Annotated in this window: 54 protein-coding genes, 2 tRNA genes and 2 pseudogenes (2 of these 58 only partly in view); 55 read left to right on the forward strand and 3 right to left on the reverse strand. The window is 41.5% G+C overall.

The window, feature by feature from the left end:
* The 4 genes from DG474_RS04130 to DG474_RS04145 all read left to right on the forward strand — a co-directional run.
* A protein-coding gene (locus DG474_RS04130; RefSeq protein ID WP_001036150.1) for a BMP family lipoprotein crosses the window boundary here: on the forward strand, window positions 1-14 show its 3' end. 1,042 nt of this gene lie to the left of the window's left edge; only the last 14 of its 1,056 coding nucleotides appear in the window; the start codon falls outside the window, past its left edge; it ends in the stop codon at window positions 12-14.
* A 136-nt stretch (window positions 15-150) separates the two neighbouring features.
* The gene (locus DG474_RS04135) at window positions 151-1,686 is read left to right on the forward strand and encodes an ABC transporter ATP-binding protein (protein ID WP_049519640.1); all 1,536 of its coding nucleotides are present in this window, start codon (window positions 151-153) and stop codon (window positions 1,684-1,686) included.
* On the forward strand, window positions 1,679-2,737 hold the full coding sequence (locus tag DG474_RS04140) for an ABC transporter permease (RefSeq protein ID WP_049504509.1): 1,059 nt from the start codon (window positions 1,679-1,681) through the stop codon (window positions 2,735-2,737). Before DG474_RS04135 ends, DG474_RS04140 begins: the two co-directional genes overlap by 8 nt.
* 2 nt (window positions 2,738-2,739) lie before the next feature.
* On the forward strand, window positions 2,740-3,696 hold the full coding sequence (locus tag DG474_RS04145) for an ABC transporter permease (RefSeq protein ID WP_000029132.1): 957 nt from the start codon (window positions 2,740-2,742) through the stop codon (window positions 3,694-3,696).
* A gap of 33 nt (window positions 3,697-3,729) precedes the next feature.
* Here the strand turns inward: DG474_RS04145 and plsY are convergent, their stop codons facing one another.
* Window positions 3,730-4,371, reverse strand: a complete 642-nt coding sequence (plsY, locus tag DG474_RS04150; RefSeq protein ID WP_255778876.1) for a glycerol-3-phosphate 1-O-acyltransferase PlsY — start codon at window positions 4,369-4,371, stop codon at window positions 3,730-3,732.
* A gap of 135 nt (window positions 4,372-4,506) precedes the next feature.
* Here plsY and parE point away from each other — a divergent pair, with 135 nt between their 5' ends.
* From parE to DG474_RS04270, 23 genes and pseudogenes are all read left to right on the forward strand, one after another.
* Window positions 4,507-6,450, forward strand: coding sequence for a DNA topoisomerase IV subunit B (gene parE / locus DG474_RS04155; protein ID WP_255778877.1), 1,944 nt, complete (start codon window positions 4,507-4,509; stop codon window positions 6,448-6,450).
* 12 nt (window positions 6,451-6,462) lie between these two features.
* A complete protein-coding gene (locus DG474_RS04160; RefSeq protein WP_083303863.1) occupies window positions 6,463-6,939 on the forward strand; it encodes a hypothetical protein in 477 nt (158 codons plus the stop codon).
* An 18-nt stretch (window positions 6,940-6,957) separates the two neighbouring features.
* Window positions 6,958-7,500 (forward strand): hypothetical protein, encoded by a 543-nt coding sequence (locus DG474_RS04165; RefSeq protein ID WP_255778878.1) that lies wholly within the window; start codon window positions 6,958-6,960, stop codon window positions 7,498-7,500.
* A gap of 778 nt (window positions 7,501-8,278) precedes the next feature.
* A pseudogene (locus tag DG474_RS04175) lies at window positions 8,279-8,837 on the forward strand (aminoglycoside 6-adenylyltransferase); the annotation flags it as partial.
* A gap of 91 nt (window positions 8,838-8,928) precedes the next feature.
* Window positions 8,929-9,303 (forward strand): GNAT family N-acetyltransferase, encoded by a 375-nt coding sequence (locus DG474_RS04180; RefSeq protein ID WP_125388936.1) that lies wholly within the window; start codon window positions 8,929-8,931, stop codon window positions 9,301-9,303.
* 66 nt (window positions 9,304-9,369) lie between these two features.
* Window positions 9,370-9,588 (forward strand): annotated as a pseudogene (locus DG474_RS04185) (GNAT family N-acetyltransferase); the annotation flags it as partial.
* Window positions 9,589-9,604: 16 nt separating this feature from the next.
* Entirely contained in the window at window positions 9,605-10,423 is an 819-nt protein-coding gene (locus tag DG474_RS04190; RefSeq protein WP_255778960.1) for an aminoglycoside 6-adenylyltransferase, read from the forward strand.
* Window positions 10,424-10,666: 243 nt separating this feature from the next.
* On the forward strand, window positions 10,667-13,147 hold the full coding sequence (gene parC, locus DG474_RS04195) for a DNA topoisomerase IV subunit A (protein WP_255778879.1): 2,481 nt from the start codon (window positions 10,667-10,669) through the stop codon (window positions 13,145-13,147).
* A gap of 116 nt (window positions 13,148-13,263) precedes the next feature.
* Window positions 13,264-14,301, forward strand: a complete 1,038-nt coding sequence (locus tag DG474_RS04200) for a branched-chain amino acid aminotransferase (protein WP_304665709.1) — start codon at window positions 13,264-13,266, stop codon at window positions 14,299-14,301.
* A gap of 112 nt (window positions 14,302-14,413) precedes the next feature.
* Entirely contained in the window at window positions 14,414-14,644 is a 231-nt protein-coding gene (locus tag DG474_RS04205) for a DUF2969 domain-containing protein (protein ID WP_049484231.1), read from the forward strand.
* A gap of 49 nt (window positions 14,645-14,693) precedes the next feature.
* Window positions 14,694-14,774 (forward strand) — tRNA-Tyr (locus DG474_RS04210).
* An 8-nt stretch (window positions 14,775-14,782) separates the two neighbouring features.
* Window positions 14,783-14,854, forward strand: a tRNA-Gln gene (locus DG474_RS04215).
* 162 nt (window positions 14,855-15,016) lie between these two features.
* Complete coding sequence (gene rpsA / locus DG474_RS04220) at window positions 15,017-16,219, forward strand: 30S ribosomal protein S1 (protein WP_001001617.1); 1,203 nt, start codon at window positions 15,017-15,019, stop codon at window positions 16,217-16,219.
* An 82-nt stretch (window positions 16,220-16,301) separates the two neighbouring features.
* On the forward strand, window positions 16,302-16,799 hold the full coding sequence (locus tag DG474_RS04225; RefSeq protein WP_084878429.1) for a free L-methionine (R)-S-oxide reductase MsrC: 498 nt from the start codon (window positions 16,302-16,304) through the stop codon (window positions 16,797-16,799).
* On the forward strand, window positions 16,799-18,457 hold the full coding sequence (gene dnaX / locus DG474_RS04230) for a DNA polymerase III subunit gamma/tau (RefSeq protein ID WP_255778881.1): 1,659 nt from the start codon (window positions 16,799-16,801) through the stop codon (window positions 18,455-18,457). Before DG474_RS04225 ends, dnaX begins: the two co-directional genes overlap by 1 nt.
* Window positions 18,458-18,484: 27 nt before the next feature.
* Complete coding sequence (locus DG474_RS04235; protein WP_000198269.1) at window positions 18,485-18,679, forward strand: DUF3272 family protein; 195 nt, start codon at window positions 18,485-18,487, stop codon at window positions 18,677-18,679.
* A gap of 151 nt (window positions 18,680-18,830) precedes the next feature.
* Window positions 18,831-19,601, forward strand: a complete 771-nt coding sequence (gene sufC, locus DG474_RS04240) for a Fe-S cluster assembly ATPase SufC (RefSeq protein ID WP_000114489.1) — start codon at window positions 18,831-18,833, stop codon at window positions 19,599-19,601.
* A 27-nt stretch (window positions 19,602-19,628) separates the two neighbouring features.
* Window positions 19,629-20,891 (forward strand): Fe-S cluster assembly protein SufD, encoded by a 1,263-nt coding sequence (gene sufD, locus DG474_RS04245; protein WP_255778882.1) that lies wholly within the window; start codon window positions 19,629-19,631, stop codon window positions 20,889-20,891.
* Window positions 20,892-20,901: 10 nt separating this feature from the next.
* Window positions 20,902-22,128, forward strand: coding sequence for a cysteine desulfurase (locus DG474_RS04250; protein WP_042902172.1), 1,227 nt, complete (start codon window positions 20,902-20,904; stop codon window positions 22,126-22,128).
* Window positions 22,115-22,555 (forward strand): Fe-S cluster assembly sulfur transfer protein SufU, encoded by a 441-nt coding sequence (sufU, locus tag DG474_RS04255; protein WP_001218478.1) that lies wholly within the window; start codon window positions 22,115-22,117, stop codon window positions 22,553-22,555. Before DG474_RS04250 ends, sufU begins: the two co-directional genes overlap by 14 nt.
* A 57-nt stretch (window positions 22,556-22,612) precedes the next feature.
* Window positions 22,613-24,025: a Fe-S cluster assembly protein SufB gene (gene sufB / locus DG474_RS04260; RefSeq protein ID WP_049478151.1), complete on the forward strand. Its 1,413-nt coding sequence runs from the start codon at window positions 22,613-22,615 to the stop codon at window positions 24,023-24,025.
* Window positions 24,026-24,044: 19 nt separating this feature from the next.
* On the forward strand, window positions 24,045-24,614 hold the full coding sequence (locus DG474_RS04265) for a hypothetical protein (protein WP_000506262.1): 570 nt from the start codon (window positions 24,045-24,047) through the stop codon (window positions 24,612-24,614).
* A 214-nt stretch (window positions 24,615-24,828) separates the two neighbouring features.
* Window positions 24,829-26,226, forward strand: coding sequence for an APC family permease (locus tag DG474_RS04270; RefSeq protein ID WP_215804735.1), 1,398 nt, complete (start codon window positions 24,829-24,831; stop codon window positions 26,224-26,226).
* Window positions 26,227-26,248: 22 nt separating this feature from the next.
* Here DG474_RS04270 and DG474_RS04275 read toward each other — a convergent pair whose 3' ends face one another.
* A complete protein-coding gene (locus tag DG474_RS04275) occupies window positions 26,249-27,097 on the reverse strand; it encodes a YitT family protein (RefSeq protein WP_000619787.1) in 849 nt (282 codons plus the stop codon).
* Window positions 27,098-27,238: 141 nt separating this feature from the next.
* Between DG474_RS04275 and DG474_RS04280 the strand changes: the two genes are divergently transcribed.
* Together DG474_RS04280 and hbs are read left to right on the forward strand one after the other, a co-directional pair.
* Complete coding sequence (locus DG474_RS04280; protein ID WP_000195456.1) at window positions 27,239-28,075, forward strand: DegV family protein; 837 nt, start codon at window positions 27,239-27,241, stop codon at window positions 28,073-28,075.
* Window positions 28,076-28,182: 107 nt separating this feature from the next.
* The gene (gene hbs / locus DG474_RS04285; RefSeq protein ID WP_001284636.1) at window positions 28,183-28,458 is read left to right on the forward strand and encodes a non-specific DNA-binding protein Hbs; all 276 of its coding nucleotides are present in this window, start codon (window positions 28,183-28,185) and stop codon (window positions 28,456-28,458) included.
* 136 nt (window positions 28,459-28,594) lie between these two features.
* On the opposite strand, the gene DG474_RS04290 is transcribed toward hbs, so the two are convergent.
* Complete coding sequence (locus tag DG474_RS04290) at window positions 28,595-29,581, reverse strand: L-lactate dehydrogenase (RefSeq protein ID WP_000204722.1); 987 nt, start codon at window positions 29,579-29,581, stop codon at window positions 28,595-28,597.
* A gap of 193 nt (window positions 29,582-29,774) precedes the next feature.
* On the opposite strand from DG474_RS04290, the gene gyrA reads away from it, so the two are divergent.
* From gyrA to leuC, 26 genes are all read left to right on the forward strand, one after another.
* Window positions 29,775-32,243 (forward strand): DNA gyrase subunit A, encoded by a 2,469-nt coding sequence (gene gyrA, locus DG474_RS04295; protein ID WP_255778883.1) that lies wholly within the window; start codon window positions 29,775-29,777, stop codon window positions 32,241-32,243.
* A complete protein-coding gene (locus tag DG474_RS04300) occupies window positions 32,243-32,998 on the forward strand; it encodes a class A sortase (protein WP_255778884.1) in 756 nt (251 codons plus the stop codon). The genes gyrA and DG474_RS04300 overlap by 1 nt, the downstream gene beginning before the upstream one ends.
* 183 nt (window positions 32,999-33,181) lie before the next feature.
* Entirely contained in the window at window positions 33,182-33,979 is a 798-nt protein-coding gene (locus DG474_RS04305) for a formate/nitrite transporter family protein (RefSeq protein ID WP_000254787.1), read from the forward strand.
* A gap of 150 nt (window positions 33,980-34,129) precedes the next feature.
* The gene (locus DG474_RS04310; RefSeq protein WP_049478155.1) at window positions 34,130-35,410 is read left to right on the forward strand and encodes an O-acetylhomoserine aminocarboxypropyltransferase/cysteine synthase family protein; all 1,281 of its coding nucleotides are present in this window, start codon (window positions 34,130-34,132) and stop codon (window positions 35,408-35,410) included.
* A 94-nt stretch (window positions 35,411-35,504) separates the two neighbouring features.
* Window positions 35,505-36,779 (forward strand): DUF2130 domain-containing protein, encoded by a 1,275-nt coding sequence (locus tag DG474_RS04315; RefSeq protein ID WP_255778885.1) that lies wholly within the window; start codon window positions 35,505-35,507, stop codon window positions 36,777-36,779.
* Window positions 36,780-36,804: 25 nt separating this feature from the next.
* Window positions 36,805-38,052, forward strand: coding sequence for a glutamyl-tRNA amidotransferase (locus DG474_RS04320; protein WP_255778886.1), 1,248 nt, complete (start codon window positions 36,805-36,807; stop codon window positions 38,050-38,052).
* Between the two features lie 27 nt (window positions 38,053-38,079).
* Entirely contained in the window at window positions 38,080-38,958 is an 879-nt protein-coding gene (gene truB / locus DG474_RS04325) for a tRNA pseudouridine(55) synthase TruB (RefSeq protein WP_255778887.1), read from the forward strand.
* Window positions 38,959-39,069: 111 nt separating this feature from the next.
* Window positions 39,070-39,708: a uridine kinase gene (gene udk / locus DG474_RS04330; protein ID WP_049518807.1), complete on the forward strand. Its 639-nt coding sequence runs from the start codon at window positions 39,070-39,072 to the stop codon at window positions 39,706-39,708.
* Window positions 39,709-39,836: 128 nt separating this feature from the next.
* Window positions 39,837-41,177, forward strand: coding sequence for an exodeoxyribonuclease VII large subunit (gene xseA, locus DG474_RS04335; protein ID WP_255778888.1), 1,341 nt, complete (start codon window positions 39,837-39,839; stop codon window positions 41,175-41,177).
* Entirely contained in the window at window positions 41,155-41,367 is a 213-nt protein-coding gene (locus DG474_RS04340; RefSeq protein ID WP_000043226.1) for an exodeoxyribonuclease VII small subunit, read from the forward strand. The genes xseA and DG474_RS04340 overlap by 23 nt, the downstream gene beginning before the upstream one ends.
* On the forward strand, window positions 41,364-42,239 hold the full coding sequence (locus DG474_RS04345; protein WP_000743829.1) for a polyprenyl synthetase family protein: 876 nt from the start codon (window positions 41,364-41,366) through the stop codon (window positions 42,237-42,239). The genes DG474_RS04340 and DG474_RS04345 overlap by 4 nt, the downstream gene beginning before the upstream one ends.
* Window positions 42,232-43,047 carry a TlyA family RNA methyltransferase gene (locus tag DG474_RS04350; RefSeq protein ID WP_255778889.1) on the forward strand — a complete coding sequence of 272 codons (816 nt, stop codon included), beginning with the start codon at window positions 42,232-42,234 and terminating at the stop codon, window positions 43,045-43,047. The genes DG474_RS04345 and DG474_RS04350 overlap by 8 nt, the downstream gene beginning before the upstream one ends.
* Window positions 43,040-43,471, forward strand: coding sequence for an arginine repressor (locus DG474_RS04355; RefSeq protein ID WP_070697264.1), 432 nt, complete (start codon window positions 43,040-43,042; stop codon window positions 43,469-43,471). The genes DG474_RS04350 and DG474_RS04355 overlap by 8 nt, the downstream gene beginning before the upstream one ends.
* Window positions 43,472-43,477: 6 nt before the next feature.
* Complete coding sequence (gene recN, locus DG474_RS04360) at window positions 43,478-45,145, forward strand: DNA repair protein RecN (RefSeq protein WP_255778890.1); 1,668 nt, start codon at window positions 43,478-43,480, stop codon at window positions 45,143-45,145.
* The gene (locus DG474_RS04365; protein WP_255778891.1) at window positions 45,146-45,874 is read left to right on the forward strand and encodes a metallophosphoesterase family protein; all 729 of its coding nucleotides are present in this window, start codon (window positions 45,146-45,148) and stop codon (window positions 45,872-45,874) included.
* A 78-nt stretch (window positions 45,875-45,952) separates the two neighbouring features.
* Window positions 45,953-47,776, forward strand: a complete 1,824-nt coding sequence (gene lepA, locus DG474_RS04370; RefSeq protein ID WP_255778894.1) for a translation elongation factor 4 — start codon at window positions 45,953-45,955, stop codon at window positions 47,774-47,776.
* A gap of 144 nt (window positions 47,777-47,920) precedes the next feature.
* Window positions 47,921-48,544 (forward strand): hypothetical protein, encoded by a 624-nt coding sequence (locus tag DG474_RS04375; RefSeq protein ID WP_255778895.1) that lies wholly within the window; start codon window positions 47,921-47,923, stop codon window positions 48,542-48,544.
* 82 nt (window positions 48,545-48,626) lie between these two features.
* Entirely contained in the window at window positions 48,627-49,475 is an 849-nt protein-coding gene (gene dprA, locus DG474_RS04380; protein ID WP_255778896.1) for a DNA-processing protein DprA, read from the forward strand.
* Between the two features lie 117 nt (window positions 49,476-49,592).
* On the forward strand, window positions 49,593-51,680 hold the full coding sequence (gene topA / locus DG474_RS04385) for a type I DNA topoisomerase (protein ID WP_255778897.1): 2,088 nt from the start codon (window positions 49,593-49,595) through the stop codon (window positions 51,678-51,680).
* Window positions 51,681-51,786: 106 nt separating this feature from the next.
* Window positions 51,787-52,146 carry a YbaN family protein gene (locus DG474_RS04390; RefSeq protein WP_061420861.1) on the forward strand — a complete coding sequence of 120 codons (360 nt, stop codon included), beginning with the start codon at window positions 51,787-51,789 and terminating at the stop codon, window positions 52,144-52,146.
* A gap of 93 nt (window positions 52,147-52,239) precedes the next feature.
* Window positions 52,240-52,872: a copper homeostasis protein CutC gene (locus DG474_RS04395; protein WP_255778899.1), complete on the forward strand. Its 633-nt coding sequence runs from the start codon at window positions 52,240-52,242 to the stop codon at window positions 52,870-52,872.
* Window positions 52,873-52,915: 43 nt separating this feature from the next.
* Window positions 52,916-53,572 carry an MmcQ/YjbR family DNA-binding protein gene (locus tag DG474_RS04400; protein ID WP_255778900.1) on the forward strand — a complete coding sequence of 219 codons (657 nt, stop codon included), beginning with the start codon at window positions 52,916-52,918 and terminating at the stop codon, window positions 53,570-53,572.
* Between the two features lie 315 nt (window positions 53,573-53,887).
* Window positions 53,888-55,450, forward strand: coding sequence for a 2-isopropylmalate synthase (locus DG474_RS04405; protein WP_255778901.1), 1,563 nt, complete (start codon window positions 53,888-53,890; stop codon window positions 55,448-55,450).
* 11 nt (window positions 55,451-55,461) lie between these two features.
* Window positions 55,462-56,499: a 3-isopropylmalate dehydrogenase gene (gene leuB, locus DG474_RS04410; RefSeq protein ID WP_255778902.1), complete on the forward strand. Its 1,038-nt coding sequence runs from the start codon at window positions 55,462-55,464 to the stop codon at window positions 56,497-56,499.
* Window positions 56,496-56,765, forward strand: a complete 270-nt coding sequence (locus tag DG474_RS04415; RefSeq protein ID WP_255778903.1) for a DUF1294 domain-containing protein — start codon at window positions 56,496-56,498, stop codon at window positions 56,763-56,765. Before leuB ends, DG474_RS04415 begins: the two co-directional genes overlap by 4 nt.
* 3 nt (window positions 56,766-56,768) lie before the next feature.
* On the forward strand, window positions 56,769-57,671 hold the 5' portion of the coding sequence (leuC, locus tag DG474_RS04420) for a 3-isopropylmalate dehydratase large subunit (protein WP_255778904.1). It continues 480 nt past the right edge of the window; only the first 903 of its 1,383 coding nucleotides appear in the window; it begins with the start codon at window positions 56,769-56,771; the stop codon falls past the right edge of the window.

Raw genomic sequence — 57,671 nt, forward strand, 5'->3', positions numbered from 1 at the left:
TTCCTGAAAAATAATGGATAAAAGTCATTTCTTAGGAAGCGGCCATCGGTCGCTTCTTTAAGAATTGAGGCAATTTTTGTCTCAATAGAGCTTGTTAATGTGATTAGCAGGTTTTATTGAAATAAAATAAACCTCTGAAAGGAAGAGCATATGGCACACGAAAATGTCATTGAGATGCGGGATATTACCAAGGTGTTTGGTGAATTTGTAGCAAACGACAAAATCAACTTGCAACTGCGAAAAGGTGAAATCCATGCACTTTTAGGAGAAAATGGAGCGGGTAAATCCACTCTGATGAATATGCTGGCAGGACTTCTTGAACCAACGAGTGGTGAAATTGTGGTGAATGGTCAGGTTGTAAAACTAGACTCACCATCTAAAGCCGCTGGTCTTGGAATTGGGATGGTTCACCAACATTTCATGTTGGTTGAGGCTTTTACAGTAGCTGAGAATATCATTTTAGGGAGTGAAATCACTAAAAATGGTGTTCTAGACATAGCTGGTGCTACTAAAGAAATCAAGGCTCTTTCTGAACGTTATGGTTTGGCAGTGGATCCTGCTGCTAAGGTGGCGGATATTTCCGTTGGTGCCCAACAACGTGTAGAGATCTTGAAAACACTCTATCGTGGTGCTGATATCCTTATCTTTGACGAACCGACAGCCGTATTGACTCCTTCAGAGATCGATGAGTTGATGGCAATCATGAAAAACCTTGTCAAAGAAGGGAAGTCTATCATTTTGATTACCCATAAACTGGATGAGATTCGTGCGGTATCCAATCGAGTGACGGTTATTCGTCGCGGGAAATCAATCCAGACAGTTGAAATCGCAGGAGCATCCAATGCGGACTTGGCAGAAATGATGGTTGGACGCTCAGTTTCCTTTAAAACGGAAAAACAGGCACCACAACCCAAAGAAGTGGTCTTGTCTATCAAAGACTTGGTTGTCAATGAAAACCGCGGTGTACCAGCTGTGAAGAATCTTTCTTTGGATGTTCGTGCTGGTGAAATTGTTGGTATTGCAGGTATTGATGGCAATGGTCAGTCTGAACTCATTCAAGCCATTACTGGTCTTCGTAAGGTTGAGTCAGGTAGCGTTGAATTAAAAGGCAAATCAATCGTGGGGATGCATCCTCGACAAATTACAGAACTAAGCGTGGGGCACGTTCCTGAGGATCGTCACCGTGATGGCTTGATTTTGGAGATGATGATTTCAGAAAATATCGCTCTTCAAACCTACTACAAAGAACCACTCAGCAAAAATGGCATCTTGAACTATGCCAATATCACTTCAAATGCCAAGAAATTGATGGAAGAATTTGACGTCCGTGCGGCAAGCGAATTTGTTCCAGCGGCAGCTCTTTCAGGAGGAAATCAACAAAAAGCGATTATCGCTCGTGAGATTGATCGTGATCCTGATCTCCTTATCGTCAGCCAGCCAACTCGTGGTTTGGATGTCGGTGCCATTGAATATATCCACAAACGTTTGATTGAAGAGCGTGATAACGGTAAGGCTGTCCTTGTTGTCAGCTTTGAATTGGATGAGATTTTAAATGTCTCAGACCGAATTGCTGTTATTCACGATGGTAAGATTCAAGGTATTGTATCGCCAGAAACAACTAACAAACAAGAACTTGGTGTCTTGATGGCAGGTGGAAACTTGGGAAAGGAGAAGAGTGATGTCTAAAAAATTACAACAAATTTCGGTTCCCTTGATTTCCGTATTCTTAGGAATCTTGCTCGGAGCCATTGTCATGTGGATCTTCGGATATGATGCTATCTGGGGCTATGAGGAGTTGTTCTATACAGCTTTTGGTAGCCTCCGTGGAATTGGAGAAATTTTCCGTGCCATGGGTCCTCTTGTCTTGATAGGTCTTGGTTTCGCAGTTGCCAGTCGAGCAGGTTTCTTTAACGTTGGACTTCCTGGTCAGGCTCTTGCGGGTTGGATCCTCAGTGGTTGGTTTGCCTTGTCAAATCCAGATATGCCTCGTCTCGTTTTGATTCCATTAACAGTGATCATTGCTTTGATTGCAGGTGGAATCGTTGGTGCGATTCCAGGTATCCTCAGAGCTTATCTCGGTACGTCAGAGGTTATCGTGACCATCATGATGAACTACATTGTATTGTATGTGGGAAATGCCTTTATTCATGCCTTTCCGAAAGATATTATGCAAAGTACAGACTCAACGATTCGTGTTAGTGCCAATGCTACATACCAGACACCATGGTTATCAGAGTTGACTGGAAATTCCCGTATGAATATCGGAATCTTCTTTGCAATCATTGCTGTAGCTGTGATTTGGTTCTTGCTCAAGAAAACGACTCTCGGTTTTGAAATTCGTGCAGTTGGTCTCAATCCCCATGCTTCAGAGTACGCTGGTATTTCAGCAAAACGTACAATCATTCTATCAATGATTATCTCTGGTGCTCTGGCTGGTCTTGGTGGAGCGGTCGAAGGTCTTGGTACCTTCCAAAACGTTTACGTTCAGGGATCATCATTAGCTGTCGGATTTAACGGGATGGCAGTTAGTTTGCTTGCTGGAAATTCACCAATTGGAATTCTCTTTGCAGCCTTCTTATTTGGTGTTCTACAAGTTGGTGCACCGGGTATGAACGCAGCGCAAGTTCCGTCTGAGCTTGTTAGCATTGTAACAGCGTCTATTATCTTCTTTGTCAGCGTTCACTACATTATTGAACGCTTTGTCAAACCTAAAAAACAAGTTAAAGGAGGTAAGTAAGGATGTCTATTACAACATTACTCACCCTCTTGGTCTCTTCTATGCTGATTTACTCAGCACCACTTATTTTTACGAGTATCGGGGGAGTTTTCTCTGAACGTGGTGGTGTCGTTAACGTCGGTCTTGAAGGAATTATGGTTATGGGGGCCTTTTCTGGGGTTGTCTTTAACCTTGAGTTTGCAGAACAACTTGGAGCAGCTACTCCTTGGATTTCCTTGTTAGTTGCTGGTATCGTGGGAGCTATTTTCTCCCTCATCCATGCCGTCGCTACAGTTCATTTCCGTGCAGACCATGTTGTCAGTGGTACAGTATTGAACTTGATGGCTCCTGCCCTAGCAGTTTTCTTGGTTAAGGTTCTTTATAACAAAGGACAAACGGATAACTTAAGCCAGACTTTTGGACGTTTTGATTTCCCAGTTTTGGCTGATATCCCTGTGATTGGAGATATCTTCTTCAAGTCAACAAGTTTGCTAGGTTATATCGCGATTGCCTTCTCTTTCCTTGCTTGGTTTATTCTCTTTAAGACACGTTTTGGTCTTCGCCTTCGCTCTGTTGGTGAACACCCTCAGGCAGCAGATACCTTGGGGATCAATGTCTACAAGATGCGATATCTTGGGGTTGTTATTTCAGGTTTCCTTGGTGGAATTGGGGGAGCGATTTATGCCCAATCCATTTCAGTTAACTTCTCAGTGACAACTATTGTAGGTCCTGGATTTATCGCCCTTGCTGCGATGATCTTTGGTAAATGGAACCCAATCGGTGCTATGCTTTCTAGTCTCTTCTTTGGACTTTCACAAAGTTTGGCAGTTATCGGTTCTCAATTACCTTTCCTACAAGGAGTGCCAGCGGTTTACCTTCAAATCGCCCCTTATGTCTTGACCATCCTTGTCTTAGCAGCCTTCTTTGGAAAAGCAGTCGCGCCTAAGGCAGATGGTATCAACTACATCAAATCAAAATAAGCATACAAAAAAACGTCAGTTCAAACTGGCGTTTTATTTGTTAGGATTTTGATGGGTTAGGTTCAATCCCCAAGGGACAAGATTTTCAGTTTTATTTTTGATACGTGTGATATTATCCTTGTGACGAATGATAATCAAGCTAGCAAGTGCTAGGATAATCAAAATGAAGAGAGGGTCATAGTTGTTCAGGATAAATCCAATTAGTGGAAATAGGAGAACTCCAATAACGGCTGCGATAGAAGCAGTAACGCTAGACAGTGAAATCATACTACCTAGATAGAGGCTTCCAAAGAATACGATTGCTAGATAGAGACAGAAAACAGGCGCAAATCCGAAAATCACTCCAGCACTGGTTGCGACAGCCTTGCCACCCTTAAATCCTGCAAAGATAGGGAAAGTATGTCCAATCACAGCCAAAAGTCCAAATACAAGAGGTGATACACCTTGAAGGTGGAAAAGAATAGGAAGGAGAGTGGCGAAGGTTCCTTTAAAGAAGTCAATCACAAAGGTTGCCATACCCGCTTTCTTACCTAAAATTCGGAAAGTATTGGTTGTTCCCGTGTTGCCAGAACCATGTTCACGCAGATTTGTTTGAAAGAAGATTTGTCCAATCCAAAGACCAGACGGAATCGAACCTAGCAGATAAGCTAAAATTAATAATACAAATGTCATCATAGAACTATTATACCATGAAATGGTATAGAAAGTCAGAGAATATCCTGTGAAATTGTGACGGCTGAAAGGGAAAAGCTTTGCAAAATCGCTAGAAAACCTGTAAAATAGAAAAGATGAACAAATAGGAGGTTCCTTGTGTCAAAAAAGGAAATCAATATTAATAACTACAATGATGACGCCATTCAGGTGCTAGAAGGGTTGGATGCGGTTCGTAAACGTCCAGGGATGTATATTGGATCGACCGACGGAGCAGGTCTCCATCACCTAGTCTGGGAAATCGTGGATAATGCGGTTGACGAAGCCTTGTCTGGATTTGGTGATCGCATCGATGTGACGATTAATAAAGACGGGAGTCTAACCGTTCAAGACCACGGACGTGGGATGCCAACGGGAATGCACGCCATGGGAATTCCAACTGTTGAAGTTATCTTTACCATTCTCCACGCTGGAGGGAAATTCGGTCAAGGTGGCTATAAGACATCTGGAGGTCTTCACGGAGTCGGTTCTTCGGTTGTTAATGCACTCTCAAGTTGGTTGGAAGTTGAAATTATCCGTGACGGTACAGTCTACAAGCAACGTTTTGAAAATGGCGGGAAACCCGTCACAACCTTGAAGAAAATTGGTACAGCACCCAAGTCTAAGACCGGTACCAAAGTCACTTTCATGCCTGATGCGACGATTTTCTCTACGACTGACTTCAAGTACAATACCATTTCAGAACGACTCAATGAGTCAGCCTTTCTCTTAAAAAATGTCACCTTGTCTTTGACAGATAAGCGAACAGATGAAGAAATCGAGTTCCATTATGAGAACGGGGTTCAGGACTTTGTTTCTTACCTCAATGAAGACAAGGAAACCTTGACGCCAGTCCTATACTTTGAAGGGGAAGACAATGGTTTCCAAGTGGAAGTAGCTCTCCAGTACAATGATGGATTTTCAGATAACATTCTATCTTTTGTCAATAACGTTCGCACCAAGGATGGGGGGACGCACGAGACAGGACTCAAGTCAGCCATTACTAAGGTCATGAATGACTACGCGCGTAAGACAGGACTTCTCAAGGAAAAAGATAAAAATCTTGAAGGGTCAGACTACCGCGAGGGACTAGCAGCCGTTCTTTCTATTCTGGTGCCTGAAGAACACCTCCAGTTTGAGGGTCAGACCAAGGACAAACTTGGAAGCCCACTAGCTCGTCCAGTTGTGGATGGGATTGTGGCTGATAAGTTGACCTTCTTCCTTATGGAAAATGGGGAACTGGCTTCCAATCTCATTCGCAAAGCTATCAAGGCTCGTGATGCGCGCGAGGCGGCACGTAAAGCGCGTGATGAGAGCCGAAATGGTAAGAAAAACAAGAAAGACAAGGGCTTGTTGTCTGGAAAATTGACTCCAGCCCAGTCTAAAAACCCTGCAAAGAATGAACTCTACCTAGTCGAGGGGGACTCTGCCGGTGGTTCTGCCAAGCAAGGTCGTGACCGTAAGTTCCAGGCTATCTTGCCCCTTCGAGGTAAGGTCATTAATACAGCCAAGGCCAAGATGGCGGATATCCTTAAAAATGAGGAAATCAACACCATGATTTATACCATCGGAGCGGGTGTCGGAGCAGACTTCTCTATTGAAGATGCCAACTATGACAAGATTATTATCATGACCGATGCGGATACAGATGGTGCCCATATTCAGACTCTTCTCTTAACATTCTTCTACCGTTATATGCGTCCGCTAGTTGAGGCAGGACATGTCTATATCGCCCTTCCGCCTCTTTACAAGATGTCCAAAGGTAAAGGCAAGAAAGAAGAAGTAGCTTATGCTTGGACGGACGGTGAACTAGAAGAACTTCGCAAGCAGTTCGGCAAAGGAGCCACTCTCCAACGCTACAAGGGACTTGGTGAGATGAACGCGGACCAACTCTGGGAAACAACCATGAATCCAGAAACCCGCACTCTTATCCGTGTCACGATTGAAGACCTAGCACGCGCTGAACGCCGTGTTAATGTCCTCATGGGAGATAAGGTCGAGCCACGCCGTAAGTGGATTGAGGATAATGTTAAGTTTACGCTAGAAGAAGCGACTGTGTTTTAAGGAGTGTGAATAATGAATAGTTCAGGACATTCGATTTTTGGAAGTTACTTGGGTTTAATTTTCTTAGTTTCTTTACCCTCAGCTATTCTTGCATTCTACATCAATAGTCGAAAAAAAAGTTTCCAAGGTTTATATGCACCGATTGTATTTACTTTGTTTATGATCTTGATGCTTTTATTCAATATGGATTCGTCAGAATCCGGTTCTTTAGTGGCATCCTTTGTCATGATTTTATTTGGTTTTCCTTTGATAGCAGGAGCTTTAGTCTACACACTTATTCGATTGTGTTATGTCTATCCGGAGAAACGGTGGAAGGCTTTTTTGATTTTCCTATCCTATATTTTAGGTCCCCTATCTGTGGGTATTCTGGGATGGTATGTGGTAAATTTAGTTCAGATTCATCTGTTGACATTCTTGGTAATGATTTTGATGATTCTAGTTTCCTATCTTCCTCCTCTCTATCTCCATTACACCAAACGAAATCAGTAAGCAAAGGGGGAGTGAATAGTGAACAGTTATTTAATAATGATATTTTTCTTTCTCGAAATCATTGTTATTGCTGGGATAATTCTTGATGCAATCTCCAATAAAGAGAAAATAGAATATTCAAGCTCCTTAAGTTCCCTAGTATTTATGGCTTGTAATATAGGAATGTTTGTAGTGTTCAATCCGTCTTTAGACGAACCATACTTAGGAGCATTTGTACGGGTGTTTTCCATCTACGCTCATGCGCCTCTGTGCTTAACGTATGCGATTACTAGTCTTTATAAGAGTATCAAGCACGTCAAGTATTTCCCTAGTAAGTTTGCCCGGATCCTAATATGTAACGTTGCACTTATATTTCTACTCTCAATTGTAAATATTTTAGTATTATTTAGAGGGATTAAAGAAATCTATATATTTATTTTCTTGCAAGGCCTTTTTTCAGGAATTCAATTCCTACTTTGGATGCTTGAAAGAACAAGAGTTCGAAAACTACAACAACAAAAGAAAGAAGATGCTCCTTTTACTAATCATGTTTCAGATGAGGGTGACATAGATGAGAACTAACCAGGAAATACTTGAAATGATTTTTGGAATAGTTAAACCTTAAAAGTTGACGCTGATAAGAACTCAAGTATCTCCTCCTCAATAATCTGACGGAAAATATCATTCAGGTCTGTTTCTTTAGAGGACGCTTTATACTATTTGAAGGATATTATTTTTACCATACAGGAAAGTCGCATCGTTCAAGTAAAAATGATTATCATATTTGTTATGTAAATAATATATAGAACTAAAGGGGGGTCAGTAATGTTTAGGGAATTTACGTTATCTACTTTGATTAGGGAATTTATGTATTTTATTCCCGTTATAACCATAGTAATTTTTGCAATTATAAGTGATTTAATATCTAACTTGGGGAAAAAAGAAAACGCTCGTGCAGTGTCCCTATTTATGTTGAACATCTTCACTATTGGCTTTTGCCTATTAGATAAAGGTTACCCATACTTTGGACAAAGGTTTATCTTTTATTATGTAGGTTGCTTCACACCTTTGATGATCGCATATTCATTATATACCCTCTATAGGAGTATAAAACATTATATGCATTTTAGGAGAACATTTGCTATAATACTTCTTATCAATGCCATCTTTATTTTTTCCCTTTCATTGGTAAATATGTTTGTTGTCTGGGAAATCATAAAAAATTACCAAAAAAGTGACATAATATCTACTTATTATATTTTAATTGTTTTAGGGATTTGCTCAACTATCCAATTAATCGTAGGGGAACTTGAGAAGAAAAGAATACGAGTCCTTCAGAAACAAGAGGAACTAGATAGTTATGAAAAATAACTTAATTAAAGGTAGATGCAGAAAATATAGAAGTCAAGAGCAAATGCTGAGGTTGATTTCACAGACTGCTAAATCTATACAAGTTGAGGCTGTCGCCATGTCTGGTTCACGGACAAATCCAAAAGCACCAAAAGATGAGTTTCAGGATTACGACGTGGTCTATGTCGTGGACGACTTAGATAATTTGACGAGTGACCTTTCTTGGTTAGACCAGTTTGGCACTCGTATCATTGAGCAGCATAATGTCCTAGGCAACCGTCGACTTTATCTGATGCTATTTGAAGATGGAAATCGGATTGATTTGACCCTCTGTCCTACGGAGTATATTCAAGAGTGGGTGGATAGTGAAGCAGGGTTCACCATTTTAGAAGATAAGAAGGGTTTATTTGAACCCTACTTTCCAAGTCCTCAACGTTACTGGACAAGTCCAGCTAGTCAGACAGATTTTGAAAAAGCCTGCAATGAATTTTGGTGGGTATCAGCCTATGTGGTTAAGGGTATTCATCGCAAGCAAGTTCTCTATGCAACGGAACATCTCAATGCTATCCGTTGTCGCTATAAAAAACGCAAACCTGCTATGAAGGTAACGGAAGCAGTGGGGAGTGTTAATTAAGTCTGACAGATTTGGAGGAATAGAAGATGATTATCAGACCTGCAAGCAGAAAAGATTGTCAAGCTATTTATAGCCTTTATCAAAGTGAAAAATGGCTTTCATTTACAGAGGAAAAAGTGACATCTCTATTTTCAACAAACATGTCTCATTACTTGGTGATTGAAGAGGACCAGAAAATCCTCGGCTTTGTCCGTTATCTGACGGATGAAGTGCTGACGACCTTTTTAGCTGAAATAATTATTGATAAATCCCACCGCAGAAAAAGACTGGGACAGCAGCTGATTGAGGAGATCCACAAAAAATATCCTTTGACACGGATTGAATTAATATCTGAAGCAGATGGATTTTATCGGGCAATAAGTTTTAAGCCTGTTGGTACAGGATTTAGAAAATCTGAATGAAAGGAGACAGCCAATGACGCTTGACAACAAACTGGGTCTGACAGATTCGCTTGAACTAGCCAAGATGGTTATGCGACGGAGGCTGCCCAAGCCTGTCTAGACTTTGCTTTTCAGCAAGCTAGCTTGTCAAAAGTTTACTCTTTTACATCCTTACTCAATCAACTTTCGCAAAAAGTCATGCAAAAACTGAGCATGGAATTTGTCAAAGAATTTGATGATGAAAAAGTTCCAGCAGACAGTCCGCTTTATAGACATGTCCTCTACAGAATCAGGAGTTTCCACTAAAAAGGCAGGTATTCCCATGAGAACTGAAACCGAGATGTTTGATGTGATTTTGCAAACCGCAAAAGTGCTACAGGTTGATGCTGTGGCTCTATCTGGTTCACGTACAAACCAAAAGATTCAAACAGATGAGTTTCAAGACTATGATGTTGTTTATGTCGTGGACGACTTAGATAATCTGACGAGTAATCTTGCTTGGTTGGACCAGTTTGGAACACGTATCATTGAGCAGCATAATATCCTTGGCAATCGTCGTCTCTACCTCATGCTCTTTGAAGATGGTAACCGGATTGATTTGACTCTATGTCCTAAAAAGTATATCCAGGAGTGGGTAGAAAGCGAAGCGGATTTCACGGTGCTAGAGGACCCTAAGGGTTTATTTGCGCCTTATTCTCCAAATCCTCAGCGTTACTGGACAAGTTCAGCTAGTGAGATAGATTTTGAAAAAGCCTGCAATGAATTTTGGTGGGTTTCCGCCTATGTGGTCAAGGGAATCTGTCGCAAGCAACTTTTCTATGCAACTGACCATCTCTACGGGATTTGCCAACAAGAACTCTTGAAGGTCTTGGCTTGGCAGGTTGCAAGTGATAATGGAACAGTCGATATCGGCAAGAATTACAAGTATCTTTTCCAGTATTTACCTACAGAGAAAGAGAAGGAATTCTCAGCTCTGCTTGATTTTTCAAGTGTAGAGAAACTTACTCAATCCCTATTCTCCACAATGAATCTCTTCCACAGAGAAGCTCAAATTCTTGCTCAAAAGATGGGATTTGATTACGATAAGGAAGTGGCGGAGAAGATGATTCAGTATGCTGAGGAGAGACTGATTAATCGCTAACTAAATAAAGACCTTAATTTAAAAGATTAAACTACAGAAAGGGTCGTTTGGTTATTTATCGTAACTGAACACGGTACTAATTTCCGTAAAATATCCTTTATTCTACAAAACCTACTCTATATTCTTTGAAAGGAGTTGAACACGCCCTAAATGCTGTGTGAAAAAGATAAATTCTCTTGTGAGCATCGCTCACTGCAATAATTTCTTATTTTCACTTTGCATTTTACGGGCTTTGTATCCTATATGAGTAACATTCAAAATATGTCCCTTGAGGACATCATGGGAGAGCGCTTTGGTCGCTACTCCAAATACATCATTCAAGACCGAGCTTTGCCAGATATTCGTGATGGACTCAAGCCGGTTCAACGTCGTATTCTTTATTCGATGAATAAGGATGGCAATACCTTTGACAAGAGCTACCGTAAGTCTGCAAAGTCTGTCGGGAACATCATGGGGAATTTCCACCCCCACGGTGACAGTTCTATCTATGATGCCATGGTTCGTATGTCTCAGGATTGGAAAAACCGTGAGATTCTAGTTGAAATGCACGGTAATAACGGTTCTATGGACGGAGATCCGCCGGCGGCAATGCGTTATACTGAGGCGCGTTTGTCTGAGATTGCTGGTTATCTCCTTCAGGATATCGAGAAAAAGACAGTTCCCTTTGCTTGGAACTTTGACGATACGGAGAAAGAACCAACTGTCTTACCAGCAGCCTTTCCAAACCTCTTGGTTAATGGTTCGACTGGGATTTCGGCTGGTTATGCCACAGATATTCCTCCGCATAATTTGGCAGAGGTCATTGATGCGACTGTTTACATGATTGACCACCCAACAGCCAAGGTGGACAAGCTCATGGAATTCTTGCCTGGACCAGATTTCCCGACAGGAGGGATTATTCAAGGTCGTGATGAAATCAAGAAGGCCTATGAAACTGGGAAAGGGCGCGTGGTCGTTCGATCTAAGACGGAGATTGAAAAGCTAAAAGGTGGTAAGGAACAAATCGTTATCACTGAAATTCCTTATGAAATCAATAAGGCTAATCTAGTCAAGAAAATCGATGATGTTCGTGTCAATAACAAGGTAGCTGGTATTGCTGAGGTTCGTGATGAGTCTGACCGTGACGGTCTTCGTATTGCTATTGAACTCAAGAAAGATGCTAATACCGAGCTCGTTCTCAACTATCTATTCAAATATACTGACTTGCAAATCAACTACAACTTTAACATGGTGGCGATTGACAATTTCACGCCTCGTCAGGTCGGGATTGTCCCAATCTTGTCTAGCTATATCGCCCACCGTCGTGAAGTGATTTTGGCGCGTTCTCGCTTTGACAAGGAAAAGGCTGAGAAACGTCTGCATATCGTCGAAGGTTTGATTCGCGTGATTTCGATTTTGGACGAAGTGATTGCCCTTATCCGTGCTTCTGAGAATAAGGCTGACGCTAAGGAAAATCTCAAGGTCAGCTATGAATTTACAGAGGAGCAGGCAGAGGCTATCGTAACCTTGCAACTTTACCGTTTGACCAATACCGACGTGGTTGTCTTGCAGGAAGAAGAAGCAGAGCTTCGTGAAAAGATTGCTATGCTGGCGGCCATTATTGGTGATGAACGGACTATGTACAATCTCATGAAGAAAGAACTCCGTGAGGTCAAGAAGAAATTTGCGACTCCACGTTTGAGTGCTTTAGAAGATACAGCAAACGTAATTGAGATTGATACAGCGAGTTTGATTGCCGAGGAAGATACCTATGTCAGCGTAACCAAGGCAGGTTACATCAAGCGTACCAGTCCTCGTTCCTTTGCGGCTTCCACTCTGGAAGAAATTGGCAAACGTGATGATGATCGTTTGATTTTTGTTCAATCGGTTAAGACAACGCAACACCTCTTGATGTTTACAACTCTTGGAAATGTCATCTATCGACCAATCCATGAATTGGCAGATATTCGCTGGAAGGATATCGGAGAGCATCTGAGCCAGACCATTACCAACTTTGAAACTAACGAAGAAATCCTCTATGTAGAAGTTGTTGATCAGTTTGATGATGCGACTACCTACTTTGCAGCAACTCGCCTTGGTCAAATCAAGCGTGTAGAACGCAAAGAATTCTCTCCATGGCGGACCTACAAGTCTAAGTCTGTCAAGTATGCTAAGCTCAAAGACGAGACAGACCAGATTGTAGCAGTGGCTCCGATTAAACTGGATGATGTACTCTTGATTAGCCAAAACGGTTACGCCCTTCGTTTCAATATCGAAGAGGTACCGGTTGTTGGTGCCAAGGCTGCAGGTGTCAAGGCTATGAACCTGAAAGTAGATGATGCACTTCAGGCTGCCTTTATCTGTAACACTTCATCCTTCTACCTCTTGACCAAACGTGGTAGCTTGAAACGTGTCTCTTGTGAGGAAATTCCGGCGACCAGCCGTGCCAAACGAGGCCTACAAGTCTTGCGTGAGTTGAAAAACAAACCGCACCGTGTCTTCTTGGCTGGAGCAGTTGCAGAACAAGGCTTGATCGGTGATCTTTTTAGTACAGAAGTAGAAGAAAACGACCAAACGTTACTTGTCCAATCTAACAAGGGAACAATCTATGAGAGTCGATTGCAAGACCTCAACTTGTCAGAACGTACTAGCAATGGAAGCTTTATTTCAGACACCATTTCAGATGAAGAAGTTTTCGATGCTTACCTCAAAGAAGTCTTTAAAGAGGATAAAGCGAGTTCGTAAAAAGAATCAGTCCAGAGGGCTGATTTCTTTTGTGTTGAAAAAATTTTCAGAAAATTACAAATAATACTTGAAATTTTACTAGAAAAGTGTAGAATAGAACACATAGTTTGAATAGTATAAAGGAGAAAAACATGACAGTTGCAATTGATTGGGAAAACCTTGGATTTGCTTATATGAAATTACCTTACCGTTATATCGCTCACTACAAAAATGGTCAATGGGATCAAGGAGAATTGACAGAGGATGCAACCTTGCATATTTCAGAGTCTTCTCCAAGTCTCCACTATGGACAGCAAGCATTTGAGGGATTGAAAGCCTATCGTACCAAGGACGGCAGTGTTCAATTGTTCCGTCCTGACGAAAATGCTAAGCGTTTGCAACGTACTTGTGACCGTCTTTTGATGCCACAAGTTCCGACAGAAATGTTTGTAGAAGCTTGTAAAGCAGTTGTGCGTGCAAATGAAGAATACGTCCCACCATATGGAACAGGTGGAACCCTTTATCTTCGTCCGCTGTTGATTGGTGTCGGGGATATTATTGGGGTAAAACCAGCAGAAGAATATATTTTTACCATCTTTGCTATGCCAGTAGGTAACTATTTTAAAGGTGGTTTAGTCCCAACTAACTTCTTGATTCAGGATGAATACGACCGTGCAGCTCCGAATGGTACAGGTGCGGCCAAGGTAGGTGGAAACTATGCTGCTAGTCTCCTCCCAGGTAAAATGGCCAAGTCACGCCAATTTTCAGATGTTATCTACTTAGACCCATCTACACATACAAATATTGAAGAAGTCGGATCAGCCAACTTCTTTGGAATCACGGCAGACAATGAATTTGTTACGCCATTGAGTCCATCCATCTTGCCATCTATTACCAAGTATTCTTTGCTTTATTTGGCAGAACACCGCTTGGGCTTGACTCCGATTGAAGGCGATGTCCCAATTGATAATTTGGATCGTTTTGTAGAGGCAGGAGCTTGTGGTACAGCAGCGGTTATTTCTCCAATTGGAGGCATCCAACATGGCGATAATTTCCATGTTTTCTATAGTGAAACAGAAGTAGGTCCTGTGACACGTAAACTTTATGATGAATTGACTGGTATCCAATTTGGTGATGTAGAAGCGCCTGAAGGATGGATTGTCAAAGTGGACTAAAAGACACGAAGCAAAGAGAAACTCCATAGCAGTTGTAATAGCTGAAATGGAGTTTTTTCTTGCTAGTTTGAGCATTTTCTTGTACAATAGAAAAAGTGAAAAGAGGTAAAGTATGAGTAAAAAAGATAAGAAAATTGAAATCCAATTAACCGATGCAAAAGTGACTGTTGGAAAAGACAGCTATGAAGGATACATTTTGACAATTGGGAAAAAGGTTATTGGGGAAATTGCCGAATTAGATAACCAATTTGCCATCATAAAGAATGGAAATGTCGATAGTTTTTATAAAAAACTTGAAAAAGCTGTGGAAATTTTGATTGAAAACTATAATTTGACAAAATAATACTTGTTTTATTGAAAATTTCATGATATAATAGTTCTCGTTAAACATTGGAGAGATAGCGAAGAGGCTAAACGCGGCGGACTGTAAATCCGCTCCTTCGGGTTCGGGGGTTCGAATCCCTCTCTCTCCATTCATCAATGGGGTATAGCCAAGCGGTAAGGCAAGGGACTTTGACTCCCTCATGCGTTGGTTCGAATCCAGCTACCCCAGTTCTTAGGTAATAAATTCAAGATAAAAAGAAAAATATCTTAGGGTATTTTATTTTTATAATTGAAAGACGTGAACGATATGAACATGTCTTTGCGGGTGCTTAGGAAAAAAATTATAAGTATGTCAAGTTTGGAAAAACTTGATTGTTGGAGGATTTTTTAGATGAACGAATTTGAAGATTTGCTAAATAGCGTTAGCCAAGTTGAGCCTGGTGATGTTGTTAGTGCTGAAGTATTGACAGTTGATGCGACTCAAGCTAACGTTGCAATCTCTGGGACTGGTGTTGAAGGTGTCTTGACTCTTCGCGAATTGACAAACGATCGCGATGCAGATATTAATGACTTTGTGAAAGTAGGAGAAGTATTGGATGTTCTTGTACTTCGTCAAGTAGTTGGTAAAGATACTGATACAGTTACATACCTTGTATCTAAAAAACGCCTTGAAGCTCGCAAAGCATGGGACAAACTTGTAGGACGCGAAGAAGAAGTTGTTACTGTTAAAGGAACTCGTGCCGTTAAAGGTGGACTTTCAGTAGAATTTGAAGGTGTTCGTGGATTCATTCCAGCTTCAATGTTGGATACTCGTTTCGTACGTAACACTGAACGTTTCGTAGGTCAAGAATTTGATGCTAAAATCAAAGAAGTTGATCCTAAAGAAAACCGCTTCATCCTTTCACGTCGTGAAGTTGTTGAAGCAGCTACTGCAGCAGCTCGTGCTGAAGTATTCGGTAAATTGGCTGTTGGTGATGTCGTAACTGGTAAAGTTGCTCGTATCACTAGCTTTGGTGCTTTCATCGACCTTGGTGGTGTTGACGGATTGGTCCACTTGACTGAATTGTCACACGAACGTAACGTATCACCTAAATCAGTTGTAACTGTTGGTGAAGAAATCGAGGTGAAAATCCTTGATCTTAATGAAGAAGAAGGACGCGTATCACTTTCACTTAAAGCAACAACACCTGGACCATGGGATGGCGTTGAGCAAAAGTTGGCTAAAGGTGATGTAGTAGAAGGAACAGTTAAACGTTTGACTGACTTTGGTGCATTTGTTGAAGTGTTGCCAGGTATCGATGGACTTGTTCACGTATCACAAATTTCACACAAACGTATCGAAAATCCAAAAGAAGCTCTTACTGTTGGTCAAGAAGTTACTGTTAAAGTCCTTGATGTTAACGCTGACGCAGAACGCGTATCACTTTCTATCAAAGCTCTTGAAGAACGTCCAGCTCAAGAAGAAGGACAAAAAGAAGAAAAACGTGCTGCTCGTCCACGTCGTCCAAAACGTCAAGAAAAACGTGATTTCGAACTTCCAGAAACACAAACAGGATTCTCAATGGCTGACTTGTTCGGTGATATCGAACTTTAATCAAATTGATAATCACAAAATCCTTTGTTTAAAACAAGGGATTTTTCTTTTGTCTCTTTCCCATTTTTGATATAATAGTTCTATGTTAGATTCAGAAAAACAATCACAATATCAATTGTTAAATGAGGAACTCTCTTATTTACTTGAAGGTGAGAGCAATGTTCTTGCCAATCTTTCGAATGCTAGTGCCCTCCTAAAATCTCGCTTTCCCAATACTGTATTTGCAGGGTTTTATCTGTTTGATGGTAGCGAGTTGGTTTTAGGGCCTTTTCAGGGTGGCGTTTCGTGCATTCGCATCCCACTTGGAAAAGGCGTATGTGGAGAAGCTGCTGAGTTTCAAGAGACTGTTTTAGTTGGCGATGTGAGCACCTATCCAAACTACATTTCTTGTGATAGTATGGCCAAGAGTGAAATCGTGGTTCCCATGCTCAAGAATGGTCAATTGCTGGGTGTCTTAGACCTAGATTCTTCACTTATTGATGATTACAATGCCGTTGACCGTGATTACTTGGAACAATTTGTCGCTATTTTGCTTGAGAAGACAGAATGGGACTTTACGATGTTTGAGGAGAAAGCCTAATGTATCAAGCACTTTATCGAAAATATAGAAGCCAGACTTTTTCACAACTAGTAGGTCAAGAAGTTGTGGCTAAAACCCTAAAACAAGCAGTCGAGCAGGAAAAGATTAGTCATGCTTATCTTTTCTCGGGTCCTCGTGGGACTGGGAAGACCAGTGTAGCCAAGATTTTTGCCAAGGCTATGAACTGTCCCAACCAAGTGGACGGAGAACCATGTAATAACTGCTATATCTGCCAAGCAGTGACAGAAGGTAGCTTAGAAGATGTTATCGAAATGGATGCGGCTTCAAATAATGGAGTTGATGAAATCCGTGAAATTCGTGATAAATCTACTTACGCTCCTAGTTTAGCACGTTATAAGGTCTATATCATAGACGAGGTTCATATGCTGTCTACAGGAGCTTTTAATGCGCTTTTGAAGACTTTGGAAGAACCAACTCAAAATGTTGTCTTTATCTTGGCGACCACCGAATTGCACAAGATTCCAGCAACCATTTTATCGCGTGTCCAACGTTTTGAGTTTAAATCGATTCGAACGCAAGATATCACGGCACATATTCATCATATTTTAGAAAAAGAAAATATCAGTTCTGAACCAGATGCTGTGGAAATCATTGCCAGACGAGCTGAAGGTGGAATGCGGGATGCCTTGTCTATTCTAGACCAAGCCTTGAGTTTGACGCAAGGGAATGCTTTAACTACAGCTATCTCTGAGGAGATTACAGGCACCATTAGTCTAACAGCGCTTGATGACTATGTAGCCGCCTTGTCTCAGCAGGATGTTTCAAAAGCACTTGATTCTTTGAACCTTTTGTTTGAAAATGGCAAGAGCATGACGCGTTTTGTGACGGATCTCTTGCAGTATTTGCGTGATCTACTAGTTGTTCAGACAGGTGGCGAAAATACTCATCATAGTCCAGTTTTTATGGACAATCTAGCTCTTTCTCAGGAAAGTCTCTTTGAAATGATTCGAATAGCGACTGTGAGCTTGGCGGATATGAAAGCTAGTCTACAACCTAAGATTTATGCTGAGATGATGACCATTCGTTTAGCGGAGATTAAGCCTGAACCAATGCTTTCAGAAGCTGTCGAAAGTGAAATCTCTGCACTGAGACAGGAAGTAGTTCGTCTCAAACAAGAGCTTGCCAATGTAGGCACAACTCCTAAACAAGTTGCGCCAGTCCCTAGTCGTCCAGCCACTTCCAAGACAGTCTATCGAGTGGATCGCAACAAAGTTCAGTCTATTCTGCAAGAAGCTGTTGAAAATCCTGATTTGGCACGACAAAACTTGATTCGCCTCCAGAATGCATGGGGAGAAGTGATTGAAAGTTTAGCTGGACCTGATAAGGCCCTTCTCGTAGGTTCTCAACCAGTTGCGGCCAATGAACACCATGCTATTTTAGCCTTTGAGTCTAATTTCAATGCTGGGCAAACCATGAAACGGGATAACCTCAATACCATGTTTGGCAATATTCTCAGCCAAGCGGCTGGATTTTCACCTGAAATCCTGGCAATTTCCCTAGAGGAATGGAAAGAGGTTCGTGCAGCATTTTCAGCTAGAAACAAGTCTTCTCAAGCAGATCAAGAGGTAGAAGAAGAGAACTTGATTCCAGAAGGATTCGAATTTCTTGCTGATAAAGTCATGGTCGAAGAAGACTAAAAGTGGATTTCATGGTACAATAATCCTATGACTAGACAACAATTTATCGTGATAGCACTATTTACTGCTGCTGAGACTTATTTTTTCAATGAAGCTTGGATGACGGGTCGCTATTTTATGGCAGCCTTTTGGGCCATTCTACTTTTTCGAAATTTTAGGTTAAGTTATGTAATGGGGAAAATAGTAGATGCCATTGATCAGCACCTAAACCGCAAGGATTAGTCACTAGCTTCTAAACAAAATCAAAGCCTTTTAGGCTTTTTTTTGTTATACTAGTAGAGTATATTTATGGACCTTTTCTTGTATTTTTAGAGAAATGTAAGTGATTTCTTTAAGGGTAAAGGAAGTAGGCCAGAAAAAGAAAGGAACTATCATGTCAGTATTAGAGATCAAAGATCTTCACGTTGAAATTGAAGGAAAAGAAATTTTGAAAGGGGTCAATCTGACTCTGAAAACAGGAGAAATCGCAGCTATCATGGGACCAAATGGTACTGGTAAATCGACTCTTTCTGCAGCTATCATGGGGAACCCTAACTATGAGGTTACCAAAGGTGAGGTCTTGTTTGATGGCGTAAACATCCTTGAATTGGAAGTGGATGAGCGTGCGCGTATGGGACTTTTCCTTGCTATGCAATACCCATCTGAAATCCCTGGAATTACCAACGCTGAATTTCTTCGTGCAGCTATGAATGCTGGTAAAGAAGATGATGAAAAGATTTCAGTTCGTGAGTTCATCACTAAACTAGACGAGAAAATGGAATTGCTCAACATGAAAGAAGAAATGGCAGAGCGTTACCTCAACGAAGGTTTCTCTGGTGGTGAGAAAAAACGCAATGAAATTCTTCAACTTTTGATGTTGGAACCAACTTTTGCTCTTTTGGATGAGATTGACTCAGGTCTTGATATTGATGCCCTTAAAGTCGTATCGAAAGGTGTCAATGCCATGCGTGGTGAAGGCTTTGGTGCTATGATTATCACTCACTACCAACGTCTTTTGAACTATATCACGCCAGACGTGGTACACGTGATGATGGAAGGTCGTGTGGTCCTTTCTGGTGGTCCAGAATTGGCTGCCCGTTTGGAACGTGAAGGATACGCAAAACTAGCTGAAGAACTTGGCTACGACTACAAGGAAGAATTGTAATTCCCTCGTATCTTTTAGGAGAAGTAAATGACTAAAGAGAATATTAAACTTTTTTCAGAAATGCACGCTGAACCAAGCTGGTTGGCTGACCTCCGTCAAAAAGCTTTTGATAAGATTGAGAGTTTGGAATTACCAGTTATTGAGCGTGTCAAATTTCACCGTTGGAATCTGGGAGATGGAACCATCACAGAAAGTGAGCCTTCAGCAAATGTTCCTGACTTCACGGCTCTAGATAATCACTTGAAGTTGGTGCAAGTAGGAACGCAAACTGTTTTTGAACAAACTCCAGTTGCGTTAGCTGAACAAGGTGTTGTCTTTACAGACTTCCACTCAGCTTTAGAAGAAATTCCCGAACTTATCGAGGAATTCTTCATGTCATCTGTTAAGTATGACGATGACAAGTTGGCAGCCTACCATACAGCTTACTTTAACAGTGGTGCTGTTCTCTACATTCCTGATAATGTTGAGATTACAGAGCCAATCGAAGGAATTTTCTACCAAGACAGCGATAGCGATGTGCCATTTAACAAGCATATCCTTATCATTGCTGGTAAAAACTCTAAAATAAGCTATCTTGAACGTCTAGAGTCACGAGGAGGTTGTAGTGCAAAAGCAACTGCCAATATCATGGTCGAAGTGATTGCTCGTTCTGGTGCGCAAGTGAAATTTGCGGCCATTGACCGTTTAGGTGAAAATGTCACTGCCTACATTAGCCGCCGTGGTAAACTAGGCAACGATGCAAGCATTGACTGGGCAATCGGTGTCATGAACGAAGGAAATGTTGTTGCTGATTTTGATAGCGATTTGATTGGAAATGGTAGCCATGCTGACCTTAAAGTCGTAGCTCTTTCAAGTGGTCGTCAGGTTCAAGGGATTGACACTCGTGTGACTAACTATGGTTGCAACTCAATCGGAAATATCCTTCAACATGGGGTTATCCTTGAAAAAGCAACTTTGACCTTCAATGGGATCGGTCACATCATCAAGGGTGCCAAGGGAGCAGATGCGCAACAAGAAAGCCGTGTTCTCATGCTTTCAGACCAAGCGCGTTCAGATGCCAACCCAATTCTTTTGATTGATGAAAATGACGTTACTGCAGGTCACGCGGCTTCTATCGGTCAGGTGGATCCAGAAGACATGTACTACCTCATGAGTCGTGGTTTGGATAAGGCGACTGCGGAACGTTTGGTTGTTCGCGGTTTCCTTGGCTCCGTAATTGTTGAGATTCCAGTCAAAGAAGTTCGTGACGAAATGATTGCAACTATTGAAGAAAAATTGTCAAAACGCTAAGGGGAAGCCTATGTTAGATGTAGAAGCGATTCGTAAGGATTTTCCAATTTTAGACCAGATTGTCAACGATGAACCTCTGGTCTATCTGGACAATGCTGCGACGACACAAAAACCACTAGCAGTTCTGGAAACAATCAACCGCTACTATGAGCAGGACAATGCCAATGTTCACCGTGGTGTTCATACCTTGGCTGAGCGAGCAACAGCTTCTTATGAAGCTGCTCGTGAAACCATTCGTAAGTTTATCAATGCAGGCTCTACAAAGGAAGTTCTCTTTACCAGAGGAACGACAACCAGCCTTAACTGGGTGGCACGCTTCGCTGAGGAAATTCTGACTGAGGGAGACCAAGTCTTGATTTCAGTAATGGAACACCATTCTAATATCATTCCATGGCAGGAAGCTTGTCGCAAGACTGGGGCAGAGCTTGTCTATGTTTATCTCAAGGACGGGGCTCTGGATATGGAGGATTTGCGCGCTAAATTGACTGATAAAGTCAAGTTTGTCTCTCTAGCTCAAGCCTCAAATGTTCTTGGTGTGGTCAATCCGATCAAGGAAATCACGCAATTGGCCCACCAAGTTAGAGCTATCATGGTAGTGGATGGTGCTCAATCTACACCTCATATGAAGATTGATGTCCAGGACTTGGATGTGGACTTCTTTGCCTTTTCGGGTCACAAGATGGCTGGTCCGACTGGTATTGGTGTTCTTTACGGTAAAGAAAAGTATCTGGAACAAATGTCACCAGTTGAGTTTGGTGGCGAGATGATTGATTTCGTCTATGAGCAATCTGCTAGTTGGAAGGAATTGCCTTGGAAATTTGAGGCTGGAACGCCGAATATGGCAGGTGCTATCGGACTTGCTGCAGCAGTGGATTATCTGGATAAGATTGGTATGGATGCCATTGAAGCTTATGAACAGGAATTGATTGCATACGTCTATCCAAAATTGCAGGCCATTGAAGGGTTGACCATTTATGGTTCGCAAGACCTGGCTCAACGTTCAGGTGTCATTGCCTTTAACCTAGGGGATCTTCATCCCCACGATCTTGCGACGGCTCTGGATTATGAAGGAGTGGCTGTTCGTGCTGGTCACCATTGCGCCCAACCTTTGCTTCAGCATTTGGAAGTCCCAGCAACAGCTCGTGCAAGTTTTTATATCTACAATACCAAGGCAGATTGTGACAAGCTAGTCGATGCCCTACAAAAGACAAAGGAGTTTTTCAATGGCACTTTCTAAACTAGATAGCCTTTATATGGCAGTGGTGGCAGACCATTCGAAAAATCCACATCACCAAGGGAAGCTGGAAGATGCTGAACAAATCAGTCTCAATAATCCAACCTGTGGCGATGTCATCAACCTCTCTGTCAAGTTTGATGCAGAGGACCGTTTGGAAGATATTGCTTTTCTAAATTCAGGATGCACGATTTCAACTGCTTCTGCTAGTATGATGACAGATGCAGTTTTAGGCAAGACCAAACAAGAAATTCTAGAACTTGCGACCATTTTTTCTGAAATGGTTCAAGGTCAAAAGGATGAGCGTCAAGACCAACTTGGAGACGCGGCATTCTTATCAGGTGTTGCCAAATTCCCACAACGGATTAAGTGTGCAACTCTAGCTTGGAATGCACTTAAGAAAACAATTGAAGATCAAGAAAAACAGTAAGACAAGTTTCTTTTGTCTTATGAATCAGTAGAAATGAAGAATGAAAGAAAGGATATTATGGCTGAAGAAAGAGTAGAACCAAAACCAATTGACCTTGGTGAATATAAATTTGGTTTCCATGACGATGTAGAGCCTGTCCTATCGACAGGAAAAGGATTGAACGAAGAAGTCATTCGCGAATTATCAGCTGCTAAGGGAGAACCTGAGTGGATGTTAGAATTCCGTTTGAAGTCTTATGAAACCTTCAAAAAAATGCCTATGCAAACCTGGGGAGCAGACTTGTCAGAGATTGACTTTGATGACTTGATCTACTACCAAAAACCATCTGACAAACCAGCCCGTTCTTGGGATGATGTACCTGAAAAGATTAAAGAAACCTTTGAACGTATCGGAATTCCAGAAGCTGAGCGTGCTTATCTAGCAGGGGCCTCTGCCCAGTACGAGTCAGAAGTGGTATACCATAACATGAAGGAAGAGTTTGAGAAGTTAGGAATTATCTTTACAGATACGGATTCTGCCCTCAAGGAATACCCAGACTTGTTTAAACAATACTTTGCTAAGTTGGTACCGCCGACTGATAACAAGTTGGCAGCCCTCAACTCTGCAGTATGGTCGGGTGGAACCTTTATCTACGTGCCAAAAGGTGTCAAGGTAGATATTCCACTTCAAACTTACTTCCGTATCAACAACGAAAATACAGGTCAGTTCGAACGTACCTTGATTATCGTTGATGAAGGAGCAAGCGTCCACTACGTAGAAGGATGTACAGCACCGACATATTCTAGCAACAGCTTGCACGCTGCCATTGTAGAAATTTTCGCTTTGGACGGAGCTTATATGCGTTATACAACCATCCAAAACTGGTCTGATAATGTCTATAACTTGGTAACAAAACGTGCCAAAGCTTTGAAAGATGCGACTGTTGAGTGGATCGATGGAAACTTGGGTGCTAAAACAACCATGAAATACCCATCTGTTTACCTAGATGGAGAAGGGGCCCGTGGTACCATGCTTTCTATCGCCTTTGCCAATGCTGGGCAACACCAAGACACGGGGGCTAAGATGATCCACAACGCTCCACATACAAGCTCGTCTATCGTTTCTAAATCCATCGCTAAAGGCGGAGGAAAGGTTGACTACCGCGGACAAGTAACCTTTAACAAGAACTCTAAGAAATCTGTTTCTCACATCGAGTGTGATACCATTATCATGGATGACTTATCAGCGTCAGATACCATTCCATTCAATGAAATTCACAACTCGCAAGTTGCTTTGGAGCACGAAGCTAAGGTTTCTAAGATTTCAGAGGAACAACTCTACTACCTCATGAGCCGTGGTTTGTCAGAATCTGAGGCAACCGAGATGATTGTCATGGGATTTGTCGAACCCTTCACAAAAGAACTTCCAATGGAATACGCAGTTGAGCTGAATCGCTTGATTAGCTATGAAATGGAAGGATCTGTCGGATAAATCCAAAAAGGAGAAGCAAATGGGATTTTTAAAAAAATTATTCGGTAATGTTGAAAAAGCGAATAAAGGTGAAATTCCTGTCGAGGAAATTGTTCCACCTTTTACAATTGATTTAGCAGAAGAAGCAGATGATTATTGGCGACAAATGGAACAAAACCTCTTGATAAACGCTGTAAAAGCTGCTGGTGGTCCTGAGGCCGTGGAACGTGCTTTTGTTCTTACTAATTTCAAGGAAAATCAAGAAACCTTTGAGCTCTTTTATCAGGTAAATGGTCAACTTCTTTCATGGAGAGAGATGGATGCGACTGTTGTTGATAAAATCAGCAATCAACTCCTTCCGCAAGCGGCAGAAGTAGCGCGTGCAGTAAATGAAAATTATGAAGAGGCAAATGTACCAGTAATCCAGTACGCTATGCTTCAGTTTGAAACTGCAACCATGGCTTGGTTTGGTCGGAAGCTGACAACAGCTTCTCCAGAAGCCCAATTGACTTTTGAAGAATTGGTATCAGGTTGGCGCGCTATTTTGGAACAAGAAGTTCCCAATCGTCCTTTAGATAGTGACCGTCCGTTCCCTTACTTTGAAGTTTAAAAAATCCCAAATCCCTAAAAAACTTTCAATGGAGTATACTGTTGAGCCTACTCGCTTGATCAGTAACAAATTGAAAGAATCAGTGGGTAAAAATGCAAATTCTGAACAGGAATCCTTTCTGTTCAGAATTTTTTTCAAAAAAGGACCTAATAAATATTCACAAAACTGCTTTTATATGGTAAAATAAAACAATTACATTTAGTGGAGATGAAGTATGAATATTTTTAGAACCAAGGATGTTAGTCTGAGACAGACAGAGATGCACCGCCATTTGAAGTTGTGGGATTTGATTCTTCTAGGGATTGGTGCCATGGTGGGGACAGGGATTTTCACCATTACAGGAACAGCAGCGGCTACCCTAGCTGGTCCCTCATTAGTGATTTCCATTGTGATTTCTGCTCTGTGTGTTTCTCTATCAGCCCTCTTTTTCGCAGAATTTGCCTCTCGTGTGCCTGCTACTGGTGGTGCTTATAGTTACCTCTATGCGATTTTAGGAGAATTGCCAGCCTGGATTGCTGGCTGGCTGACCATCATGGAATTCATGACGGCTGTTTCAGGTGTGGCGTCTGGCTGGGCAGCTTACTTTAAGGGATTGCTCAGTAATTATGGTATCTCCATGCCCCAAGCCTTGAATGGAACCTTTAACCCTGAACAAGGAACCTATATAGATCTTCTGCCTATTTTAGTACTTACCTTGGTAACGGGATTGGTTTTATTAAATTCTAAGGCAGCTTTGAGATTTAATTCGCTTTTAGTGGTCTTGAAATTCTCAGCTCTCGCCTTATTTATTCTAGTTGGTATTTGGTACATCAAGCCAGAAAATTGGACGAATTTTGCTCCATTTGGTTTTGGTCAACTATATGGTGGAAGTACTGGGATTATGGCGGGTGCATCTTTGATGTTCTTTGGTTTTCTAGGATTTGAGTCTATTTCCATGGCAGTTGATGAAATTCAAAGCCCGCAAAAAAATATTCCTCGCGGAATTGTGCTTTCTCTGACAATCGTCACCATTCTCTATGCCTTGGTAACCTTAGTATTGACAGGGATTGTTCACTACAGTAAGCTCAATGTGGACGATGCAGTAGCATTTTCATTACGGAGTATTGGTATCGGCTGGGCTGCAAATTATGTTTCGCTTGTAGCCATTCTAACCCTGATAACCGTATGTATCTCCATGACTTATGCTTTGTCTCGGATGATTTATAGCTTAGCACGTGATGGACTTTTACCTCAAAGTTTCAAACAATTAAGCAAGACTAGTCGCGTTCCTAAAAATGCGACCCTCTTAACAGGAGTTGCTTCAGCCATTGCTGCAGGAGTCTTTCCTCTAGCCAGTATTGCAGCCTTCTTAAATATCTGTACGCTAGCTTATCTCATTTTGCTAGCCTACGGAATAATAAAACTCAGAAAGGATAAGGGTATGCCAAAAGAGGGAGAGTTTAAAACTCCTTTGGTACCACTTTTGCCAATCCTTTCCATCCTCATCTGTGTTTCCTTTATGCTTCAATATAGTCTAGATACCTGGATCGCCTTTGGCATTGCTCTTCTAGTTGGTCTAGTCATTTACTTTACTTACGGGTTCCGCCATTCAACCCTCGCAGAAGAAGAATAAAAGCTGGGAATTCCCAGCTTTTTTAATCTTTCACATAAGTAAATCCTTCACCCAGAATTTCATGAGCCTCAGTGATGGTGATAAAGGCTTGAGGATCAATTTTGTGAATCATATCTTTCATTTTAACGATTTCGTTTCGACCGACGATACAGTAGATAATTTTTAAATCCTTTTTGCTGTAGTAGCCTTGACCAGATATAAAGGTAACGCCACGTCCGAGTTCATCGTTAATCTCTTTGGCCAATTGATCAGGATATTGGGTAATAATCATAAATCCTTTACCAGCATAACCTCCTTCGCCGATCAAGTCGATAACGCGAGCGATGATAAAGTCAAATAAGAGGGTATAGGTAACTAGACGAAGGTCCTGGAAGATAATCAAAATCAACATTAGGATAAAAAAGTCAATCCCAAAAAGCAATTTACCAATCGAAATATTGGTGTATTTGTTGAGGATACGGGCAACGATATCAGAGCCACCAGTGGTTCCACCAGCATTAAAGATAATTCCTAAACCAACCCCCAGTAAGACTCCTGAGACTAAAGCGACAATGATGAGATCCCCTTGCAAGTCGATGTGCAAAGGAATGCGCTCAAAAATTGCTAGCCAAACGGAAAGTGAAATAGATCCTAGAAGGCTGGAGTAGAGGGTCTTAGGTCCAAATATCTTCCAAGCCAGGATAAATAAAGGGATATTAATCAAGAGGTTCATCAATGAGACAGGAATCTTAAAGAGATAGTAGGTAATCAAGGTAATACCTGTCGCCCCACCCTCAAATAAATGATAAGGAACAACAAAGTAAGTAAGACCGAAGGCATAGATAGCAGCTCCCAAAATAATCGTGATAATCGGTTGAAGTTTTCGAATCATAGCTGTTCCTCACTTTTCTATAGATAGATTATACCAAAAATTCAGTTCTTTTCATCGGATCACTTATGATTTTTTATCATTTTTTTGATATAATAAAGGAGAAAATCCCAATCCTATCGAGAAGAATAGAAAGATTGAATTATGACACAAGTAAAAATTGTAACGGACTCTTCTGTTACTATCGAACCAGAAGTAGTTAAAGAATTAAATATCACCGTTGTTCCTCTATCAGTTATGATTGATAGTGTGCTTTATTCGGATGCAGATTTGAAAGAGGGAGAATTCCTTCATCTTATGCAACAAAGTAAGAATCTGCCTAAAACAAGCCAGCCCCCTGTGGGAGTGTTTGCTGAGGTCTTTGAAGAACTAGGTAAAGATGGCAGTCAAATTATCGCCATTCACATGTCCCATGCCTTGTCTGGAACTGTGGAAGCTGCTCGCCAAGGGGCAAGTCTCTCAACTGCTGATGTAACAGTTATTGATAGTTCCTTTACAGATCAAGCGATGAAGTTCCAAGTTGTTGAAGCCGCAAAACTTGCTAAAGAGGGTAAAGACTTAGAAACGATCTTAGCTCATGTAGAGGACGTCAAAAATCATACAGAACTTTATATCGGTGTTTCGACGCTAGAAAACTTAGTTAAGGGTGGTCGTATTGGACGTGTGACAGGATTACTAAGCTCACTCTTGAATATTCGTGTAGTAATGCAGATGAAAAACCACGAACTCCAACCAATCGCCAAAGGACGTGGAGCGAAAACTTTCAAAAAGTGGCTTGAGGAATTAACCAATACTCTTTCCCAAAAATCAGTTGCAGAAATTGGAATTTCCTATGCTGGAACGAACGAATGGGCGAATGAGATGAAGGCATTATTGCAACCTTATGTTGAGAAGCCAATCTCTGTATTGGAAACTGGCTCTATTATTCAAACTCATACTGGAGAGAATGCTTGGGCGATTCTAATTCGCTACAATTCCTAAAAAAATAGAGAAAAAATGGTCAAAATAGTGTTTTTGACTTGACCTATAGCCGATTTTAGGATATGATTATATTTGTTAATTAGAAATTATTTGGAGGATTTATTAACATGGCAAACAAACAAGATTTGATCGCTAAAGTAGCAGAAGCTACAGAATTGACTAAGAAAGATTCAGCAGCAGCAGTTGACGCTGTATTCGCAGCAGTAACTGAATACCTTGCAGCTGGTGAAAAAGTTCAATTGATCGGTTTTGGTAACTTTGAAGTTCGTGAGCGTGCTGCACGTAAAGGTCGCAACCCACAAACTGGTAAAGAAATCAAGATCGCAGCTTCTAAAGTTCCAGCATTCAAAGCTGGTAAAGCTCTTAAAGATGCTGTTAAATAATGAATTTTCAAAAAGCCTGTCATATCAAGCATTCGAGCTTGTCTGACAGGCTTTTTTTTATTGTTTATTTGAAAAGTTGATGTTATGATTCTTTGCAAAAAGAAAAAGGTTCCCATGTTTGAGAACCTTCTTTTCATTAGTTTTTAGAAGCTGCTTGGAATTCAGGGTTTTTCCATGCTTCATCAATGATTGCTTGCAATTCTTTAGCAGATGCTTGCATTTTTTGAGTTTCAGCATCGTTCAATGGGATGTTTACTGGACGAACGATACCGTGTGCACCAACAACAGCTGGTTGACCGATAAAGACGTTTTTAACACCGTATTGACCTTCTTGGAAGACTGAAAGTGGAAGTACTGCATTTTCGTCATCAAGGATTGCTTTTGTGATACGAGCAAGTGCTACTGCGATACCGTAGTATGTAGCTCCTTTTTTGTTAATGATTGTGTAAGCAGCGTCACGAACACCTTCGAACAATTCAATCAATTCAGCTTCTTGAACGTTTTGAGTGTCTTTAAGGAATTCTTCTAGGTTTACACCAGCGATGTTAGCGTGTGACCAAACCGCAAATTCAGAATCTCCGTGTTCACCCATGATGTAGGCGTGAACTGAACGAGCATCAACATCCAATTTTTCAGCAAGTGCTTGACGGAAACGTGCTGAGTCAAGTGAAGTACCTGAACCGATAACACGTTCTTTAGGGAATCCAGAGAATTTCCAAGTTGAGTAAGTCAAAACGTCAACTGGGTTAGCTGCAACAAGGAAGATACCATCGAACCCTGATTCAACAACTTGTGTTACGATTGATTTGTTGATAGCCAAGTTTTTTCCTACAAGGTCAAGGCGAGTTTCACCTGGTTTTTGAGGAGCACCTGCAGTGATAACAACAAGGTCAGCGTCTGCACAGTCAGAGTATTGAGCAGCGTAGATTTTTTTAGGTGAAGTGAAGGCAAGGGCGTGGCTAAGGTCAAGCGCATCACCAACAGCTTTTTCGTGTAATTGTGGAATTTCGATAATTCCAAGCTCTTGTGCAATTCCTTGGTTAACAAGTGCGAAAGCATAAGATGAACCTACGGCACCGTCACCAACAAGGATCACTTTTTTGTGTTGTTTAGTTGAAGTCATTATCTAAACATCTCCTTCATTTTTTTTAGGGGAATCCCCAGACAATTTCATTCTATCACTTTTGAAAAGCTTTGTCACGAATATTCTATTCGGTTATCGATGTAAACGTTTTAGTGGTTTTCAAAGACTGAAATGAAGGACAAATTATGGTATAATATATCTAATTACTAATAGTGAAATGAGGCATTTATGAATGCAGGATAGAAATTTAGTGAATGTCAATCTGACAAAGGAGATGAAGACCAGCTTTATCGACTACGCCATGAGCGTTATCGTTGCGCGGGCCCTTCCTGATGTTCGAGATGGCTTAAAACCTGTTCACCGTCGTATTCTATACGGAATGAATGAACTAGGTGTTACACCAGATAAACCTCATAAAAAGTCAGCCCGTATTACAGGGGATGTTATGGGTAAATACCACCCACATGGTGATTCCTCTATTTACGAAGCCATGGTTCGTATGGCTCAATGGTGGAGCTACCGTTACATGCTTGTTGATGGGCATGGAAACTTTGGTTCTATGGACGGGGACGGTGCTGCCGCGCAGCGGTACACTGAGGCACGTATGAGCAAGATTGCTCTGGAAATGCTTCGTGACATCAATAAAAACACCGTTGATTTCGTAGACAACTACGATGCTAACGAACGTGAACCCTTGGTTTTGCCTGCTCGTTTTCCAAACCTTTTGGTCAATGGAGCAACGGGTATCGCTGTTGGGATGGCAACCAATATTCCACCTCACAACTTGGGTGAAACCATTGATGCAGTGAAGTTGGTTATGGATAATCCTGAAGTGACGACTAAGGACTTGATGGAAGTCTTGCCTGGTCCAGATTTTCCGACTGGCGCTCTTGTCATGGGGAAATCAGGTATTCATAAGGCTTATGAGACTGGTAAAGGTTCCATTGTCCTTCGTTCTCGTACAGAGATTGAAACCACTAAGACGGGTCGTGAGCGCATCGTTGTAACAGAATTCCCTTATATGGTTAATAAAACCAAGGTACATGAGCATATTGTTCGCTTGGTTCAGGAAAAACGAATTGAGGGCATTACAGCTGTACGTGATGAGTCCAACCGTGAAGGCGTTCGCTTTGTAATCGAGGTTAAACGCGACGCGTCTGCCAACGTTATCCTTAACAACCTCTTCAAGATGACCCAGATGCAAACCAACTTTGGTTTCAACATGTTGGCGATTCAAAATGGTGTGCCAAAAATCTTGTCCCTTCGTCAAATTTTGGATGCTTATATCGAGCACCAAAAAGAAGTGGTTGTTCGCCGTACTCGTTTTGACAAGGAAAAGGCGGAGGCGCGTGCGCACATCTTAGAAGGTCTTTTAATTGCACTTGACCATATCGACGAAGTGATTCGTATCATTCGTGCCAGTGAAACAGATGCGGAAGCGCAAGCTGAGTTGATGAGCAAATTCAAGCTTTCTGAACGTCAAAGTCAAGCTATCCTTGATATGCGTCTTCGTCGTTTGACAGGATTGGAACGTGATAAGATTCAGTCTGAATATGATGAATTGATTGCCTTGATTGCAGATTTGGCTGATATTCTTGCCAAACCTGAGCGCGTGGCGCAAATCATCAAAGAGGAATTGGACGAAGTCAAACGCAAGTTTGGTGACAAGCGTCGTACGGAGTTGATGATCGGAGAAGTCTTAACTCTTGAAGATGAAGATTTGATTGAAGAAACGGATGTTTTGATTACCCTATCTAACAAGGGCTATATCAAACGTCTGGATCAAGGTGAGTTTACTGCTCAAAAACGTGGTGGCCGTGGAGTTCAAGGTACTGGGGTTAAGGATGATGACTTTGTGCGTGAGTTGGTTTCAACTAGCACCCATGATCATCTGCTCTTCTTTACTAATAAAGGACGTGTCTATCGCCTTAAAGGTTATGAAATCCCAGAATATGGTCGTACAGCCAAGGGCTTACCAGTTGTCAATCTTTTGAAGTTGGACGAAGGTGAGAGTATTCAGACCATCATCAACGTTGAGTCTGAACGTAGTGATGATGCTTATCTCTTCTTTACAACTCGTCACGGTGTCGTGAAGAGAACCAGTGTCAAAGAATTTGCTAATATTCGTCAAAATGGACTTAAAGCCTTGAATCTCAAGGATGAAGACGAATTGATTAATGTCTTGCTGACAGAAGATGATACGGATATTATCATCGGTACCAAGTTTGGTTATGCTGTTCGCTTTAATCAGTCAGCTGTTCGTGGCATGAGTCGTATCGCTACAGGTGTCCGAGGAGTCAATCTTCGTGAGGGTGACACAGTAGTTGGTGCTAGCGTGATTACAAACCAAGACGAAGTTCTTATCATCACTGAAAAAGGATATGGTAAACGTACACTTGCTACTGAATATCCTACTAAAGGCCGTGGTGGTAAAGGGATGAAGACAGCTAATGTTGCTGAGAAGAATGGTCCTCTGGCAGGTCTCCTCACTGTTAAGGGAGATGAAGACCTGATGATTATCACAGATACAGGTGTCATGATCCGTACAAACGTTGCCAATATTTCACAAACGGGACGCTCAACTATGGGAGTTAAGGTGATGCGTCTAGATCAGGATGCTAAGATTGTGACCTTTACAACGGTTGCTGCGGCAGAAAAAGAAGAAGTTGGGGCTGAAATTGAAACAGAAGGTGCAGAATAATGGCTCATAAAAAAACGAAAAATAAAAAGAGTAAGAAAAATAAGCGCAGAAATCTATTTATCAATATTTTAGCGGGTTTCTTGATTCTTCTTTCCCTAGCCTTGATTTTTAATTCAAAGATTCGCGATATCTTTTTGGTCTGGAATACCAATAAATACCAAGTCAATCAAGTCACTAAGGAAAATATAGATGAAAATTTAAAATCCGAGGGAAATTTTGATTTTGACTCTGTTAAGTCTATTTCATCTGAAGCTGTATTGGCTTCTCAATGGGATGCCCAAAAGCTTCCAGTTATCGGTGGTATTGCTATTCCTGAAGTAGAAATCAACCTGCCTATTTTTAAAGGTTTGGATAATGTAAACTTGTTCTATGGAGCAGGGACCATGAAACCAGACCAAAAAATGGGAGAAGGGAACTATTCTCTAGCCAGTCACCATATCTTTACTGCTGAAAATGCCAGTCAAATGCTCTTCTCACCTTTGGTCAATGCTAAAGCAGGTATGAAAATTTACCTGACGGATAAGGATAAAGTTTATACTTATGAGATTACAGAAGTTAAACATGTTACACCAGATCGAGTGGATGAAATCGAAGACCGTGATGGCGTAAAGGAGATTACTTTGGTTACCTGTGTTGATTATAATGCGACTGAGCGTATAATTGTCAAAGGAATCTTTAAAGAATCAAAAGCTTATTCTGAGACTTCTGAGGATATTTTGAAGGCTTTTAATCAACCGTATAGACAACGTTATTAAGAATGAATGAACCAGTGAAGTGCTATTTCACTGGTTTTTTATGTCAACAAATAGATTCAAAATAGTTCTTATGAAAAAGGATAAGAAGGCTAGGATAAATATTTTAGAATTTTACAGAAAACGCTTTCTAGAAAACAAGAATTATGTTATAATTATCACAAATAAACGTTTAGGAGTTTTTTTATGGTCTCTTCAGAATTTATTTCAAAGATTGAATTTGCTTGTAAGAAGAAAGAAAGTCTTTATAGCCAAAGTAAGTTTAAGTATGCGATTCGTTCCATGTTTGCAGGTGCTTTTCTAACATTTAGTACGGCTGCGGGTGCAGTTGGGGCTGACTTGATTAATAAGATCGCACCAGGCAGTGGACGCTTCCTCTTCCCATTCGTTTTTGCTTGGGGATTGGCCTACATTGTTTTCTTGAATGCTGAGCTAGTAACTTCAAATATGATGTTTTTGACAGCTGGTAGTTTCTTGAAAAAAATCTCTTGGAGAAAAACAGCTGAGATTTTACTCTACTGTACCTTGTTCAACCTTATCGGAGCTTTGATAGCAGGTTGGGGCTTTGCCCACTCAGCAGCCTATGCAAATCTAACACATGATAGCTTCATTTCAGGAGTTGTTGAGATGAAGTTAGGTCGTTCCAATGAGCTAGTCTTGCTTGAAGGTATTTTAGCCAATATCTTTGTAAACATTGCCATTCTTTCATTCGTTTTGGTGAAAGACGGTGGAGCCAAACTTTGGCTTGTCTTATCAGCGATTTACATGTTTGTATTCTTAACAAACGAACACATTGCTGCGAACTTTGCTTCTTTTGCGATTGTTAAGTTCAGTGTTGCAGCTGATTCTATTGCTAACTTTGACATACCTAATATTCTTCGTCACTGGGGTGTAACCTTTGTCGGGAACTTTATCGGAGGAGGTCTCTTGATGGGCTTACCATACGCCTTCCTCAACAAAAATGAAGATACTTATGTCGATTAAAGAAATGAGCACGAGTTAATCGTGCTTTTTTGTTTGATGTGTAAGACTAGTCATAGTTGTTCCTTATATCAAAATATAGAAAATCAGTATTGGAAAAGACTAGCCCAAGATGATACAATATCCCTAATGAAGCTATTTGGAGGTCGTCTTATGACTCGTGATTTTAAATTTGAAACTCTACAATTACATGCTGGGCAAGTAGTTGATCCAGCGACCAAATCTCGTGCAGTACCGATTTATCAAACAACATCCTTTGTTTTTGATGACACGCAGGAAGGTGCTGATTTGTTTGCCTTGAGAAAACCAGGGAACATTTATACTCGTATTACCAACCCTACAACAGCGGCATTTGAAGAAAGAATCGCTGCTCTTGAAGGTGGTGTTGGAGCACTAGCGACAGCATCAGGTATGGCTGCTGTAACCTACACTATTTTGGCGCTTGCTCACGCAGGTGACCATGTGGTAGCGGCGTCAACTATTTATGGTGGGACCTTCAACCTCTTGAAGGAAACCCTTCCTCGTTATGGGATCACAACTACCTTTGTGGATGTGGATAATTTGGAGGAAGTGGAAGCAGCTATCAATGACAATACCAAGCTTGTCTTGATTGAAACCTTGGGGAATCCCTTAATTAACATTCCTGACTTGGAGAAATTGGCCGAGATTGCTCATAAACACCAGATTCCTCTCGTTTCGGACAACACTTTTGCCACACCATATTTGATTAACGTCTTCTCTCACGGTGTAGATATTGCCATTCACTCAGCAACTAAGTTTATCGGTGGACATGGTACGACTATTGGAGGAGTGATTGTTGATAGCGGTCGTTTTGACTGGGAGGCTTCAGGGAAGTTCCCTCAATTTGTTGAGGAAGACCCAAGTTACCATAACTTGAGCTATACTCGTGATGTGGGTGCGGCAGCCTTTATTATCGCTGTTCGTGTTCAATTGCTCCGTGATACAGGTGCTGCCTTGTCGCCATTTAATGCCTTTCTCTTGCTCCAAGGGCTTGAAACTCTCTCTCTTCGTGTTGAACGTCATGTGCAAAATGCAGAGAAAATTGTTGATTTCCTTGTCAACCATCCTAAGGTAGAGAAGGTAAATTATCCAAAACTAGCTGACAGTCCTTATCATGCCCTGGCTGAGAAATATTTGCCAAAAGGTGTTGGTTCAATCTTTACCTTCCATGTTAAAGGCGGAGAGGCAGAAGCTCGCAAGGTAATTGATAATTTGGAAATCTTCTCTGACCTTGCAAACGTGGCAGATGCCAAATCTCTTGTTGTCCATCCTGCGACAACCACTCACGGTCAGTTGTCAGAAAAAGATCTAGAAGCAGCAGGTGTAACACCAAACCAAATCCGCTTGTCTATCGGTCTTGAAAATGTAGAGGATTTGATTGAAGATTTGCGCTTGGCCTTGGAAAAAATTTAAAGTAACAGATATAAACAGTGGGTTTCGACTCGCTGTTTTTGATTTTCCCTAAGGCATGATATAATGGTTACAGAAGTCTAGAAAGAGGAAAGTTATGAACGAAATCAAATGTCCCAACTGTGGGGAAGTCTTTACAGTAAATGAAAGTCAGTATGCCGAACTTTTATCCCAAGTGAGAACTGCCGAGTTTGATAAGGAATTACACAATCGCATGAAGCAGGAGCTGACCTTGGCTGAGCAAAAGGCCATGAATGAGCAACAGTCCAAACTGGCTCAGAAGGACCAAGAAATTGCGCAATTGCAGAGTCAAATCCAAAACTTTGATACAGAGAAAGAGTTAGCTAAGAAAGAAGTTGAGCAGACAAGTCACCAGGCCTTATTAGCAAAGGACAAGGAAGTACAGGCCTTGGAAAACCAATTGGCTACCTTGCGTTTGGAGCATGAAAATCAACTGCAAAAGACTCTCTCTGATTTAGAAAAAGAACGCGATCAAGTCAAAAATCAGCTCCTCTTGCAAGAAAAGGAAAATGAGTTATCTTTGGCTTCTGTTAAGCAAAATTACGAAGCTCAGCTTAAGGCAGCCAGTGAGCAAGTCGAATTTTACAAGAATTTCAAAGCCCAACAATCCACAAAAGCGATTGGTGAAAGTTTGGAACAGTATGCAGAGAGTGAGTTTAACAAGGTCCGTAGTTTTGCTTTTCCAAATGCCTACTTTGAGAAGGATAATAAGGTTTCTGCGCGTGGTTCTAAAGGCGATTTTATCTTCCGTGACTTTGATGAAAATGGGTTAGAATTCATTTCTATCATGTTTGAAATGAAAAATGAAGCGGACGGCACAGAAAAGAAGCATAAGAATGCAGATTTTTACAAGGAATTGGACAAGGATCGTCGGGAGAAGAACTGTGAATATGCCGTGTTGGTGACCATGTTAGAAGCAGATAACGACTACTTTAACACAGGAATTGTCGATGTCAGTCATGAGTATGAAAAGATGTATGTGGTTCGTCCCCAGTTCTTTATCCAGTTAATTGGTCTCTTACGAAATGCGGCGCTTAATTCTTTGAAATATAAGCAAGAGTTGGCCTTGGTTCGAGAGCAGAATATCGATATTACGCATTTTGAAGAAGATTTGGATGCCTTCAAAGTAGCTTTTGCCAAAAACTACAACTCTGCTTCAACCAACTTTGGAAAAGCTATTGATGAAATTGATAAAGCCATCAAACGCATGGAAGAGGTCAAAAAGTTCCTAACCACATCTGAAAACCAACTCCGCCTCGCTAACAATAAATTGGAAGATGTTTCGGTTAAAAAATTGACCCGGAAAAATCCAACCATGAAAGCGAAATTTGAAGCGCTAAAGGGGGAGTGAGATTGCCTTAAAAACAGGAGTTCCTATGAAAAAAACTTTGAAATTTTCGGATATCTATATTGCATATTTGCCACTAGTTGTATTTTTTCTTAATCTCCTATATGGTCTTTTAAATATTGAAGGCGTAGGTGATACTGACTCAAGATATAATTTATTATTTGCTATTTTTGGATTGATTCCAACTATATTCGGTTATGGAATTAGTTTTTTGGCTAATCTTCTGGTGGGTATATCTTATGTGCGAAAAGCAAAAAATGAATCGGAACGCATCATTGCATTCCTATTGGTTGGAAATATTTTTTTAGCAATTTTTCTGATATTTTTGCTAAGATTTAAAATGATCGTTTCCTTTGACTTTATAAAAGATATTGACCTTTGGAGTTTCATTTTTTCATTATTTCTATTTCCATATTTAGATTGGATTTATCAAAAGGAAGACTACAATCCAAAAATAAGTCGCAAGTTACTTATTCTATTTTTGATTGGTATTTTTTCTCCATTTGTAGGAAGTAGAATTCAAATCCACTTTAGAAATAACGCTAAAGTTCAACAGTTAAAAGAGTTTTATTCTTCTAGGGGAATGAATTATGATGTCACTCTTAAAAGCGTAGAAATAGATAGCAACGTTTCAGATATTAGTATTTTTGATGTATCGGATAATGGGATAACGATTCAAGTAGGTGCTAAGTACATTCGTCAAAAATTAACAGAGGTCAGTTTCATTAATGAGAATTATGGTCTTAAAGAATTCTTGAAGCTCTCTGTATCAAGCCAAGAAGCGCAGACAGTTCTGAATGATTTTAAATCTGCTGTAGAAAGTGCAATACAAAAGAAAGGCTATGATTTAGTAGTTATTGATGATAAAGAACAGCCATTAGCTAGCCCTGGTTTTAAAATATCAAGTTCATATAGGTTAACTCCTTTTCTAGTAGAAAAAGCTATTCGAAATCAAAATTCATCAAGTAAAGAAAATCAAGCTTTTAGAGGATATGCGACTCTTTCTATTAAAGACTTTATGAAGGACGGAGCCCTTTGGTTGCATTTATCACTTAGTAAAAGCAATCTATTGGAACTAGGAGATATTGATTTTTCAAGCCTTCCAGATGGATATTACAACATAAATACTGACTCCTTTTCGGTTGTTAATGGAAAGTATAAGCGGCTTGAAAATGATGATAATTTTGAATATATTTTACCAATTGAGTCGGGTAAACTATTTTACTCTGAGGATTTATATGATATTAAAAAAATTGATTTAAACAATGAGGAATAGAAGTGAAAGGGAAATTAGAAAGCAAAAATGAACGGTATTATCAACTTAAAAAAAGAAGCGGGGATGACCTCGCATGACGCGGTTTTTAAACTGCGTAAGATTTTGGGAACTAAGAAAATCGGTCATGGTGGGACGCTGGATCCGGATGTGGTGGGTGTTTTACCTATTGCGGTGGGCAAGGCGACACGTATGGTCGAGTTCATGCAGGATGAGGGCAAGGTCTATGAGGGGGAAATCACTCTCGGCTATTCAACAACGACCGAGGATGCTAGTGGGGAAGTGGTTGCTGAGACACCTGTTTTGTCGCCCTTGGATGAAACCATTGTCGATGAAGCGATTGCCAGTCTGACTGGGCCTATTACTCAGATTCCGCCTATGTATTCGGCTGTTAAGGTCAATGGTCGCAAGCTCTATGAGTATGCGCGTGCTGGTCAGGAAGTAGAGCGTCCAGAACGCCTGGTAACCATTTATCAATTTGAGCGGACAAGTCCGATTTCTTATGAGGGTCATCTTGCACGCTTTACTTTTCGTGTAAAATGCAGTAAAGGGACTTACATCCGTACCTTATCAGTTGACTTGGGAGAGAAGCTTGGTTATGCGGCCCATATGTCGCATCTGACTCGAACCAGTGCTGCAGGTTTACAACTAGAAGATGCTCTTACCTTGGACGAAATTGCTGAAAAAGTGGAGGCTGGTCAGCTGGACTTTCTCCATCCTCTAGAGATTGGAACGGGGGATCTTGTTAAAGTTACCCTAACTCCAGAACAAGCTACAGAAATTCGCTTTGGTCGTTTTATTGAGCTTGATCAGTCAGATAAGGAATTAGCTGCCTTTGAAGGAGATACATTGCTAGCCATTCTAGAAAAACGAGACAATTTCTACAAACCAAGGAAGGTTTTGGGCTAGTCTAACTGGAGTGTGGGGATGGATTTGTTTCCCCTAGACTATCCAAATCAGACTATAAATTTTGCAAAAAATGTGATAGAATAGACCACGGATAAAAAAACGGAGGATAGCATGCAAAATAGACCAATCATTATCGGAGTGACAGGTGGTTCTGGTGGTGGTAAGACCAGTGTTTCGAGAGCCATTTTATCGCATTTCCCTGATGAAAAGATTTCCATGATTGAGCATGATTCATACTACAAGGATCAGTCTCACTTGACTTTTGAAGAGCGTGTCAAAACTAACTATGACCATCCATTTGCCTTTGATACAGATTTGATGATCGAGCAGATTAAGGAATTGTTGGCAGGGCGCCCAGTGGACATACCAACTTATGACTATACAGCGCATACACGGAGTAGCAAGACCTATCGTCAGGAGCCTCAGGATGTCTTTATCGTTGAGGGGATTTTGGTCTTGGAGGACAAGCGCCTGCGCGATTTGATGGATATCAAGATTTTTGTGGATACAGATGATGATGTGCGTATTATTCGTCGTATCAAGCGTGATATGGAAGAGCGTGGCCGTAGTTTAGATAGCGTTATTGACCAGTACTTAGGTGTAGTTAAACCTATGTATCACCAGTTTATCGAGCCGACCAAGCGTTATGCGGATCTCGTCATTCCTGAAGGGGTTAGCAATACAGTTGCTATCGACCTTTTGACCACCAAAATTTCTAAGATTTTGGAAGAAGCGCGAAACAGTAAATAATCAGATGAGGAGGCCTAGCCTCCTTTTTCTATTTTTCCTTTAGTTTCAGTAGGAAAAAGGTGATTTTTAAGCATGTTTTTGGTATAATAATACCCATGGAAAAGCAAGAAAATGAATAGTAGGTGGAGATGGAAAAGTATTTATCGGTAACAACTTTGACCAAGTATCTGAAAATGAAATTCGATAAAGACCCTTACTTGGAACGGGTCTATTTAACTGGTCAAGTTTCCAACTTTCGTAAACGACCTACTCACCAATATTTCTCCTTAAAAGATGACCATGCAGTTATTCAAGCGACCATCTGGTCTGGGATTTATCAAAAATTAGGTTTCGACTTGGAAGAGGGAATGAAAATCAATGTGATTGGGCGTGTGCAGGTCTATGAACCCAGCGGGAGCTACTCTATCATCATTGAAAAAGCTGAGCCTGATGGGGTTGGGGCGCTCGCGATTCAGTTTGAACAACTCAAGAAGAAACTGACAGAAGAAGGTCTGTTTCAAGAGAGATTCAAGCAACCTCTTCCCCAATTTCCTAAGCGTATCGGCGTAGTAACCAGTCGTAGTGGTGCTGTTATTCGAGATATCATCACGACCGTCAGCAGACGTTTTCCTGGTGTTGATATCCTTCTCTATCCGACAAAGGTACAAGGTGATGGAGCTGCGGAGGAAATTGCTCGAAATATTGCGCGTGCCAATCAACGTGAGGACCTAGATGTTCTCATCATTGGTCGCGGTGGGGGTTCCATTGAGGATCTCTGGGCTTTTAACGAAGAGATCGTGGTACGGGCTATTTTTGAATCCCGTTTGCCAGTTATTTCTAGTGTTGGGCATGAAACAGATGTGACCTTGGCGGATTTTGTGGCAGATCGCCGTGCTGCAACGCCAACAGCTGCAGCTGAACTGGCTACGCCTGTGACTAAGTTGGATGTGTTAACCCATTTGCAAAATCAGGAAAAGCGGATGGCAACAGCAGTTCAGAATGTCCTGTCAAGAAAAAAAGAAGCTCTGAAAAAATGCAGTCAGTCAGTCATCTTTAGACAGCCAGAGCGCTTGTATGATGGTTATTTGCAACGGTTAGATCAACTACAACTGCGCTTAAAACAAAGTTTGCGAACACGGATTTCTGATAACAGACAACTAGTCCAAGCAAGGACGCATCGACTGGTCCAACTATCACCTATTACCAAAATCCAGCGTTATCAAGACCGTCTAGGTCAGTTGGACAAGCTCCTACGCAGCCAAATGGCGCTGGTTTATGATGCCAAGGTTGCTGAAGTCAAGCGACTTTCAGAAGCTTTGATGATGTTGGATACCAGTCGAATCGTGGCTCGTGGTTATGCAATTGTCAAAAAAGAAGAGTCCGTAGTCGATTCTGTTGAGATGTTGAATAAAAAAGATCAAGTGACGCTTTTGATGCGAGATGGTCAAGTAGAATTAGAGGTTAAAGATGTCAAAACAAAAGAAATTTGAGGAAAATCTAGCAGAACTGGAGACCATTGTCCAAAGTTTAGAAAATGGTGAAATTGCTTTAGAAGATGCGATTGCTGCCTTTCAAAAGGGAATGGTCTTGTCAAAAGAGCTCCAAGCGACGCTGGACAAGGCTGAAAAGACCTTGGTTAAGGTCATGCAAGAAGACGGGACAGAAAGTGATTTTGAATGAAGAAGCAAGAAAAATTAGCTCTTGTTGAATCGGCTTTGGAAGATTTTTATGGAGACCAGCAGTTTGCCTCTAGTTTGCGAGAGTCTGTTCTCTATTCCATTCATGCTGGTGGCAAGCGTATTCGCCCTTTTCTTTTGCTAGAAGTTTTGGAATCCCTGAAAGTGGTTATCCAACCAGCTCATGCGCAGGTAGCCGCGGCCTTGGAAATGATTCATACAGGGAGCTTGATTCACGATGACCTTCCTGCTATGGATGATGACGATTACCGTCGAGGGCGTTTAACCAATCATAAGAAATTTGGCGAAGCGATGGCAATATTGGCAGGAGACGCCTTGTTCCTAGATCCCTATGCCTTGATAGCGCAGGCAGATTTATCAAGTCAGATCAAGGTGGATTTGATTGCCAACTTATCCCTTGCTTCAGGGAGTCTAGGTATGGTGGCAGGGCAGGTTTTAGATATGGAAGGCGAACACCAGCATTTATCCTTGGAAGAACTTCAGACCATTCATGCCAATAAGACTGGAAAATTACTAGCTTATCCTTTCCAAGCAGCTGCTATCATTGCGGAATTGGAACCAGAAATCCAAGCAAAATTGAAAACTGTGGGTGAATTGATTGGGCTGGCCTTTCAAGTTCGAGATGATGTGCTGGATGTGACAGCTAGTTTTGAGGAAATCGGCAAGACTCCACAAAAGGATTTGCAGGCTGAAAAATCAACCTATCCAGCCTTGCTGGGTTTGGAGGAGGCCATTGCTTTTTGTAACCAAACCTTGGATCAAGCTAATGCCAAGTTAGAAGAAATTGCCCAGCAAGTCAGCTTTGAAACAGAGCCGATTGTGAAAGTAGTAGAAAGTTTGAGAATCAATGGCTAAGGAAAGAGTGGATGTACTAGCTTATAAACAGGGCTTGTTTGAAACGCGAGAACAGGCTAAACGCGGTGTCATGGCTGGTCTGGTTGTAGCTGTCCTCAATGGGGAGCGTTTTGACAAGCCAGGAGAGAAAATCCCAGATGATACTGAACTAAAACTCAAGGGTGAAAAACTCAAGTATGTCAGTCGAGGTGGTCTAAAACTAGAGAAGGCCTTGGAGGTCTTTGATTTGTCAGTCGAGGGAGTGACAACGATTGATATTGGGGCTTCCACTGGAGGATTTACTGACGTCATGTTGCAAAATGGTGCTGAGTTGGTCTTTGCAGTCGATGTTGGTACCAATCAGTTGGCTTGGAAATTACGCCAAGACCCACGGGTTGTCAGCATGGAGCAGTTTAATTTTCGTTATGCTGAAAAGACTGATTTTGAGCAGGAACCAAGTTTTGCCAGTATTGATGTGAGTTTCATTTCCCTCAGTCTGATTTTGCCTGCCTTACACCGTGTTTTGGCAGATCAAGGGCAGGTGGTAGCACTTGTCAAACCTCAGTTTGAAGCAGGTCGTGAGCAGATTGGGAAAAATGGAATCATTCGCGATGCCAAGGTTCATCAAACTGTCCTTGAATCTGTCACTGCTATGGCGGTTGAACAAGGTTTTTCAGTGCTTGGATTAGACTATTCACCAATCCAAGGAGGACATGGAAACATCGAATTTCTGGCATATTTGAAAAAGGAAGAGGGAGCAAGCAATCAAGTTGCCCCCGAAATAGAAAAAGTTGTAGAGAGAGCACATAGAGAATTTAAAGATGAATAAAAAAGAGAGACTTGAAAAAATTAGAAGATTTGTTACGGATTATCAAATCGGGACTCAGGAAGAAATCGTTGAGCATTTGAAGGAAGCAGGTATTTCTGCTACGCAAGCCACTGTCTCAAGGGACATCAAGGAGCTTGGTATTGTTAAAATTCCTTTGAAGAACAACACCTATATCTATGAGTTGCCAAAATCAATCGTCAAAAGTTTGCAGTTGGCTGAGGACAATATTGTGAGTTCTGAGTTAATGGGAAATATGATCAACCTTGCTGTCATTCCTGGAAATACTATTTTTGTGAAGAGTCAGTTGGTCGAAGCATTTCCTGAACAGATTTTTAGCTGTCTAGCTGATGATGATTCTATCTTAATTGTAGCTAGAACAGCAGAGGCAGCTGAAGAAATTGTTGAACAAGTCAAAAAATGGTAGGTCAGTATGTTACTTGAAATTTCAATAAAAAACTTTGCCATTATTGAGGCGATTTCGCTCAATTTTGAAAAGGGTATGACTGTTTTGACCGGGGAAACGGGTGCTGGAAAGTCTATCATTATCGACGCTATGAATCTCATGTTGGGGGCTCGTGCAACGACAGACGTTATTCGCCACAGTGCGCCAAAGGCAGAGATTGAGGGGCTTTTCTCGGTTGAAAACAGTCGCCTTTTACAGGAACTTTTTGATGAGCAAGGTTTAGAATTGGGCGATGAGATCATCATCCGGCGTGAAATTCTGCAAAACGGTCGGAGTGTTAGTCGCGTGAATGGTCAGATGGTCAATCTTTCTGTCTTGCGTGCTATAGGGCAACATCTTGTAGATATCCATGGTCAGCATGACCAAGAGGAGTTAATGCGTCCACAACTGCACATCCAGATGTTGGATGAGTTTGGTGATGCAGCTTTCTTGGAGCTGAAGGAGACCTATCAGACGAGCTTTGATGCCTATCGCAAAATGCGTAAGCAGGTTTTGGAAGTCAAGAAAAACCAACAGGAACACAAGGCTCGTATTGAGATGTTGGAATTTCAAGTGGCAGAGATTGAGGCTGCAAACTTGCAGGCTGGAGAAGACTTGGCTCTCAACCAAGAACGAGATAAACTCCTCAATCACAAAAATATTGCGGATACGCTAACCAATGCCTATAGCATGTTGGACAATGAGGAATTCTCCAGTCTTGCTAATGTCCGTTCAGCAATGAATGACATGGAAAGTGTCGAAGAGTATGACCCTGAATACCGTGAAATTTCAAGTTCTCTGTCTGAGACCTACTATGTTTTAGAAGATATTACAAAGCGTTTGGAAGATATTATTGAGGACTTGGATTTTGATGGCAATCGCCTCATGCAGGTTGAGAATCGCTTAGACCTTATAAATACTATTACCCGCAAGTACGGTGGGACTGTGGACGATGTCCTGCTTTATTTTGCCAAGATTACGGATGAGTACAATCTCTTGACTGGAAATAATCTTTCTTCTGAAGACATGGAAGCAGAGCTCAAGAAATTGGAAGTTAATCTTGTCGATTTGGCAGGGCAACTTGCATCAGCTCGTCATGATTTGGCCCTGCAGCTTGAAGCTGAGATTAAGCAAGAACTGCAGGATCTCTATATGGAGAAGGCACAATTTCAGGTTCGCTTTAGTAAGAGTAAGTTCAGCCGTGAAGGAAATGAAGCAGTTGAATTTTACATTTCCACCAACCCAGGTGAGGACTTTAAGCCTTTGGTCAAAGTTGCATCTGGTGGGGAATTATCCCGTCTCATGTTGGCTATCAAGTCTGCCTTTTCTCGTAAAGAAGGCAAGACCAGTATTGTCTTTGATGAGGTGGATACGGGAGTTTCAGGTCGCGTGGCCCAAGCCATCGCACAGAAGATTCATAAGATAGGCCAGCATGGCCAAGTCTTAGCAATCTCTCACTTACCTCAAGTAATTGCGATCGCGGATTATCAATTCTTTATTGAGAAGATTAGCGATGAGCATTCTACGGTGTCGACGGTTCGCCTTTTGACTTTAGAAGAGCGAGTAGAGGAAGTAGCTAAAATGTTGGCTGGGGAAAATGTAACAGAAGCTGCCCTTACTCAAGCCAGAGAATTATTGCAAACGAGGATGAAATAAATGACAGACTATTATGTAATTGGAGATGTTCACGGGAAAGCAGGTATGCTAGAAGAACTGCTCAAAACCTGGGATGGTCAAACTCAGTTGCTTTTTCTGGGGGATTTGATTGACCGTGGTGAGGATAGTCGCCGTGTTCTAGAAATGGTCAAAGATTTGGTGGACAATCATGGAGCTATCTGTCTATCAGGAAACCATGAGTATATGTTTCTGACTTGGCTCGATGATCCAGAAGAAAGCTATGACCATTATCGTCGCAATGGTGGAGATACAACTATTAACTCTATTTTAGGTCGTCCCTTGGATGCGCCAGTTGATGGCGTAGAAGATGCCAAACGGGTTGCGACAGAAGCGGCAGACTTGGTCGAATTTATTCGTCAAATGCCATTTGTAGTAGAGACAGACAAATATATCTTTGTTCACGCAGGTATTGATTTAACTTTGGATGAGTGGCATGAAACAACAGATTACAAGAAAGTCTGGCTCAGAAAACCATTCCACGAAGCTGAAAATCATACTGGAAAAACCATTGTCTTTGGGCATACACCGGTTTATGGTTTGCTCAAGCAAGACCGAGGTACAGCTGAGCTTTGGATAACAGAGGATGGCAAGATTGGTATGGATGGAGGAGCTGTCTATGGTGGTGTCCTTCATGGAATCATCTTTACAGACCAAGGAATGACCGAACACTACTTTATCGAAAATGATGGCTTTATTGCCGAAGATTAGTACTCCTAGCAGGGTATGGTCTTGTCAAAATGTTAAAAACAATTTATAATTAATAGATACCCTGAAAGGAAGAGCATCATGAACTTAGAAGATTTGAAAAAACGACAGGAGAAGATTCGAAACTTCTCTATTATCGCCCATATTGACCATGGGAAATCAACCCTAGCAGACCGCATTTTGGAAAAGACGGAGACGGTTTCTAGTCGTGAAATGCAAGCCCAGCTTTTGGATAGTATGGATCTTGAGCGTGAACGTGGGATTACCATTAAGTTGAATGCCATTGAGTTGAATTACAGTGCAAAAGATGGGGAAACTTATATTTTCCACTTGATTGACACGCCAGGGCACGTGGACTTTACCTATGAAGTGTCGCGTTCGCTAGCTGCCTGTGAAGGAGCGATTTTGGTGGTTGATGCGGCTCAAGGGATTGAAGCTCAAACACTTGCTAACGTTTATCTAGCATTGGATAATGATTTGGAAATTCTGCCAGTCATTAACAAGATTGACCTTCCAGCAGCTGATCCAGAGCGCGTGCGTACGGAGATTGAGGATGTCATCGGACTGGATGCCAGCGAAGCAGTCTTAGCTTCAGCCAAAGCTGGTATTGGTATTGAAGAGATTCTTGAGCAGATCGTTGAAAAAGTTCCAGCTCCAACTGGTGATGTTTCAGCTCCATTAAAAGCTTTGATTTTCGACTCAGTTTATGATGCCTATCGTGGGGTTATCCTTCAAGTGCGTGTCATGGATGGAGTTGTCAAACCTGGCGATAAGATTCAACTCATGAGCAATGGCAAGACCTTTGATGTGACGGAAGTTGGTATTTTCACGCCGAAAGCAGTAGGCCGCGATTTCCTTGCGACTGGTGATGTTGGTTATATTGCGGCTTCCATCAAGACGGTTCAAGATACGCGCGTGGGTGATACAGTGACCCTAGCAAGCAATCCTGCAGCAGAACCGCTAGATGGCTACAAGCAGATGAATCCTATGGTCTTTGCAGGTCTTTATCCAATCGAGTCAAACAAGTACAATGACCTACGTGAAGCCCTAGAAAAATTGCAGCTCAACGATGCCAGCCTGCAGTTTGAACCAGAAACATCTCAGGCGCTTGGATTTGGTTTCCGTTGTGGATTCCTTGGACTTCTCCATATGGATGTTATTCAAGAGCGTTTAGAGCGCGAGTTCAACATTGACCTCATCATGACAGCTCCGTCTGTTATTTACAAGGTTAACCAAACTGACGGTGAGTCTATGGATGTGTCTAACCCCTCTGAATTTCCAGACCCAACCAAGATTGCGACTATTGAAGAGCCGTATGTCAAGGCGCAAATCATGGTACCACAGGAGTTCGTCGGAGCAGTGATGGAACTGGCTCAGCGTAAGCGTGGGGATTTTGTGACCATGGACTATATTGATGATAATCGTGTCAATGTTATCTATCAAATTCCGCTTGCTGAAATTGTCTTTGACTTCTTTGATAAGCTTAAGTCTTCGACGCGTGGTTATGCAAGCTTTGACTACGAATTGTCAGAGTACCGCTCATCTAAGCTAGTCAAAATGGATATCCTTCTCAATGGAGACAAGGTGGACGCCCTCAGCTTTATCGTTCACAAGGATTTTGCCTACGAACGTGGGAAACTCATCGTGGATAAGCTCAAGAAAATCATCCCTCGTCAACAGTTTGAGGTACCCATTCAAGCAGCTATTGGGCACAAAATCGTGGCTCGTACTGATATCAAGGCCCTTCGTAAGAACGTACTTGCCAAATGTTACGGTGGTGACGTTTCTCGTAAACGCAAACTGCTTGAAAAACAAAAAGCTGGTAAGAAACGTATGAAAGCTATCGGATCAGTAGAAGTCCCACAAGAAGCCTTCCTTAGCGTCTTAAGCATGGATGAAGAATAGAATTATAAAATAAAACTCTTGAAGATTTTTCAAGAGTTTTTGCTTTAAATGTGAGCTATAAAATCGTAAACGAACAGAATTGATTAGGTTAGAATTTGACAGAAGACCTTATTTTTCTTATAATGCAGATGGAAAGGTGGTAGGATGAAAAAATTATTAATTTTAAGTACTGTAGTTACTGTTAGTGCTTTTTTAGCTTCATGCTCCAATAATTCGCAAGCAGCAATCGAAGAAAGTTCGACTGCGGTTGTTAGTTCTTCTAGCAGTCAGGAAACGAGCAACTCTAGCTCTGCCTTTTCTGAAGCGAGAAAGGAAGAGACGCAAATCATCGGCTCGAATGAGTATGGGTTTGTCAAGGTACCCAAATCATGGGTTCGATTCCATGAAGTAGAAGGTGGAAATGATATACAGTATTGTGATGGAACAGATATCAACATTGTTACGCTGAATACCTTCAAGGCTGATCAGTTCAATATCAGCGAAGAAGAATATGCTAAACTGGATGTTGTGACTGTCTCATCTAGTATTTTAACTTCCAAGGAACAAAGCTCTGATTTCAGTAAGGTCTGGGGTTCCAAATCGACCATTGGAGGCTATGAAGCCTATGTTGTCAATGCAATTGCTAAGTCAGGGAAATACCTTGTTACCTGGGTTTTCCGATCAAATGATGGTAAAATCCGCTATGTTTCACTTGAAGGAGATGGGGAAACTTTAAAAACAATCTTACCGATGGTTGAAAGTAGCTGGTCAACTACTAAATCTGAATAAATGAAAAAAAGAAGATCCTTGGTCTTCTTTTTATTTTTTTTTACGAATAGATAGATGAGTAGAAAAAGAAATGGAGTTGTATATGAAGATCACAAACTATGAGATTTACAAATTGAGAAAAGCTGGGCTGACCAATCAACAGATTCTAACTGTTCTTGAATACGATGAGACTGTAGATCAGGAGCTTTTGCTAGGTGATATTGCGGAACTATCGGGGTGTCGTAATCCTGCTGTCTTTATGGAACGCTATTTCCAGATAGATGATGCACATTTGGAGAAGGAGTTTCAGAAATTTCCATCCTTTTCTATTCTTGATGACTGTTATCCTTGGGATCTGAGTGAGATTTATGATGCTCCAGTGCTCTTGTTTTATAAAGGGAATTTGGACTTGTTGAAGTTTCCAAAGGTTGCCGTTGTAGGGAGTCGTTCATGTTCTAGTCAGGGAGCAAAGTCGGTTCAGAAAGTCATTCAAGGTTTGGAAAATGAGTTAATTGTGGTCAGTGGTTTAGCCAAAGGGATTGATACAGCTGCCCATATGGCTGCACTCCAGAATGGAGGAAGAACAATTGCTGTCATTGGAACAGGATTGGATGTTTTCTATCCTCGCGCCAATAAACGTTTGCAGGAACACATTGGCAATCACCATTTAGTACTTAGCGAGTATGGACCTGGTGAAGAACCCTTGAAATTTCACTTTCCAGCCCGTAATCGCATCATTGCTGGCCTTTGCCGTGGTGTGATTGTAGCAGAAGCAAGGATGCGTTCTGGTAGTCTCATCACCTGTGAGCGAGCTATGGAGGAAGGGCGTGATGTTTTTGCCATTCCAGGGAACATTCTTGATGGCCATTCAGATGGTTGCCACCATCTGATCCAAGAGGGGGCAAAGTTAGTCACAAGTGGTCAAGATGTGCTGGCAGAGTTTGAATTTTAAGGAGAAATTTGTTCACTCAGATAAACTTTTCTTCTATATATAGGACTTAGGTCTTGACAGCTATAGAAAAATGGTTTACACTTTATAAAGTTTATTACTTTGAAAAGGTGTGATAGTGTGGCTACGGCAACAAAGAAGAAAAAATCAACAGTTAAGAAAAATCTAGTCATCGTAGAGTCGCCTGCTAAGGCGAAAACGATTGAGAAATATCTAGGCAGAAATTACAAGGTTTTAGCCAGTGTCGGGCATATCCGTGATTTGAAGAAATCCAGTATGTCAGTCGACATTGAAAATAACTATGAACCACAGTATATCAATATCCGAGGAAAAGGTCCTCTCATCAATGACTTAAAAAAAGAAGCTAAAAAAGCCAATAAAGTCTTTCTAGCAAGTGACCCGGACCGTGAAGGAGAAGCGATTTCCTGGCATTTGGCTCACATTCTCAACTTGGATGAGAATGATGCCAACCGTGTAGTCTTTAATGAAATTACCAAAGACGCAGTAAAAAATGCCTTTAAAGAGCCTCGCAAGATTGACATGGACTTGGTCGACGCCCAACAGGCTCGTCGAGTCTTAGACCGCTTGGTAGGGTATTCGATTTCGCCTATTTTGTGGAAAAAGGTCAAGAAGGGCTTATCAGCAGGACGCGTGCAGTCTGTTGCCCTTAAGCTCATCATTGACCGTGAAAATGAAATCAATGCCTTCCAACCAGAAGAATACTGGACAATTGATGGTGTCTTTAAGAAGGGAACCAAGCAATTTCAGGCTTCTTTCTATGGTATGAATGGCAAAAAGATGAAATTGACCACTAACGAAGAAGTCAAAGAAGTCTTGTCCCATTTGACTAGCAAAGACTTCACAGTTGACCAGGTAGATAAGAAAGAACGCAAACGCAATGCTCCACTACCTTATACGACCTCAACCATGCAGATGGATGCTGCTAACAAAATCAATTTCCGTACTCGTAAGACCATGATGGTTGCCCAACAGCTCTATGAAGGGATCAATATCGGTACAGGCGTGCAAGGTTTGATTACCTATATGCGTACAGACTCGACTCGTATCAGTCCTGTGGCTCAGAATGAAGCGGCTAGCTACATCAACGATCGTTTTGGTAGCAAGTATTCCAAGCATGGTAGCAAGGTCAAGAATGCCTCAGGTGCTCAGGATGCCCACGAAGCCATTCGTCCATCTAGTGTCTTTAACACACCTGAAAGCATTGCTAAGTACTTGGACAAAGACCAGCTCAAACTTTATACCCTGATCTGGAACCGTTTTGTGGCCAGTCAGATGACGGGCGCTATCTTTGATACCATGGCTGTTAAGCTCTCTCAAAATGGAGTCCAATTCGCGGCAAATGGAAGTCAAGTTAAGTTTGATGGGTATCTTGCTATCTACAATGACTCTGACAAGAACAAGATGTTGCCAGATATGGCAGTAGGAGATGTAGTCAAGCAGGTCAATAGCAAGCCAGAACAACATTTTACTCAACCGCCAGCTCGCTATTCGGAAGCGACCCTTATCAAGACCTTGGAAGAAAATGGAGTTGGACGTCCGTCAACCTATGCTCCAACAATTGAAACTATCCAAAAACGCTACTACGTTCGTCTGGCAGCCAAACGATTTGAACCAACAGAATTGGGAGAAATTGTCAATAAACTCATCGTTGAATATTTTCCAGATATTGTCAATGTGACCTTCACAGCTGAGATGGAAGGAAAACTGGATGATGTCGAAGTTGGAAAAGAGCAGTGGCAACGTGTTATTGACGAATTTTATAAACCATTCTCCAAAGAAGTAGCCAAGGCTGAATCCGAAATGGAAAAAATTCAGATTAAGGATGAGCCAGCTGGATTTGACTGTGAAGTTTGTGGCAGTCCAATGGTGATTAAGCTCGGTCGTTTTGGTAAATTCTATGCTTGTAGTAATTTCCCAGACTGCCGTCACACACAAGCAATTGTCAAAGAGATTGGAGTCGAGTGTCCAAGCTGTCATCAAGGACAAATCATCGAACGCAAAACCAAGCGCAATCGTATCTTCTATGGTTGCAATCGCTATCCAGAATGTGAGTTTACTTCCTGGGACAAACCAATTGGCCGTGACTGTCCAAAATGCGGACACTTCCTTGTGGAGAAAAAAGTCCGTGGTGGTGGTAAGCAGGTTGTATGTAGTAATGGCGACTACGAAGAAGAGAAAATTAAATAAAATGCAGAGTCCTGAAAATGAATTTCAGGCTCTTTTTTGTTGATGCTTGACAAATTTCCCCCTTGTATGCGAAACTAGAGGAAGAGTAATTTATCTAGGAGAAATCATGCGTATCATTTATCTCAGTATTGGCTTTATTTCACTGGCTTTAGCTGTTATTGGAGTTGTCTTACCACTTTTACCAACAACACCCTTTCTTTTGTTAGCTATCGCTTGCTTTTCAAAATCTTCTAAGCGTTTTGAAGACTGGCTTTATCATACAAAGCTTTATCAGACCTATGTAGCGGACTTTCGGGAAACCAAGTCAATCGCGCGAGAACGAAAGAAAAAAATCATCGTATCTATCTATATCTTGATGGGGATTTCTATTTATTTTGCCCCTCTTTTGCCAGTCAAAATCGGTCTGGGAGCCTTGACTGTCTTTATCACCTACTATCTCTTTAAAGTCATTCCTGACAAAGAATAGATAAAAATAGTAGTTATTTGCCTTGATAAAAATGAAAGCCTATTTAAAATAATATGATATAATAAATTCAAAGAAAACATCAAGGAGAATCAAATGATTTACGAATTTTGTGCTGAAAATGTGACCTTGCTTGAAAAAGCGATGCAGGCTGGAGCTCGTCGAATCGAACTTTGTGACAATCTAGCAGTAGGAGGAACAACACCTAGCTATGGAGTGACCAAGGCAGCGGTTGAACTGGCAGCTAACTACGACACCACCATCATGACTATGATTCGTCCTCGTGGTGGCGACTTTGTCTATACTGATCTTGAAATAGCGATCATGCTAGAAGACATTCGTTTGACTGCTCAGGCTGGAAGTCAAGGGGTTGTATTTGGGACATTAACTGCTGATAAAAAGTTAGATAAACCTAATCTTGAGAAGTTGATTGCTGCATCAAAAGGGATGGAAATTGTCTTCCACATGGCCTTTGATGAATTGAGTGATGAAGACCAGTTGGAAGCGATTGACTGGCTAAGCCAAGCTGGTGTCACCCGTATCCTAACTCGTGCTGGTGTGTCTGGAGACTCGCTAGAGAAACGTTTTGCTCATTATCACAGAATTTTGGAACATGCAGCTGGTAAAATTGAAATTCTACCAGGTGGGGGGATTGACTTGGACAACCGTCAAACCTTTATCGACCAGCTGGGTGTAACACAATTGCATGGAACTAAGGTTGTCTTTTAAAAAATAGAAAGGAACTGCTAGCTTTGGGTAGCAGTTTTCACTTATGTTTGAAATTTTTAAATCCTATCAGTTTAATAAAGAAAAAGCCCATGCCTATGGTTTTGTGGAAAATGGGGAAGTCTGGACCTATAGTTGCCAGATTTTGCAGGGTGAATTTTTCATGACACTCTCCATCACTCCTGATAATGTGAGCTTTCAGGTTTTTGACCAGGAAACGGGAGATCTCTATCCTCAAGTTCATATGGAAAGCATGCGTGGGAGTTTTGTCGGAAGTGTCCGTGAGGCTTGTTTGGAGATTCTTTACCAGATTCGGAAGGCTTGCTTTGATGTACAGGATTTTATCTGCCCTCAGACTAAGCGTATCATGGATAAGGTTCAGGAAAAGTATGGTGATCCGTTGGAGTATCTGTGGGAAAAGTCGCCTGATACAGCTGTATTGCGTCATGAAGGCAATCAAAAGTGGTATGCTGTTTTGATGAGAATCCCATGGGATAAGCTGGAAAAGGGGAGAGAAGGGCTAGTCGAAGCAGTCAACCTCAAACACGACCAAGTAGCTGACCTGTTTTCACAAAAGGGTATTTATCCAGCTTTTCATATGAATAAACGCTACTGGCTTAGTCTGGCGCTTGATGATAGTTTGCAAGATGAAGAAGTGATAGAACTCATCGAAAGAAGTTGGAACTTGACTGTGAAAAAATAGGGGAATTCGCTTGAGTTTTCAAATACTTTCAATTAGCAAAATATTCTTTACTGAAGAAATTTTCAGAAAATAATGGATTTTTTCTTGACAAGTGTTTTTCGCTATGCTAAAATACTAAACAAGATATCAAACGAAGGAGAAAGTCAAACATGAAAACAGCTAAGTTTAATCAATTTGCTTTGTTGTTGAGGTACTCGGGCTAGTGCAAAAGCATTAGTCCTGTTTGGCTTACCAAGCGGGAGTAAATCAACATCTCGCTTGGGCTTCTGAGCGAGATGTTTTTTTTAAAACTACATTTGGAAAAGGGGAAATCTTATGCGTAAAGTTGAATTTTTTGATACAAGCCTTCGTGATGGGGAACAAACACCTGGTGTTAACTTCTCAATAAAGGAAAAAGTTTCCATTGCAAGACAGCTGGAGAAATGGGGAATTTCTGTAATTGAAGCTGGTTTTCCGGCTGCTAGTCCAGATTCATTTATAGCCGTTCAAAAAATTGCTAAAGCCATGAAAAAAACAGCAGTGACAGGATTAGCTCGTTCTGTAAAATCTGATATTGATGCTTGTTATGAGGCTCTTAAGGATGCCAAGTATCCTCAAATTCATGTCTTTATCGCTACCAGTCCGATTCACCGCAAGTATAAGCTCAATAAAAGCAAGGAAGAGATTTTAGAAGCTATCAAGGAACATGTTTCTTATGCTCGTTCTAAGTTTGAAATCGTCGAATTCTCTCCTGAAGATGCGACTAGAACAGAGTTGGATTTCCTCTTACAAGTCGTTCAAACAGCGGTCGATGCAGGTGCATCTTATATCAATATCCCTGACACAGTTGGCTTTACGACTCCAGAAGAGTTTGCACGTATCTTTGATCACTTGACTGAAAATATTAAATCAGATCATAAAGTTGTCTTTGGTGTCCACTGTCACGATGATCTCGGTATGGCAACTGCAAATACTTTGACAGCAATTAAACACGGTGCTGGACGTGTCCAGGGAACTATTAATGGTATCGGTGAACGCGCAGGTAATGTTGCTCTTGAAGAAGTAGCTGTTGCTTTGAAGATTCGTGAGGATTTCTTCCAAGCAACTAGTGATATTGTTTTGGATGAAACAATGAATACGTCTGAAATGGTTTCTCGCTTCTCTGGTATTCCAGTTCCTAAAAACAAGGCTGTCGTTGGTGGTAATGCCTTTTCTCACGAGTCTGGTATTCACCAAGATGGAGTTCTTAAGAATCCTCTCACTTATGAGATCATCACACCTGAATTGGTCGGTGTTAAGAGTAATAGCCTTCCGCTTGGAAAATTGTCAGGTCGCCATGCCTTTGTTGAAAAACTAAGAGAATTGGCCCTAGATTTTACAGAAGAGGATATCAAACCACTCTTCGCTAAGTTCAAGGCACTAGCGGACAAGAAAAAAGAAATCACAGATGCAGATATTCGAGCTCTGGTAGCTGGAACCATGGTTGAAAATCCTGAAGGCTTCCACTTTGATGATTTACAACTTCAAACCCATGCAGATAATGACATTGAAGCGCTCGTTAGCCTAGCCAATATGGATGGTGAAAAAGTCGAATTTAATGCAACAGGGCAAGGTTCCGTTGAAGCGATCTTTAACGCTATCGATAAATTCTTTAACCAATCAGTCCGCTTGGTGTCCTATACCATTGATGCTGTGACAGATGGAATTGATGCTCAAGCTCGTGTCTTGGTTACTGTTGAAAACAGAGATACAGAAACCATCTTTAACGCAGCAGGTCTCGATTTCGATGTATTGAAGGCTTCGGCTATTGCTTATATCAATGCTAATACTTTTGTTCAAAAAGAGAATGCAGGTGAGATGGGGCATAGCGTTTCCTACCGAGACATGCCTAGTGTGTAAAGGAGAAGGCTATGACAAAGAAAATAGTAGCTCTAGCAGGGGATGGAATCGGTCCAGAAATCATGGAAGCTGGTTTAGCGGTTCTGGAAGCTCTAGCTTCAAAAACAGGTTTTGACTATGAGATAGATAGATGCCCCTTTGGAGGTGCAGGTATTGATGCTGCGGGGCATCCCTTACCTGATGAAACCCTCAAGGCATGTAGAGAAGCAGATGCTATTCTCCTTGCGGCTATCGGTAGTCCTCAGTATGATGGAGCATCGGTTCGGCCTGAACAAGGCTTGCTGGCTCTTCGTAAGGAACTCAATCTCTATGCCAATATTCGCCCTGTTAAGATTTTTGATAGTCTCAAGCATTTGTCACCTCTCAAACCCGAACGAATTGCTGGTGTAGACTTTGTCGTGGTGCGTGAGTTGACAGGTGGGATTTACTTTGGGGATCATATCCTTGAAGAGCGCAAAGCGCGTGATATCAACGACTACAGCTATGAGGAAGTAGAGCGGATCATTCTCAAGGCATTTGAAATCGCAAGAAATCGGAGAAAAATCGTTACTAGTATCGATAAGCAAAATGTTCTAGCAACATCAAAACTCTGGCGCAGAGTAGCTGAGGAAGTCGCGCAGGATTTCCCAGATGTTACCTTGGAACACCAGTTGGTGGACTCAGCTGCTATGCTTATGATTACCAATCCTGCCAAGTTTGATGTCATCGTGACGGAAAATCTTTTCGGAGATATCTTATCTGATGAATCAAGCGTTTTATCAGGCACACTTGGCGTCATGCCATCAGCCAGTCATTCTGAAAAAGGCCCAAGTCTTTATGAACCTATTCACGGTTCGGCACCTGATATTGCAGGTCAAGGAATTGCCAATCCTATCTCTATGATTTTGTCAGTTGCCATGATGTTGAGAGATAGCTTTGGACGTTATGAGGATGCAGAGCGTATCGAACATGCTGTAGAAGCCAGTTTGGCAGCAGGAATTTTAACGAGAGATATAGGAGGAAAGGCTTCTACCAAGGAAATGACAGAAGCTATCATTGAAAGATTATGAAGATAAATGAAGGAATAACACTTGCCCTCTTGATTTGGAATTTGCTGGTTTTCTTGATTTATGGCATTGACAAATCCAAGGCAAGAAGAGGTGCTTGGCGCGTCCCAGAGAAAATCTTATTCATTTTAGCCTTTACTTTTGGTGGTTTTGGTGCCTGGTTGGCAGGAATCACCTTTCACCACAAGACTAGAAAATGGTACTTTAAAACAGTTTGGTTTCTAGGGATGGTGACCACACTAGTAGCCTTATATTTTATTTGGAGGTAATGGATGGCAGGAAAATCGATTTTTGATAAATTATGGGACCGTCATGTCATCACAGGAGAAGAAGGGCAGCCCCAACTCATGTATGTGGACCAGCACTATATTCATGAAGTGACTAGTCCCCAAGCTTTTCAAGGATTACGAGATGCGGGGCGCAGATTGAGACGGCCCGACTTGACATTCGGAACCTTTGACCACAATGTACCAACGGTCAATATCTACGATATTCGAGATGTCATTTCTAAGGCTCAAATTGATAAGCTTGCTGAAAATGTTGAGGAGTTTGGGATTGAACATGCTGCCCATGGTTCTGAAAAGCAGGGAATCGTTCACATGGTAGGTCCAGAAACAGGACGGACCCAACCAGGAAAATTCATCGTCTGTGGAGACAGTCATACAGCTACTCACGGAGCTTTCGGGGCTATCGCCTTTGGGATTGGGACCAGTGAGGTCGAGCATGTCTTTGCTACCCAGACCCTTTGGCAGGTCAAACCCAAGAAAATGCTGGTAGAGTTCACTGGTGTTCCTCAAAAAGGAGTCTATTCTAAGGATTACATTCTCGCCTTAATTGCCAAGTACGGCGTTGCCTGTGGTGTTGGCTATGTGGTTGAATATCGTGGACAAGCAATTGATGCACTGACCATGGAAGAGAGAATGACCATCTGCAATATGTCTATCGAGTTTGGCTCCAAGATGGGAATCATGAATCCAGATCAGACCACCTATGACTATCTCAAGGGACGGGAATGCGTTCCCAAAGCTTTCGAGGAGGCTGTGGCTGATTGGAAAACCCTAGTCAGCGATGATGATGCTGTTTATGATAAGGTTATCCGGATGGATGTCTCAGACTTGGCTCCTATGGTGACCTGGGGAACCAATCCTGCTATGGGCGTCGACTTTGACAGTAGC

The organism is Streptococcus oralis (genome assembly GCF_024399415.1).
In the GTDB taxonomy this organism is placed as follows: domain Bacteria; phylum Bacillota; class Bacilli; order Lactobacillales; family Streptococcaceae; genus Streptococcus; species Streptococcus oralis_CS.

Excerpts from the sequence above, each read along its gene's own strand:
- DG474_RS04135 (WP_049519640.1), top strand. The coding sequence starts at position 151 with ATGGCACACGAAAATGTCATTGAGATGCGGGATATTACCAAGGTGTTT.
- DG474_RS04140 (WP_049504509.1), top strand. The coding sequence starts at position 1,679 with ATGTCTAAAAAATTACAACAAATTTCGGTTCCCTTGATTTCCGTATTC.
- DG474_RS04145 (WP_000029132.1), top strand. The coding sequence starts at position 2,740 with ATGTCTATTACAACATTACTCACCCTCTTGGTCTCTTCTATGCTGATT.
- plsY (WP_255778876.1), bottom strand. The coding sequence starts at position 4,371 with ATGATGACATTTGTATTATTAATTTTAGCTTATCTGCTAGGTTCGATT.
- DG474_RS04160 (WP_083303863.1), top strand. The coding sequence starts at position 6,463 with ATGAATAGTTCAGGACATTCGATTTTTGGAAGTTACTTGGGTTTAATT.
- DG474_RS04180 (WP_125388936.1), top strand. The coding sequence starts at position 8,929 with ATGATTATCAGACCTGCAAGCAGAAAAGATTGTCAAGCTATTTATAGC.
- DG474_RS04190 (WP_255778960.1), top strand. The coding sequence starts at position 9,605 with ATGAGAACTGAAACCGAGATGTTTGATGTGATTTTGCAAACCGCAAAA.
- parC (WP_255778879.1), top strand. The coding sequence starts at position 10,667 with ATGAGTAACATTCAAAATATGTCCCTTGAGGACATCATGGGAGAGCGC.
- DG474_RS04205 (WP_049484231.1), top strand. The coding sequence starts at position 14,414 with ATGAGTAAAAAAGATAAGAAAATTGAAATCCAATTAACCGATGCAAAA.
- rpsA (WP_001001617.1), top strand. The coding sequence starts at position 15,017 with ATGAACGAATTTGAAGATTTGCTAAATAGCGTTAGCCAAGTTGAGCCT.
- DG474_RS04225 (WP_084878429.1), top strand. The coding sequence starts at position 16,302 with ATGTTAGATTCAGAAAAACAATCACAATATCAATTGTTAAATGAGGAA.
- dnaX (WP_255778881.1), top strand. The coding sequence starts at position 16,799 with ATGTATCAAGCACTTTATCGAAAATATAGAAGCCAGACTTTTTCACAA.
- DG474_RS04235 (WP_000198269.1), top strand. The coding sequence starts at position 18,485 with ATGACTAGACAACAATTTATCGTGATAGCACTATTTACTGCTGCTGAG.
- sufC (WP_000114489.1), top strand. The coding sequence starts at position 18,831 with ATGTCAGTATTAGAGATCAAAGATCTTCACGTTGAAATTGAAGGAAAA.
- sufD (WP_255778882.1), top strand. The coding sequence starts at position 19,629 with ATGACTAAAGAGAATATTAAACTTTTTTCAGAAATGCACGCTGAACCA.
- DG474_RS04250 (WP_042902172.1), top strand. The coding sequence starts at position 20,902 with ATGTTAGATGTAGAAGCGATTCGTAAGGATTTTCCAATTTTAGACCAG.
- sufU (WP_001218478.1), top strand. The coding sequence starts at position 22,115 with ATGGCACTTTCTAAACTAGATAGCCTTTATATGGCAGTGGTGGCAGAC.
- sufB (WP_049478151.1), top strand. The coding sequence starts at position 22,613 with ATGGCTGAAGAAAGAGTAGAACCAAAACCAATTGACCTTGGTGAATAT.
- DG474_RS04265 (WP_000506262.1), top strand. The coding sequence starts at position 24,045 with ATGGGATTTTTAAAAAAATTATTCGGTAATGTTGAAAAAGCGAATAAA.
- DG474_RS04270 (WP_215804735.1), top strand. The coding sequence starts at position 24,829 with ATGAATATTTTTAGAACCAAGGATGTTAGTCTGAGACAGACAGAGATG.
- DG474_RS04275 (WP_000619787.1), bottom strand. The coding sequence starts at position 27,097 with ATGATTCGAAAACTTCAACCGATTATCACGATTATTTTGGGAGCTGCT.
- DG474_RS04280 (WP_000195456.1), top strand. The coding sequence starts at position 27,239 with ATGACACAAGTAAAAATTGTAACGGACTCTTCTGTTACTATCGAACCA.
- hbs (WP_001284636.1), top strand. The coding sequence starts at position 28,183 with ATGGCAAACAAACAAGATTTGATCGCTAAAGTAGCAGAAGCTACAGAA.
- DG474_RS04290 (WP_000204722.1), bottom strand. The coding sequence starts at position 29,581 with ATGACTTCAACTAAACAACACAAAAAAGTGATCCTTGTTGGTGACGGT.
- gyrA (WP_255778883.1), top strand. The coding sequence starts at position 29,775 with ATGCAGGATAGAAATTTAGTGAATGTCAATCTGACAAAGGAGATGAAG.
- DG474_RS04300 (WP_255778884.1), top strand. The coding sequence starts at position 32,243 with ATGGCTCATAAAAAAACGAAAAATAAAAAGAGTAAGAAAAATAAGCGC.
- DG474_RS04305 (WP_000254787.1), top strand. The coding sequence starts at position 33,182 with ATGGTCTCTTCAGAATTTATTTCAAAGATTGAATTTGCTTGTAAGAAG.
- DG474_RS04310 (WP_049478155.1), top strand. The coding sequence starts at position 34,130 with ATGACTCGTGATTTTAAATTTGAAACTCTACAATTACATGCTGGGCAA.
- DG474_RS04315 (WP_255778885.1), top strand. The coding sequence starts at position 35,505 with ATGAACGAAATCAAATGTCCCAACTGTGGGGAAGTCTTTACAGTAAAT.
- DG474_RS04320 (WP_255778886.1), top strand. The coding sequence starts at position 36,805 with ATGAAAAAAACTTTGAAATTTTCGGATATCTATATTGCATATTTGCCA.
- truB (WP_255778887.1), top strand. The coding sequence starts at position 38,080 with ATGAACGGTATTATCAACTTAAAAAAAGAAGCGGGGATGACCTCGCAT.
- udk (WP_049518807.1), top strand. The coding sequence starts at position 39,070 with ATGCAAAATAGACCAATCATTATCGGAGTGACAGGTGGTTCTGGTGGT.
- xseA (WP_255778888.1), top strand. The coding sequence starts at position 39,837 with ATGGAAAAGTATTTATCGGTAACAACTTTGACCAAGTATCTGAAAATG.
- DG474_RS04340 (WP_000043226.1), top strand. The coding sequence starts at position 41,155 with ATGTCAAAACAAAAGAAATTTGAGGAAAATCTAGCAGAACTGGAGACC.
- DG474_RS04345 (WP_000743829.1), top strand. The coding sequence starts at position 41,364 with ATGAAGAAGCAAGAAAAATTAGCTCTTGTTGAATCGGCTTTGGAAGAT.
- DG474_RS04350 (WP_255778889.1), top strand. The coding sequence starts at position 42,232 with ATGGCTAAGGAAAGAGTGGATGTACTAGCTTATAAACAGGGCTTGTTT.
- DG474_RS04355 (WP_070697264.1), top strand. The coding sequence starts at position 43,040 with ATGAATAAAAAAGAGAGACTTGAAAAAATTAGAAGATTTGTTACGGAT.
- recN (WP_255778890.1), top strand. The coding sequence starts at position 43,478 with ATGTTACTTGAAATTTCAATAAAAAACTTTGCCATTATTGAGGCGATT.
- DG474_RS04365 (WP_255778891.1), top strand. The coding sequence starts at position 45,146 with ATGACAGACTATTATGTAATTGGAGATGTTCACGGGAAAGCAGGTATG.
- lepA (WP_255778894.1), top strand. The coding sequence starts at position 45,953 with ATGAACTTAGAAGATTTGAAAAAACGACAGGAGAAGATTCGAAACTTC.
- DG474_RS04375 (WP_255778895.1), top strand. The coding sequence starts at position 47,921 with ATGAAAAAATTATTAATTTTAAGTACTGTAGTTACTGTTAGTGCTTTT.
- dprA (WP_255778896.1), top strand. The coding sequence starts at position 48,627 with ATGAAGATCACAAACTATGAGATTTACAAATTGAGAAAAGCTGGGCTG.
- DG474_RS04390 (WP_061420861.1), top strand. The coding sequence starts at position 51,787 with ATGCGTATCATTTATCTCAGTATTGGCTTTATTTCACTGGCTTTAGCT.
- DG474_RS04395 (WP_255778899.1), top strand. The coding sequence starts at position 52,240 with ATGATTTACGAATTTTGTGCTGAAAATGTGACCTTGCTTGAAAAAGCG.
- DG474_RS04400 (WP_255778900.1), top strand. The coding sequence starts at position 52,916 with ATGTTTGAAATTTTTAAATCCTATCAGTTTAATAAAGAAAAAGCCCAT.
- DG474_RS04405 (WP_255778901.1), top strand. The coding sequence starts at position 53,888 with ATGCGTAAAGTTGAATTTTTTGATACAAGCCTTCGTGATGGGGAACAA.
- leuB (WP_255778902.1), top strand. The coding sequence starts at position 55,462 with ATGACAAAGAAAATAGTAGCTCTAGCAGGGGATGGAATCGGTCCAGAA.
- DG474_RS04415 (WP_255778903.1), top strand. The coding sequence starts at position 56,496 with ATGAAGATAAATGAAGGAATAACACTTGCCCTCTTGATTTGGAATTTG.